The sequence below is a fragment of the Acinetobacter sp. NIPH 817 genome, assembly GCF_000368405.1.
Lineage (GTDB): Bacteria > Pseudomonadota > Gammaproteobacteria > Pseudomonadales > Moraxellaceae > Acinetobacter.
Map to the genome: position 1 here is coordinate 1,830,604 of NZ_KB849420.1, position 55,497 is coordinate 1,886,100.

66 protein-coding genes, 1 tRNA gene and 3 pseudogenes are annotated in these 55,497 nt (G+C 38.1%); 41 read left to right on the top strand and 29 right to left on the bottom strand.

What is annotated here, in order from left to right; genetic code table 11:
* From F968_RS20375 to F968_RS12300, 11 genes and pseudogenes are all read left to right on the top strand, one after another.
* A pseudogene (locus F968_RS20375) lies at positions 1–311 on the top strand (hypothetical protein); the annotation flags it as partial.
* A 2-nt stretch (positions 312–313) separates the two neighbouring features.
* Entirely contained in the window at positions 314–499 is a 186-nt protein-coding gene (locus F968_RS12255; RefSeq protein WP_004793502.1) for a hypothetical protein, read from the top strand.
* A gap of 64 nt (positions 500–563) precedes the next feature.
* Positions 564–941 carry a hypothetical protein gene (locus F968_RS12260; protein ID WP_004793504.1) on the top strand — a complete coding sequence of 126 codons (378 nt, stop codon included), beginning with the start codon at positions 564–566 and terminating at the stop codon, positions 939–941.
* A complete protein-coding gene (locus tag F968_RS12265; RefSeq protein WP_004793506.1) occupies positions 941–1,222 on the top strand; it encodes a DUF551 domain-containing protein in 282 nt (93 codons plus the stop codon). Before F968_RS12260 ends, F968_RS12265 begins: the two co-directional genes overlap by 1 nt.
* A 9-nt stretch (positions 1,223–1,231) precedes the next feature.
* Positions 1,232–2,005, top strand: coding sequence for a phage recombination protein Bet (gene bet / locus F968_RS12270; RefSeq protein WP_004793508.1), 774 nt, complete (start codon positions 1,232–1,234; stop codon positions 2,003–2,005).
* On the top strand, positions 1,986–2,594 hold the full coding sequence (locus F968_RS12275; protein ID WP_004793510.1) for a lambda exonuclease family protein: 609 nt from the start codon (positions 1,986–1,988) through the stop codon (positions 2,592–2,594). The genes bet and F968_RS12275 overlap by 20 nt, the downstream gene beginning before the upstream one ends.
* Complete coding sequence (locus F968_RS12280; protein WP_004793512.1) at positions 2,591–2,905, top strand: phiTE_072 family protein; 315 nt, start codon at positions 2,591–2,593, stop codon at positions 2,903–2,905. The genes F968_RS12275 and F968_RS12280 overlap by 4 nt, the downstream gene beginning before the upstream one ends.
* A gap of 56 nt (positions 2,906–2,961) precedes the next feature.
* Positions 2,962–3,345 (top strand): hypothetical protein, encoded by a 384-nt coding sequence (locus F968_RS20380; protein ID WP_051075347.1) that lies wholly within the window; start codon positions 2,962–2,964, stop codon positions 3,343–3,345.
* On the top strand, positions 3,342–3,689 hold the full coding sequence (locus tag F968_RS12290) for a hypothetical protein (protein WP_004793516.1): 348 nt from the start codon (positions 3,342–3,344) through the stop codon (positions 3,687–3,689). The genes F968_RS20380 and F968_RS12290 overlap by 4 nt, the downstream gene beginning before the upstream one ends.
* Positions 3,686–3,889, top strand: a complete 204-nt coding sequence (locus F968_RS12295; RefSeq protein WP_004793518.1) for a hypothetical protein — start codon at positions 3,686–3,688, stop codon at positions 3,887–3,889. The genes F968_RS12290 and F968_RS12295 overlap by 4 nt, the downstream gene beginning before the upstream one ends.
* Before the next feature lie 103 nt (positions 3,890–3,992).
* On the top strand, positions 3,993–4,289 hold the full coding sequence (locus tag F968_RS12300) for a hypothetical protein (RefSeq protein ID WP_004793519.1): 297 nt from the start codon (positions 3,993–3,995) through the stop codon (positions 4,287–4,289).
* Positions 4,290–4,319: 30 nt separating this feature from the next.
* Here the strand turns inward: F968_RS12300 and F968_RS12305 are convergent, their stop codons facing one another.
* On the bottom strand, positions 4,320–4,571 hold the full coding sequence (locus F968_RS12305) for a hypothetical protein (RefSeq protein ID WP_004793520.1): 252 nt from the start codon (positions 4,569–4,571) through the stop codon (positions 4,320–4,322).
* 472 nt (positions 4,572–5,043) lie between these two features.
* Here F968_RS12305 and F968_RS12310 point away from each other — a divergent pair, with 472 nt between their 5' ends.
* Both F968_RS12310 and F968_RS12315 read left to right on the top strand, forming a co-directional pair.
* Positions 5,044–6,906, top strand: coding sequence for a DEAD/DEAH box helicase (locus F968_RS12310; RefSeq protein ID WP_004793522.1), 1,863 nt, complete (start codon positions 5,044–5,046; stop codon positions 6,904–6,906).
* Positions 6,903–7,337 (top strand): hypothetical protein, encoded by a 435-nt coding sequence (locus tag F968_RS12315; protein WP_004793523.1) that lies wholly within the window; start codon positions 6,903–6,905, stop codon positions 7,335–7,337. Before F968_RS12310 ends, F968_RS12315 begins: the two co-directional genes overlap by 4 nt.
* Positions 7,338–7,435: 98 nt before the next feature.
* On the opposite strand, the gene F968_RS12320 is transcribed toward F968_RS12315, so the two are convergent.
* Positions 7,436–7,765 (bottom strand): hypothetical protein, encoded by a 330-nt coding sequence (locus tag F968_RS12320; RefSeq protein ID WP_004793524.1) that lies wholly within the window; start codon positions 7,763–7,765, stop codon positions 7,436–7,438.
* A gap of 85 nt (positions 7,766–7,850) precedes the next feature.
* Positions 7,851–8,297: a winged helix-turn-helix transcriptional regulator gene (locus tag F968_RS12325; RefSeq protein WP_004793526.1), complete on the bottom strand. Its 447-nt coding sequence runs from the start codon at positions 8,295–8,297 to the stop codon at positions 7,851–7,853.
* A gap of 111 nt (positions 8,298–8,408) precedes the next feature.
* On the opposite strand from F968_RS12325, the gene F968_RS12330 reads away from it, so the two are divergent.
* Positions 8,409–9,626, top strand: coding sequence for an MFS transporter (locus F968_RS12330; RefSeq protein WP_004793528.1), 1,218 nt, complete (start codon positions 8,409–8,411; stop codon positions 9,624–9,626).
* Between the two features lie 77 nt (positions 9,627–9,703).
* Here F968_RS12330 and F968_RS12335 read toward each other — a convergent pair whose 3' ends face one another.
* On the bottom strand, positions 9,704–10,468 hold the full coding sequence (locus F968_RS12335; RefSeq protein ID WP_004793530.1) for a COG4705 family protein: 765 nt from the start codon (positions 10,466–10,468) through the stop codon (positions 9,704–9,706).
* Between the two features lie 308 nt (positions 10,469–10,776).
* Here F968_RS12335 and F968_RS12340 point away from each other — a divergent pair, with 308 nt between their 5' ends.
* On the top strand, positions 10,777–11,181 hold the full coding sequence (locus F968_RS12340) for a hypothetical protein (RefSeq protein WP_004793531.1): 405 nt from the start codon (positions 10,777–10,779) through the stop codon (positions 11,179–11,181).
* Between the two features lie 165 nt (positions 11,182–11,346).
* Here the strand turns inward: F968_RS12340 and F968_RS12345 are convergent, their stop codons facing one another.
* Positions 11,347–12,594: a mechanosensitive ion channel family protein gene (locus tag F968_RS12345; RefSeq protein WP_004793532.1), complete on the bottom strand. Its 1,248-nt coding sequence runs from the start codon at positions 12,592–12,594 to the stop codon at positions 11,347–11,349.
* A 244-nt stretch (positions 12,595–12,838) separates the two neighbouring features.
* Between F968_RS12345 and F968_RS12350 the strand changes: the two genes are divergently transcribed.
* Positions 12,839–13,201 carry a DUF3592 domain-containing protein gene (locus tag F968_RS12350; protein ID WP_051075348.1) on the top strand — a complete coding sequence of 121 codons (363 nt, stop codon included), beginning with the start codon at positions 12,839–12,841 and terminating at the stop codon, positions 13,199–13,201.
* Between the two features lie 4 nt (positions 13,202–13,205).
* Here F968_RS12350 and F968_RS12355 read toward each other — a convergent pair whose 3' ends face one another.
* Genes F968_RS12355 through F968_RS12370 form a run of 4 tightly spaced genes read right to left on the bottom strand, consistent with a single transcriptional unit; the run spans position 13,206 to position 16,216 of the window.
* Positions 13,206–13,850 carry a glycosyltransferase family 2 protein gene (locus F968_RS12355; protein WP_004793536.1) on the bottom strand — a complete coding sequence of 215 codons (645 nt, stop codon included), beginning with the start codon at positions 13,848–13,850 and terminating at the stop codon, positions 13,206–13,208.
* Positions 13,847–14,446 (bottom strand): class I SAM-dependent methyltransferase, encoded by a 600-nt coding sequence (locus tag F968_RS12360; RefSeq protein WP_004793538.1) that lies wholly within the window; start codon positions 14,444–14,446, stop codon positions 13,847–13,849. The genes F968_RS12355 and F968_RS12360 overlap by 4 nt, the downstream gene beginning before the upstream one ends.
* Entirely contained in the window at positions 14,421–15,215 is a 795-nt protein-coding gene (locus F968_RS12365; protein ID WP_004793542.1) for a PIG-L deacetylase family protein, read from the bottom strand. The genes F968_RS12360 and F968_RS12365 overlap by 26 nt, the downstream gene beginning before the upstream one ends.
* Complete coding sequence (locus tag F968_RS12370; protein ID WP_004793544.1) at positions 15,203–16,216, bottom strand: acyl-CoA/acyl-ACP dehydrogenase; 1,014 nt, start codon at positions 16,214–16,216, stop codon at positions 15,203–15,205. The genes F968_RS12365 and F968_RS12370 overlap by 13 nt, the downstream gene beginning before the upstream one ends.
* Before the next feature lie 249 nt (positions 16,217–16,465).
* Here F968_RS12370 and F968_RS12375 point away from each other — a divergent pair, with 249 nt between their 5' ends.
* Complete coding sequence (locus F968_RS12375; protein ID WP_004793546.1) at positions 16,466–16,699, top strand: DUF2171 domain-containing protein; 234 nt, start codon at positions 16,466–16,468, stop codon at positions 16,697–16,699.
* Positions 16,700–16,984: 285 nt separating this feature from the next.
* Positions 16,985–17,929, top strand: coding sequence for a metal-dependent hydrolase (locus F968_RS12380; RefSeq protein WP_004793548.1), 945 nt, complete (start codon positions 16,985–16,987; stop codon positions 17,927–17,929).
* A 68-nt stretch (positions 17,930–17,997) separates the two neighbouring features.
* On the opposite strand, the gene F968_RS12385 is transcribed toward F968_RS12380, so the two are convergent.
* The 3 genes from F968_RS12385 to F968_RS12395 all read right to left on the bottom strand — a co-directional run bounded on the left by F968_RS12385 (position 17,998) and on the right by F968_RS12395 (position 20,804).
* A complete protein-coding gene (locus F968_RS12385; RefSeq protein WP_034596645.1) occupies positions 17,998–18,552 on the bottom strand; it encodes a TetR/AcrR family transcriptional regulator in 555 nt (184 codons plus the stop codon).
* An 863-nt stretch (positions 18,553–19,415) separates the two neighbouring features.
* Positions 19,416–19,754, bottom strand: a complete 339-nt coding sequence (locus F968_RS12390; RefSeq protein WP_004793550.1) for a hypothetical protein — start codon at positions 19,752–19,754, stop codon at positions 19,416–19,418.
* Positions 19,755–20,036: 282 nt separating this feature from the next.
* The gene (locus F968_RS12395) at positions 20,037–20,804 is read right to left on the bottom strand and encodes a class I SAM-dependent methyltransferase (RefSeq protein ID WP_004793553.1); all 768 of its coding nucleotides are present in this window, start codon (positions 20,802–20,804) and stop codon (positions 20,037–20,039) included.
* Positions 20,805–21,169: 365 nt separating this feature from the next.
* Here F968_RS12395 and F968_RS12400 point away from each other — a divergent pair, with 365 nt between their 5' ends.
* Both F968_RS12400 and F968_RS19860 read left to right on the top strand, forming a co-directional pair.
* On the top strand, positions 21,170–21,655 hold the full coding sequence (locus F968_RS12400; RefSeq protein WP_031945309.1) for an Lrp/AsnC family transcriptional regulator: 486 nt from the start codon (positions 21,170–21,172) through the stop codon (positions 21,653–21,655).
* Positions 21,656–21,833: 178 nt separating this feature from the next.
* Positions 21,834–21,950 carry a hypothetical protein gene (locus tag F968_RS19860; protein WP_004793556.1) on the top strand — a complete coding sequence of 39 codons (117 nt, stop codon included), beginning with the start codon at positions 21,834–21,836 and terminating at the stop codon, positions 21,948–21,950.
* Positions 21,951–21,964: 14 nt separating this feature from the next.
* Here the strand turns inward: F968_RS19860 and F968_RS12405 are convergent, their stop codons facing one another.
* The 4 genes from F968_RS12405 to F968_RS12420 all read right to left on the bottom strand — a co-directional run bounded on the left by F968_RS12405 (position 21,965) and on the right by F968_RS12420 (position 25,094).
* On the bottom strand, positions 21,965–22,774 hold the full coding sequence (locus F968_RS12405) for a pyrroline-5-carboxylate reductase family protein (RefSeq protein ID WP_004793557.1): 810 nt from the start codon (positions 22,772–22,774) through the stop codon (positions 21,965–21,967).
* A gap of 380 nt (positions 22,775–23,154) precedes the next feature.
* A complete protein-coding gene (locus tag F968_RS12410; RefSeq protein ID WP_004793561.1) occupies positions 23,155–23,379 on the bottom strand; it encodes a hypothetical protein in 225 nt (74 codons plus the stop codon).
* A gap of 220 nt (positions 23,380–23,599) precedes the next feature.
* A complete protein-coding gene (locus tag F968_RS12415; protein ID WP_004793563.1) occupies positions 23,600–23,815 on the bottom strand; it encodes a cold-shock protein in 216 nt (71 codons plus the stop codon).
* A 346-nt stretch (positions 23,816–24,161) separates the two neighbouring features.
* Entirely contained in the window at positions 24,162–25,094 is a 933-nt protein-coding gene (locus tag F968_RS12420; protein ID WP_004793565.1) for an LpxL/LpxP family acyltransferase, read from the bottom strand.
* 238 nt (positions 25,095–25,332) lie between these two features.
* Here F968_RS12420 and F968_RS12425 point away from each other — a divergent pair, with 238 nt between their 5' ends.
* Entirely contained in the window at positions 25,333–25,950 is a 618-nt protein-coding gene (locus F968_RS12425; RefSeq protein ID WP_004793567.1) for a LysE family translocator, read from the top strand.
* A gap of 97 nt (positions 25,951–26,047) precedes the next feature.
* Here the strand turns inward: F968_RS12425 and F968_RS12430 are convergent, their stop codons facing one another.
* The 3 genes from F968_RS12430 to F968_RS12440 form a co-directional block, all read right to left on the bottom strand.
* Positions 26,048–26,593 (bottom strand): glycoside hydrolase family 108 protein, encoded by a 546-nt coding sequence (locus tag F968_RS12430; protein WP_004793569.1) that lies wholly within the window; start codon positions 26,591–26,593, stop codon positions 26,048–26,050.
* Between the two features lie 30 nt (positions 26,594–26,623).
* Positions 26,624–27,013 carry a hypothetical protein gene (locus F968_RS12435; RefSeq protein WP_004793571.1) on the bottom strand — a complete coding sequence of 130 codons (390 nt, stop codon included), beginning with the start codon at positions 27,011–27,013 and terminating at the stop codon, positions 26,624–26,626.
* 211 nt (positions 27,014–27,224) lie between these two features.
* On the bottom strand, positions 27,225–27,479 hold the full coding sequence (locus F968_RS12440) for a hypothetical protein (protein ID WP_004793575.1): 255 nt from the start codon (positions 27,477–27,479) through the stop codon (positions 27,225–27,227).
* 669 nt (positions 27,480–28,148) lie between these two features.
* Between F968_RS12440 and F968_RS12445 the strand changes: the two genes are divergently transcribed.
* Positions 28,149–28,820, top strand: a complete 672-nt coding sequence (locus F968_RS12445) for an XRE family transcriptional regulator (protein ID WP_004793576.1) — start codon at positions 28,149–28,151, stop codon at positions 28,818–28,820.
* Positions 28,821–28,970: 150 nt separating this feature from the next.
* Here F968_RS12445 and F968_RS12450 read toward each other — a convergent pair whose 3' ends face one another.
* The gene (locus F968_RS12450; RefSeq protein ID WP_004793577.1) at positions 28,971–29,204 is read right to left on the bottom strand and encodes a hypothetical protein; all 234 of its coding nucleotides are present in this window, start codon (positions 29,202–29,204) and stop codon (positions 28,971–28,973) included.
* A gap of 174 nt (positions 29,205–29,378) precedes the next feature.
* Positions 29,379–29,455: transfer RNA gene (locus F968_RS12455), tRNA-Met, on the bottom strand.
* A gap of 257 nt (positions 29,456–29,712) precedes the next feature.
* Here F968_RS12455 and xseA point away from each other — a divergent pair.
* Positions 29,713–30,978, top strand: coding sequence for an exodeoxyribonuclease VII large subunit (gene xseA / locus F968_RS12460; RefSeq protein WP_004793580.1), 1,266 nt, complete (start codon positions 29,713–29,715; stop codon positions 30,976–30,978).
* On the top strand, positions 30,968–31,162 hold the full coding sequence (xseB, locus tag F968_RS12465; RefSeq protein WP_004793582.1) for an exodeoxyribonuclease VII small subunit: 195 nt from the start codon (positions 30,968–30,970) through the stop codon (positions 31,160–31,162). Before xseA ends, xseB begins: the two co-directional genes overlap by 11 nt.
* Positions 31,163–31,360: 198 nt before the next feature.
* Here xseB and F968_RS12470 read toward each other — a convergent pair whose 3' ends face one another.
* The gene (locus F968_RS12470) at positions 31,361–31,579 is read right to left on the bottom strand and encodes a hypothetical protein (protein ID WP_004793583.1); all 219 of its coding nucleotides are present in this window, start codon (positions 31,577–31,579) and stop codon (positions 31,361–31,363) included.
* A 48-nt stretch (positions 31,580–31,627) separates the two neighbouring features.
* Positions 31,628–32,221: a LysE family translocator gene (locus F968_RS12475; RefSeq protein ID WP_004793584.1), complete on the bottom strand. Its 594-nt coding sequence runs from the start codon at positions 32,219–32,221 to the stop codon at positions 31,628–31,630.
* A 441-nt stretch (positions 32,222–32,662) separates the two neighbouring features.
* Between F968_RS12475 and F968_RS12480 the strand changes: the two genes are divergently transcribed.
* Positions 32,663–32,992 carry a hypothetical protein gene (locus F968_RS12480; RefSeq protein ID WP_004793585.1) on the top strand — a complete coding sequence of 110 codons (330 nt, stop codon included), beginning with the start codon at positions 32,663–32,665 and terminating at the stop codon, positions 32,990–32,992.
* 471 nt (positions 32,993–33,463) lie between these two features.
* Positions 33,464–33,820, top strand: coding sequence for a four-helix bundle copper-binding protein (locus F968_RS12485; protein WP_004793587.1), 357 nt, complete (start codon positions 33,464–33,466; stop codon positions 33,818–33,820).
* Positions 33,821–34,454: 634 nt separating this feature from the next.
* Here the strand turns inward: F968_RS12485 and F968_RS12490 are convergent.
* The 3 genes from F968_RS12490 to F968_RS12500 form a co-directional block, all read right to left on the bottom strand.
* Positions 34,455–34,862 carry a GFA family protein gene (locus tag F968_RS12490; RefSeq protein WP_004793588.1) on the bottom strand — a complete coding sequence of 136 codons (408 nt, stop codon included), beginning with the start codon at positions 34,860–34,862 and terminating at the stop codon, positions 34,455–34,457.
* 28 nt (positions 34,863–34,890) lie between these two features.
* Positions 34,891–35,292: a Cu(I)-responsive transcriptional regulator gene (gene cueR, locus F968_RS12495; RefSeq protein ID WP_004642046.1), complete on the bottom strand. Its 402-nt coding sequence runs from the start codon at positions 35,290–35,292 to the stop codon at positions 34,891–34,893.
* A gap of 75 nt (positions 35,293–35,367) precedes the next feature.
* The gene (locus tag F968_RS12500; protein ID WP_004793591.1) at positions 35,368–37,839 is read right to left on the bottom strand and encodes a heavy metal translocating P-type ATPase; all 2,472 of its coding nucleotides are present in this window, start codon (positions 37,837–37,839) and stop codon (positions 35,368–35,370) included.
* Positions 37,840–38,005: 166 nt separating this feature from the next.
* Here F968_RS12500 and F968_RS12505 point away from each other — a divergent pair, with 166 nt between their 5' ends.
* Entirely contained in the window at positions 38,006–38,206 is a 201-nt protein-coding gene (locus F968_RS12505) for a heavy-metal-associated domain-containing protein (protein WP_077162564.1), read from the top strand.
* Between the two features lie 57 nt (positions 38,207–38,263).
* Here F968_RS12505 and mobR read toward each other — a convergent pair whose 3' ends face one another.
* Entirely contained in the window at positions 38,264–39,934 is a 1,671-nt protein-coding gene (gene mobR / locus F968_RS12510; RefSeq protein WP_004793596.1) for a phenol degradation transcriptional regulator MobR, read from the bottom strand.
* Positions 39,935–40,303: 369 nt separating this feature from the next.
* On the opposite strand from mobR, the gene F968_RS12515 reads away from it, so the two are divergent.
* The 7 genes from F968_RS12515 to F968_RS12545 all read left to right on the top strand — a co-directional run bounded on the left by F968_RS12515 (position 40,304) and on the right by F968_RS12545 (position 46,022).
* A complete protein-coding gene (locus F968_RS12515) occupies positions 40,304–40,591 on the top strand; it encodes a phenol hydroxylase subunit (protein ID WP_000193471.1) in 288 nt (95 codons plus the stop codon).
* 20 nt (positions 40,592–40,611) lie between these two features.
* Positions 40,612–41,610, top strand: coding sequence for an aromatic/alkene monooxygenase hydroxylase subunit beta (locus tag F968_RS12520; RefSeq protein WP_004793598.1), 999 nt, complete (start codon positions 40,612–40,614; stop codon positions 41,608–41,610).
* 11 nt (positions 41,611–41,621) lie between these two features.
* Positions 41,622–41,888, top strand: a complete 267-nt coding sequence (locus F968_RS12525; RefSeq protein ID WP_000049450.1) for an MmoB/DmpM family protein — start codon at positions 41,622–41,624, stop codon at positions 41,886–41,888.
* Positions 41,889–41,933: 45 nt separating this feature from the next.
* The gene (locus F968_RS12530) at positions 41,934–43,460 is read left to right on the top strand and encodes an aromatic/alkene/methane monooxygenase hydroxylase/oxygenase subunit alpha (RefSeq protein WP_004793599.1); all 1,527 of its coding nucleotides are present in this window, start codon (positions 41,934–41,936) and stop codon (positions 43,458–43,460) included.
* 59 nt (positions 43,461–43,519) lie between these two features.
* Positions 43,520–43,882, top strand: coding sequence for a phenol hydroxylase subunit P4 (locus F968_RS12535; RefSeq protein WP_004793601.1), 363 nt, complete (start codon positions 43,520–43,522; stop codon positions 43,880–43,882).
* Between the two features lie 14 nt (positions 43,883–43,896).
* Positions 43,897–44,958, top strand: a complete 1,062-nt coding sequence (locus F968_RS12540) for an NADH:ubiquinone reductase (Na(+)-transporting) subunit F (protein ID WP_004793604.1) — start codon at positions 43,897–43,899, stop codon at positions 44,956–44,958.
* 182 nt (positions 44,959–45,140) lie between these two features.
* Positions 45,141–46,022, top strand: coding sequence for a SphA family protein (locus F968_RS12545; protein WP_004793606.1), 882 nt, complete (start codon positions 45,141–45,143; stop codon positions 46,020–46,022).
* Positions 46,023–46,070: 48 nt separating this feature from the next.
* Here F968_RS12545 and F968_RS12550 read toward each other — a convergent pair whose 3' ends face one another.
* Positions 46,071–47,030 carry a LysR family transcriptional regulator gene (locus F968_RS12550; protein ID WP_004702719.1) on the bottom strand — a complete coding sequence of 320 codons (960 nt, stop codon included), beginning with the start codon at positions 47,028–47,030 and terminating at the stop codon, positions 46,071–46,073.
* A gap of 44 nt (positions 47,031–47,074) precedes the next feature.
* Positions 47,075–47,205 (bottom strand): annotated as a pseudogene (locus F968_RS19870) (hypothetical protein).
* 106 nt (positions 47,206–47,311) lie between these two features.
* Here F968_RS19870 and benA point away from each other — a divergent pair.
* The 7 genes and pseudogenes from benA to F968_RS12585 all read left to right on the top strand — a co-directional run bounded on the left by benA (position 47,312) and on the right by F968_RS12585 (position 55,480).
* The gene (gene benA / locus F968_RS12555; protein ID WP_004793610.1) at positions 47,312–48,694 is read left to right on the top strand and encodes a benzoate 1,2-dioxygenase large subunit; all 1,383 of its coding nucleotides are present in this window, start codon (positions 47,312–47,314) and stop codon (positions 48,692–48,694) included.
* Positions 48,691–49,210: pseudogene (benB, locus tag F968_RS12560) on the top strand (benzoate 1,2-dioxygenase small subunit). The gene benA and the pseudogene benB overlap by 4 nt, the downstream one beginning before the upstream one ends.
* A 52-nt stretch (positions 49,211–49,262) precedes the next feature.
* Positions 49,263–50,279 carry a benzoate 1,2-dioxygenase electron transfer component BenC gene (benC, locus tag F968_RS12565; protein WP_004793615.1) on the top strand — a complete coding sequence of 339 codons (1,017 nt, stop codon included), beginning with the start codon at positions 49,263–49,265 and terminating at the stop codon, positions 50,277–50,279.
* Positions 50,280–50,300: 21 nt separating this feature from the next.
* The gene (locus F968_RS12570) at positions 50,301–51,086 is read left to right on the top strand and encodes a 1,6-dihydroxycyclohexa-2,4-diene-1-carboxylate dehydrogenase (protein ID WP_004793617.1); all 786 of its coding nucleotides are present in this window, start codon (positions 50,301–50,303) and stop codon (positions 51,084–51,086) included.
* A gap of 58 nt (positions 51,087–51,144) precedes the next feature.
* Complete coding sequence (gene benE / locus F968_RS12575; protein WP_004793619.1) at positions 51,145–52,338, top strand: benzoate/H(+) symporter BenE; 1,194 nt, start codon at positions 51,145–51,147, stop codon at positions 52,336–52,338.
* Between the two features lie 476 nt (positions 52,339–52,814).
* A complete protein-coding gene (locus F968_RS12580) occupies positions 52,815–54,173 on the top strand; it encodes an aromatic acid/H+ symport family MFS transporter (protein ID WP_004793620.1) in 1,359 nt (452 codons plus the stop codon).
* 44 nt (positions 54,174–54,217) lie between these two features.
* Positions 54,218–55,480 (top strand): OprD family outer membrane porin, encoded by a 1,263-nt coding sequence (locus F968_RS12585; RefSeq protein WP_004793622.1) that lies wholly within the window; start codon positions 54,218–54,220, stop codon positions 55,478–55,480.
* Positions 55,481–55,497: the final 17 nt, after the last annotated feature.

The following is a 55,497-nucleotide window of genomic DNA, read 5'->3' on the forward strand; positions in this document are numbered from 1 at the left end:
ACAACTCGGCAAGCTCTGCTACTGGCGACAACTCGGCAAGCTCTGCTACGGGCAACTGGGCGGCAAGCTTAACAACTGGTCACTTTTCTGAAAGTCAAATCAAAGATCAAGAATCAGATCAATACGGTGTAGCCATTGCGACTGGTTATGAAGGTAAAGCTAAAGCATCAGAAGGCAGTGCAATTGTCCTAACTCATCGAAATTCAGATGGTGAAATTCTTCACATTCGAGCTTCAAAGGTTGGAGAAAACGGTATTAAGGCAGACACATGGTATCAGCTTGATGCTAATGGTCAGTTTGTGGAGGCTTAATCATGAGTACAAAAGGTTATTCAATCAAGCAAGCGTTCATTGATGGTACATCAGGCTTCTTATTGTTTTGGATTGTTTTCTTCTTGTTTGTTGGTCTTCTTCGTTCATGTGCCGACGAGCAACACGTCAACGAACTCAAAGCAAAAGAAAACCTTTATGTGCGTGTGCAAGTGGAAGGTGCATCATGATCATAGCCCTTTTAGATATCTTGGTTTTTAACCTCATCTTGGCTGTTCATTGGGAGATTGTCTAATGAATATGTTCGCTAAACCAGAGTTGCTCTGCCCTAGCTTTCCTTACTTGGATTTATCTAGTGACATTCAAGTTGATGGTGAGACTGTTTATTTCGATCTTACTTGGGGCTGCAATGTTCTTAACTGCCAGATCAAAGCTGAGTCATCTTTTGATACTCGAGAAGTAAATGACCAGTTCAGTGAATGTGCTCGTGATCAGCAATATGAAGTGCTTACGGTAGATACAAGAACTCATGCAGTGGTCACTGATAAAGACGGCATAGAGTCACCAGTAGGATTACGTTTCCAACTCACAGAAGCTCAAGTAAACAGCTTAAACGAGCAGCTTAAATACTACGCCGAAGAGTTGGCAGATGAAGAGTTGAGAGGTGGGTGATGGAGTGGATTAGTGTTGAAGAGCAGATGCCTCAGTATGGGCAACCAGTTTTCGTTTTCTGTAAGAAAGCTTCTTACAAACATGATGGATTGAAAATCACAGTTGCAGCTTATTTAACAGCTAAAGAGATATACGAAACATCTGATTATTTTGATGATGAAAGTGAAGCTAAAGATGGCTGGATAGCAGAAGTTTCACTATTCGACTCAGATTATGGTGGTCGATGGATGAATGAAGAAGTAACCCACTGGATGCCACTACCAGAACCACCAAAGAATTAGGAAAAGATTATGAATGCGCCCGTACAAAACAATATCGTCTTAGCTCAAATGCACAAAGTGGCAGTAGCTTTTGACATGGTTGATGTAGATCCAGAACAACTAAAGAAGACGTTGATTGATACCGTTTTCAAAGGTGCTAATGATGTGCAATTGGTTAGTCTTTTGATTGTTGCAAACCAATACAAGCTCAACCCTTTTACTAAAGAAATTTATGCTTTCCCTGCCAAAGGTGGTGGCATTACTCCTGTTGTTGGCATTGATGGTTGGGCACGTATTATTAATGACAATCCTGTCTGCGATGGTATTCAGTTTGAACAGGATGATGAGTCATGCACTTGCAAGATTTTTCGTAAAGACCGCTCTCACCCTACTGTTGTGACTGAGTATTTAAGCGAGTGCCAAGGAAATTCAGAGCCATGGAAAAAATACCCAAAACGTATGTTGCGTCATAAAGCTTTAATTCAGTGTGCACGTGTTGCATTTGGCTTCTCAGGTATTTATGACGAAGACGAAGCCCGTCGTATAGATGACTGCCAGACCTCTACCATTAAAACTGTATCTCCAAGTGTTCCAGATGGTTATGAAGCTTTTGAAGTTCAGCACCTAGACAACATGCGCGCTTTAGCAATGGAAGGCACAGAAGCTTTGCAGACTGGTTATGCAGAATTACCACAAGGCGAATGCAAAAAACACTTCTGGAAGTTGCACAGTGCTTCACTAAAAGAAGCCGCTCAGCATGCCGACCAACCACAAGGAGAAACATATGAACATTCTCCAGCGTAGTGATGATTGGCATTCGGAACGATGTGGCAAAGTTACTGCTAGTCGCATCAAAGATTTAAATGCAAAGCCTGCTAAAGGCAAAGCATTAAATGCATTGGGTTTAACAATTCTAGCTGAGCGCCTAACTGGCGTTCAGAAGGAATTCTTCACAAATGCTGCAATGCAATGGGGTATCGATAACGAGCCACATGCAATCACAGCTTATGAAAATCAAACAGGTAATTTTGTAGTAGGCATAGGTTTAATCGACCATCCTACTATTGAAATGTTCGGAGCTTCACCAGATGGACTTGTGGGTAATGATGGTCAAATTGAAGCTAAGTGCCCCGACACTACAACGCATTTAAATACGCTTCTGACTAAACAAGTGCCTGATGAATACATTCCGCAAATCACAAGTCAGTTGTCTTGTACTCGTCGTGAATGGTGTGACTTTATTAGTTATGACCCACGTTTACCAGAAGCGCTACAGCTAATAATTATCCGTGTCCTTGCTAAAGACTTAGGCATTGAAGCAATTGAAAACGATGTTCGCCAATTCAACAAAAATATTGATGAGGCATTAAAAGAATTGGGAGCAGCAGCATGATGGAAATTAAAGAGACTCGTATTTATAGAATTCCTGCTCAAAACAGCGTAGATCCAATTGATTTATTTATTACTTGGTACGGTGAAGAAAGATCTCAGGTAACTATCCGTTGCTGGGATAAGGCGTGGACAGCTTATTGGGGTGCTCACTGGGTTGAGCAGGTGGAATGTTTTTTATTAATGGACAACATTGATTACTTGGTGACTTCTCTATCTAGAACACGGTCACATCAAGAGCGTAATTGGTTGAAGAATATTATCAAATCTATTCAAGAGTATTTAACAGCTCAAGGTTTTGAGGTGGCAGCATGACATTGAATGAAAGAGAGAAATAGCTAGAACTATTCAATGCTTTTGTTAAGAAAGAATTGCCTGAACTTTCTGAAAAGCACAGCAATGGTAACTTTTTTGCAAAAGTGACTTATGACTCGATGTTCGGCGCTTGGTTAGGAGCCAAAGCTCAGGCGGTGCCAGATACGCACGTACTGGTTGAAAAATCAAAGATTGAAACTTGGTGGCAAGATGCAGAAGAACCTGAAAATTTTGCAAGTCGCATTGAAGACCAGCCAAGTCTTGGGCAGTACCTAACTGGCGATGAAATCATGGAGATTACAGAACATCACACTATCCACTTACCTTCTAAAACTATTTATGGGGTATGGGTTGATAAAGATGGTGATAGAAGTTTCTGTACTGGAACATTGGAAGAATGCCAAGCATTTGTAGCAAGCGAATCGGGAGCTGAAGGATGATTAATCAATTAACACCTACTGAGATCATCAGAGATGAAATGGGCTGTTGGGTACATCCTGAATATCTTAAATATCTAGATGAAAATCATGCTGATCAAGAATGGTTGAGTCAAGGCGATTGGGATCAACTAAAGGAACACTTCAATATTGTCACTGCTCGACTTTATTTAGAAGGAAGTGTTTCTGATGATCAATTTTTGGAAATTATGGACTCATCGGATTTATCTAAATGGGATCCTGTAGCACCACATGGCTTTTTCTTAATAGATATAGGTTTTACTGAAGATGGTGCAGAAGCATTGTTTGCCAAAGAGAAACAAATAGAAGGAGCAGAACATCCATGAAACCATTTTATTTAGTTTGGAGTGAAGGCCGCGGCAATCCAACTTATAAGCATGAAAGTTATGCAGGTGCGGAACGTGAAGCGCACCGATTGGCAAAACTTAATCCTGGTGAAGAATTTCACGTTTTGGTATCAAGCTGCACTCTTCATATTCCTGATCCAGTAATTAAAACCGATCATATGGAAGAGATGCCTTTCTAAACGCTCTAAAGAACATTCTTTGCAATGTTCTACAGGTGTAATCGCATTGCTGACCCTCTGTGATTACCCCTGAGAACATTGCACTAAATACAAGGAACATAAAATGGGAAAATATATTGTTGTAGTAGAATCAGACAAGCCACCACAAATTTATGTGCATGATGATGTGCCGAATGTGGGTAAGGTTCTGGAAATCAAAGCTGAAGAAATACCAAACCGTGTACCGGCTTCATGGTTAATGGAGCGATATAATTTATCTAGAAAAACCATTATTGATGAGTTAAGACCATTCAATCTTGGCGGTGACGGTAAGCACCTTTATAGTCCTGCTACTGTCATGCCAATTTTGGATAATCTAAGTAAGGCTAAAACACAACGGCAAGCTAGACGTAAAAACTAAAAAAAGGCGCTTGAAGCGCCTTTAATTATTTTAATTACCTAAAAGTTTATTTCTGACATAGTATGCCGCTGCTTTACCTTTTAAGTCCGTAAAACTAATATATGTAGTATTATCTTGGATGAATTTATTTAAACTTTCATTTTCTTCAAGAGAATGATAGTCATCAGCAGATTGAATAGAAACACCTGCCTTTTGTAGAAAATCAGTAAAGTTTTCAAAAGATGTGGTTTGTTTAAAAAAAGATTCTGAAAGAATATCTGTTAATTTAAGTGTAACTGACATTTTAAAACACCTTTATAAGTAATTCTGATAATGGTAAACATAAGTGCGTATTAAATGTGTAAAATAAATATTTTATTACAATAAAAATGCCCTGCCCCCACTGCGCCATCACTCATTTTTAAGCAATTGATTTATTTAAAATAAAATAACCTTGCCAAGGTTGGGGTCGCGAGTTCGAGTCTCGTTTCCCGCTCCAAAATTTAAAAACCACTTAATTCGAAAGAGTTAGGTGGTTTTTTTATTGTCTGGTACTTAGCTAATATTCAACGACAATAATGGCGATCGAGACGTAAAAATTAAAATCGGGCTTTACACCCCTTTATTCATTAGTAGGAATAATGTTTACAATTACTTAATCATAAGATATATATTTTAATTATCTCATCATAATTTCTTATTTAATAAGAAAAAAAGATCGAATATAAATTCATTTATTTTTGGCGAATTAGACGTAAATATCACGGGGGTGAAAATGTCTTATTTTAAAAATACTACAGTAAATATAGTAGGCAACAATAAACTCAGATCACCTCAAATAGAAGCCTATTTAAAAATCCAAGATTATTTTGAAGAAAATCCTAAAGGTGAAGCATTAGTAGTATTGCCAACAGGCACAGGTAAATCTGGTCTAATATCTATCGCCCCTTTTGGAATTTGCAATGGACGTGTATTAATTATAACTCCGGGTTTAGTTACAAAAGACAGTATTAGCAAAACTCAGGAATCATTAAGAGATAATTTTTGGATTAACTTCGATATCATTTTTGGAGTAAATAATTTACCCGTAGTTAGTGAGTTTACTTCTGATATCTCTGATGAGCATCTCCATAGCAGTAATATAATTTATTCGAATATTCAGAAAGTTATTAGCCAATCAGAAAATTGCTTAAAAAATAGAGTTTCACCTGACTTTTTTGATATGGTTATCATTGATGAATCTCATCACTCTGCTGCCAATAGTTGGGAGGAAATACTTGCCTATTTCAGCTCCGCAAAAAAACTGCATGTCACAGGAACTCCTTTTAGAGGAGATGGTCAGGACATTCCAGGTGAAAGAATTCATGAAACGCCATTATCAGAGGTAATGCGTGATCGATACGTAAAATATCTGAAAAAAGAAACGGTGAATGCTCATAATTTATATTTTAGTACTCCAGAATTTCCTGATGAAAAACTATCTGTTGAACAGGTCTTACGTTTTAAAGATTCTGAGTGGATACAAAAATGCGTAGCTTTATCAAAAGATTGTTCAATGGATGTAATAAATCAAAGTATTGCAAAACTTAAAGAGTTAAAAGAATTATCACCTGATGTCCCACATAAAATACTTGCTGTTGGTTGTAGTATTCAACACGCCATAGATTTAGAGAAATGGTATGAAGAATCTGGCTTCAAAACCATTCTCATCCATAGTGATATGGAAAAAAATCTTCAAAAAACAAAATTCAGCTCTATTGAAAATAATGAATGTGATGTAGTCGTATCTGTAAATATGCTTATGGAAGGTTATGATCATAAGTATTTGACAATTTTATCAATTTTTAGGCCATATAAAAGCTTAAATGCTTTTGCACAGGTAATTGGACGTGTTTTAAGGGCAATACCTGAAGAAGAAATTCGTGCTTTTGAAATAGATAATAATGCTACCGTTATCTATCATGAAGAAACAGGGCTAAATGATTTATGGCAAGAGTTTCAAAAAGAGGTAAATCGAGCAAGAAATGAACGCATTAAAGATTATTCTCTAAAAGAGTTGACTACAGATTATCAGCGTAAAGCTCAAACATTAGGTGAAGTAGGCTCTGAGGCTGCATTTATAAGTGATCAAGATTCATTTTTACCAGATATAGACTTTAACGAATTATTTGAGAATAAAAGAAAAGAAGTAAATAATAAAGTTCAAGAAACTCTCAAAAAGCTTTCAGCTATTGAAGGAGTAGATGAAGATATTTTAAAAAGCTTAGAACAAAAGCTTATAGATAAAGAAAGCAAAACTATATCTGATGATTATATTGATCCGGAGTTACTGCAAAAAAGACCTACTGTAGCTCGAGAACAATTAAGAAAGCTAATTAAGAAAAAAGCCGAGGATGAGGTTACTAACCTTTTGGTAGATAAAGGTTATGATCCGAAAGGAACTGAGTTGGCAATTTCCTTCTCTAAACACGCACCAACCATTAAGGCAGGAATTGCCAATGATGCAGCTTTAGTGCTGTATATTAATTTCAAGCTTTATGATAAATTTCGCTCCGTTGCAGAAAGGGATAACCAAACCCTAATTAAATCATTGAAGGTAATTCCTTCCCTCATCGATGAAGTAAGGAAAATGATATGAACCAAGTTATTAAAGAAATTACAGATTCTCTAATCAACCTCTATATGTTTAAGGGAATTCAGCCTTCAGAATTAGCTGATTCAATTTTTGAAGATTGCTACTTGGGTATGACCACTAAGAAAAGTGCTGACAATATTGAAGTAGTTATTTCATTTACTGAAGCCTGTGAAATCACTAGTAAAATGTATACTCATCATATGAAGTACATTTATAACAAAGAGTGTTTTCTCTTAAAAATCGAAGAAGCTATTAATTCAAAAGGCTATAAATCTATATGGGATAGAGCCTCCTTAGTTAAGTACAAAATTGAAGCTTTGAGCGAGAAGCTTAAAGAGTTGGCTTATAAAGAAGCTCAAATTAAAGAAATTTTAAATACTATTCCTCCAAAATTTAAACAAGAAATTCAAACCGAACTAAGATTAGTAAGTTAAAAAAAAAAGCCCATTTTTCTAATGGGCTTTTTTCTTTAATATCTACAATTTTAAAAATTATTCAAAACACTTCAGTTAACCACTTCCCCCTAACACCCTCAAATATTTTTAGCTAATTCTTTTGCTAAACATTGTTCATGCCAAGTAGTTTGGAAGTTCTCGACAGCTTTGGACTTAATGAGAGGGTCTTCAAATAATTTTGAAGAATATGCAGATTTAATAAGCTCTTGATAAAGTTGTTTGGCTTGTTGCTCTTCAAGATGATCGGCGATGTCGTGTAACTCTTTAGCTGGCACTTCATGTTGTCTAGCATCCATCACCCCACTCGCTGCTTTCTTCACAGTTTCACAGTAATGAAGTTCCATGGCTTCTGATGCTGCATAACATTGAATTGAAATCGCGCTGATAAAGAGGAATATAAATCTCATAATCTCACCTTAATTTGACGCGCAAGGGTACCAACTAATCTGCCCAAATTTAAGTTAAAAAAGGTTATTTTTGTTTTGTCTTATTTTATTTGACCTTTTGCACTTGAGTATTAGAAGCTCTCAACACTGTTCCATCTGCCGCGACTGGCGCCATAAATGGAATTTGATGACCTGTCGTTTTATCAATTAACAGAGAATGACGCTCACCACTTTCAAATAGATTCTGTTCACCCCATTGTCGTAAAGCTACAACGACTGGAAACAGACTCTCCCCTTTAGCGGTCAATACATATTCTTGATAAGCCGTGCCATCCGAAGCGTCTTGCATTTCAAGAACACCAGCATCCACTAACTTTTTTAGTCGGTCAGAAAGAATATTTCGCGCAACACCTAAGCTGCGCTGGAAATCTCCAAAACGGCGCATTCCATCAAAAGCATCCCGCACAATGAGCAGCGACCATCGGTCTCCGATGAGATTGACGCAGCGCGCAACAGGACAAGGCTCATCTTTTAACAATGTAGAGTTCGTCATCGAGTTTCCTTACCAATCTTCAGTAACAAGTTATCTAGTTGCATTTTAAAACTAGCAGGCTTAATATTCAACTAGTTGCATTTTAAAACTAGATTGAATGGATTTAGGCCCATGAAAGCTTCTCTTGCATCTTCTACTTCACATGCCCAAAGCGATAAACCGTTTTCAAGCATGCCTCGTGGTGTAATATTGCTATTTGCTATAGCAAGTGGTGCAAGCGTAGCAAATGTCTATTATGCGCAGCCTTTGCTCGACATATTGGCAAGAGACTTTAATGTTAGTCATGCCGCCATTGGTGGTGTAGTTACAGCCACTCAAATAGGGTGTGCCCTAGCTTTGGTGTTTCTAGTGCCGTTGGGTGACCTTGTAAATCGGCGCCGATTAATGGCTATTCAGTTACTGGCTTTGATCTCAGCATTACTCGTGGTTGCCTTTGCTCACTCTACAATTGTTCTTTTAGCAGGCATGCTTGCCGTGGGTTTACTCGGCACAGCCATGACTCAAGGGCTTATTGCTTATGCTGCGAGTGCTGCGCTCCCACATGAGCAAGGACATGTGGTTGGTACTGCACAAAGTGGTGTGTTCATTGGTTTATTGCTTGCCCGTGTGTTTTCAGGGGGAATTAGCGATATAGCGGGTTGGCGTGGCGTGTACTTTTGTGCAGCCATTATCATGCTCATAATTGCATTGCCCCTTTGGAAACGTCTGCCTCATTTAAAAATTCAGCCAGTTACCATGCGCTACCCGCAACTTTTAGCATCGATGTTAAACCTGCTTCGCCAAGAAAAAGTATTACAGGTACGCGGTGTTTTAGCGTTACTTATGTTCGCGGCATTCAATATTTTCTGGAGTGCATTGGTACTACCGTTAAGTGAACCGCCTTACAGTTTCTCGCATACTATAATTGGGTCTTTTGGACTGGTTGGAGTTGTTGGTGCTCTGGCTGCTGCACGTGCGGGTTATTGGGCCGACCGCGGATATGCTCAGCGCACAAGCTTAGCAGCACTTGTAATATTGCTGTTTGCTTGGGGTCCACTCTCACTCATGTCTTACTCACTGTGGGCACTCGTGATTGGCATCGTATTACTAGACTTGGGCGGACAAGCCTTGCATGTGACCAACCAGAGTATGATTTTTCGCACTCGTCCAGAAGCGCATAGCCGGCTTGTTGGTCTATACATGCTGTTTTATGCAATCGGTAGTGGACTAGGTGCAATCAGTACAACAGCCACTTACGCCTATGCTGGATGGTTTGGCGTATGTGCACTCGGTGCAGGTGTTAGCCTTCTGGCATTATTATTTTGGTGGATAACCCGTAAAGTTTCTTAAATAGAAATAGTGCCTACTCTCAAATAAAAAAACCACATCACTCAAGAGAATCATGTGGTTTTTAATGAGCAGTGAATTTAATGAGATGACTGAGCTGCTTTAGGTTTAAAGACCACTAAACAGACAACAATGAAAGCTAATAAAACAAAAGATGCACTAAATCTGCTTAACTCTAATCCACCATGTGCGATAGGTTTATCAAGGAAATCTCCCAATACTGCACCTAAAGGTCTGGTAAGAATAAAGGCCAACCAAAATAATAAGGTTCTTGAGATTTTGGTATAAAAATAGCAGATTGCCAACACCAATAATAAAGTACCAAAAATTAAAGCGGCGCTGGTATACCCTAAGCCTTGAGTATCAGCAGTCCAATCTCCTAAAGCTGTCCCTAATGTTTGAGAAAACATGATGGTTAACCAATAGAAAGCTTCACTTTTTGCAGATTGAACACTTTTTACTGAAATTGTGCCGCAACTTAAATACCAAACAAACACAGATACGCCTAACAAAATAAGTAATATTAAACTCCCTCCTGCGTAGCCCACACCTAAAGTTCGATCAACGAAATCGGCAATTGTCGTACCTAAGGTGGTAGTGGCAATGATCGTTGCCCAATAAAAAAATGAATTATAGTTTTTAGCTTTAATTTGTAGTCCGACGAATACTGCAAAGATCACAGCAAAAATTGCCGTACTAATGATATATCCCAAATTTAGGGACATAGATAGCGCATCTCCAGCAGTTTCACCTAGCGTTGTAGCTGCAATTTTAATGATCCAGAATAATAAGGTGACTTCTGGAACCTTACTCAATGTTTTAGATAAATTCTCATGACTCATCATTGTATGTTCTCCAAACATACGTATTTATTAGCTCTTATCTAAATATTTATGTCTTAAGATAAAATTAAGGTTAAAAATAAATTACAAATACTTTTTTCAAAGAAAATTACACGATGCATATAACCCAAAAACTCAAATGAAAAAGATAACAATATATAAATAAATAAAATATAATAACCAATAATTAATCATGCCAGTGAATGAGTTCATTTGGCTAAAATGCTTAAGTTTAAACCGTAGTGGGATGAAATCTTCTCTAACAATCTAAAGATTGATAGGAAACATTAGTCCATTACTATCAAAATTATATGGAAATCCCTATAGGAACAAAATTGGGTATTAATAATAAATTGATTTACGCAGTTGTATTTGCTCTTCTTACAGGATGTCAGCAGCAAGAAGCGAACGAAAATACCAGTGCGGTAAAACTCCCTGTTTATCAATCTAATGGTATTTCTGCTTCAGGACGCCTAACGGGAATTTTGCAGCTAAAACAAGAATGTCTCTATATAAATGATATCCTCATTATCTTTCCCGAACACACCGCTCAGTGGGATTCTGAAAAAGAAGCTTTAAGCTATAAAGGTAGGCATACCCGCTTAGGTAGCGAATTAGATATTGCTGGAGGGAGTGGTAATTTTGAGCAAGACAATCTACGCATTAAACATTTAAGCCCAATGTGTGATCATCAGAATATTTGGTTTGCGGGCTAGTCTGATTTTCGCTCCTCTCAACATCTAGGTTTGAAATGGAATGAATCAATTCACTATCAAACTTAATATATGTTCCTAACAGGTCAGTACAAATGAAATATTAAAAAAGCCCCCATCTAGGAGCTTTTTAAAATAGTTGAGGACCTGCTATTAACAGCTTAAAAGTTAGCTTGGATTAATTTCGGTAGTTAATCTTTGCAAATCATGACCCGAAGGCGCTTGGTAAACACGTAAACCAAATTCAGGAAGAATCGCAATTAAGTGGTCAAAAATATCTGACTGAATTGCTTCATAGGCAACCCATGCAGTGGTATTTGAAAATGCATAAATTTCTAAAGGCAAACCTTGGCTAGTTGGCTGTAATTGACGAACCATAATGGTTTGATTTTGAGCAATCCCCTTGTGCTGGCGCAAATAAAATTCAACATAGGCTCTAAAGGTTCCAATATTGGTTAAACGGCGCTTGTTATAACGAGATTGATTGCCTAAATGCTTATTAAACTCGTCAATTTCAGATTGTTTTGCATCAAGATATTGGTCTAATAATAAAAACTCTTTGAGCTTTTGTTGCTCTTCGTCACTCATAAAGTGAACACTGCTTTGATCTAAAAAGAGTGAGCGCTTCATTCGACGGCAACCCGAATTACTCATACCTCGCCAGTTTTTAAACGTATCGGTAACGAGCTTATTGGTTGGAATGGTGGTATAGGTTTTATCAAAATTTTGCACAGTTACTGTATGAAGCGAAATATCAATTACATCACCATCAGCATTTAGTGACGGCATTTCAATCCAGTCTCCAATCCGCACCATGTCATAAGAGGCAATTTGTACACTCGCCACTAAAGACAAAATAGTGTTTTGGAAAACTAACATTAATACCGCAGCCATCGCACCGAAACCTGCCAGTAAAGTGAACACATCCTTTTTAAGGAATGTTCCCAAAATCATCAGGCCACACACAACAAATAAGATTAACTTAACCAGTTGTAAGTAGCCCTTAATCGGCTTATTTCTAGATTTTGGATTACGCTGATAGATAAGATTAAATATGTTTAATATTTCACTGACCGTAAGCGCGAGTGTAAGAAAAATAAATGCTTGCGCCCCCATTTCTATAAAAGAAATGAACTTTGGAGTTAGATGAGGAACTGTTGCAATGCCGTTCATAATCACAACAGCAGGAACAATATTTGCAAATTTCTTTATGACGCTATGCTGGGCAAAAATAGATTGATTGGGTGATTTTAGCTTGGTCACCAAGTGACGGACGCCCCGAACGATAATGCGTTTAGCAATAAAATTTGCGATTGCTGCAAATAAAATCAAAATGGTGAGAGAAACAAACATTTCTAGCCAAGGATAATGGCTTAACTGAACCCGAATATCGCGAAAAAAACTTAAAAAATCCAAACCTATACACCTTAAAACTTTCTTTTCTAGAATTTTAAGGGTTAAAGCATGTGTTAATAAGACTTGTTTACATATGTAGGCATAAATACAACAACTAAGTTATATACCCTGCTATTTATCTCATTATTTTTGACGCTTAACTATAAGGTTTTATCAGTTTATGTTTTACATCACACATAAACTAGATCGAACAAATCTGTTCATTTAGAATAATGCGTTAAACGAATAATTTTGGTTTGAGTGAGTGAAATTTTCTGATTTTTTGACTTTTATTGGAGTGGTTTGGTTTAGCTTATTCTTTGTCTATATTGCTTGGACCTTTTTTCTTAAAAGTCTGATTCATAAGTTTTTAATTTATAAACGAGGAAAGATGACTTCTGCTGAGGTTGTGTATTTTCAGGACTCATTAGCTAAGGTGCAATATCGCCCTTTATGTTATATAAAATTAAAATTTCAAACTGAGCAAGGTGAAATCATTACTGAAAACCTGAAGGTTCTTATTGCTAAACAAAATCACGATCAATATAAGGTCGGTAGCATCATCAAAATTAAATATGACCCTAAAAATTTAAAGAATATTTCAATATTGGGAGAGGTCATGGTTTAAGTGATTAGAGATTATTTAAAAAATACGATAAACCCTGAGGCGCACGCCCGTTCAAGCGACTACTCGTCGTTACTCGAACCAGATTACTCCAAGTAATATTGCAACAATGCTTGATCAGTTTTTTGATTAGAGATACATCTTCATGGCATGAAATAGGCTCAAAGCCACCTACCAAAAGATAGACCTCTGCACTAAAACTTAAATTCGCCCCATGAATATGCGCATGATCCATCTGATCTTTATAGTGTGCTAAATATTTTTGCCGTTTAGTTATAGAGAGATGACTAAAATCATCTAGCGTTACAGTGCCGCAAATTGCATCTGTGGGTTGGTGCTGGATTTGATAGCGCAGCCAATCAGGACTAACCACCGTGTCTGCATCCGTACATGCAATCCATGTCACGCCACGGCCAATTAAATGGCGAATTCCTAAATCTCGTGCTTGCCCAACACATGCGTAATTACATTCAATCCAATTGATCTGATGGCTTTGTACAATCAACCGCGACTGATCTGTACAGTTATCTAGTACCACAATCACTTCTACGTCATAACCGCTAATGTTATCTATAGCGACCTGAATAGATTGCAAACAGGCAGATAGATAGTGCTCTTCGTTATGCGCTGGAATGACGATACCTATTTTCATCTTAGTTTTTCCTGCTGTGCTAAAGAGGAAGTGTTCGCCGTCCATAGATCAATCATAAAATCTGGATCGTTTAAGCTGAGATAATGATGAAATGGAAAATGTTGCTGAAAGCCTTGATGGACTTGTTCTGCATTTAGTTCAAAATCTTGAATTTCATGACGCCAATGACAACAAAGAATCTCGCCGTCGTCATTTAAACTATGTTTTAACTTTTCAATAAACTGCTGCAACTCATCAGCAGATAAGTAATAGGCCATCTCACTAATTAAAATAAGGTCGAATTTTTGAATTGAGTAGTCTTCAGGTATTTTTCTATTTTCAACAAACACATGCTCAAATTCTTTTAAACGCTCGGACGCTAAGCGAACAGCACACTCAGAGACATCTATACACAGCAATTGCTCAGCTCTTTGCGCTAAATGAAAACTTAAATGTCCATTTGAACAGCCTACTTCTAACACTTTTGAATAGCGAGGTCTTGTCAGCAGCGCGAGACAAATTTGTCTTTTACGAGCTTCATACCAATGAGAGTCATAGCCCCACGGATCACTGTTATGACGATATAAATCTTCAAAGTACATGCGAGAATGAATCACTCAAATAAACCTCATAAGGCATTAAAAGACGTTTAATTGCACTTGAAGAAAGAACCGCAGCATTACCCGTGGTTTCATCTGCTTCAAGTTGGGTTTTAAACTGCAAAATTGCTTGATGCTTTTTAGTTAGTTGTTCTTGGGTTAAGCGGTAGGCTTTTGCTCGATACCAATCAATTCTAGAGTCTAAAGGCCTTGCCCAATGCCAAGCCCAAATTAATACGTGTAAACATAGAAGTTGCTTAGCGGTTGCATAAGCTTGTACGGTTTTACCTACTGCTTCATGATCTGGATGACCATCAAAGGCATAGCTACAAATTAGAATATCGTCGGCTTGAACGATCTGTTCTAAACTCTGCCACAGTTGATCGGTTTGTAAATGAATCTGACCATCTAATAAATTAAGCTCTACATGCTCGGTTGCCCCTTCTACCCCTAAACACTTTAAGGCTGCTAGGCTTTCTTGCGGGCGCAGAATGTTGAGCTGCTCTGGAGGATATTTTGTAGAGTTAGGATGGCTTTGTGTGCCGTTACTTACCGCTAAAATGAGGATCTTACAATTCAGTGCAATAAGTTGCTGCATTAAGCCACCACAACCAAGCACCTCATCATCAGGATGTGGAGCAACAATCACCACCCTTTTAGAGCGAAACAACTCAAGATCTAAAGCCGCTAAAGGGTGTTGTTGAAATGCATTTAACCATTGTTCTTTGGACGTACCCTCACCAAAAATAATGCGGTCTTCGACCAAAGGATGTTTTAAAGTTCCCATAGGCTTTGGTCCGATAAACAGAGTTCTGTAATTTGCTGGTAGTCAAAAGCAGCGTGACTTTGTCTGATAAATACTGGTAAATCAGCCATGAGCTGTGCAAAAGTAGCCTCTTCACAAAAAGGACGAGCACCTAACGCTTTCCCTACTCGCTCAACCACACTCAGACAGCATTGTTCTGTTTGGGCACGTAATATCCGTATTTCCCGCTCATGATTTAGCATAGGTTTGCTGTCAATCAGTTCAGCAACATATTGAAAATATTGCTTAGTGATTTCTAATTGATGAGCGACCTCTCCTAAGTACAATTTCTTAAAAGGATTCGGACTGACCTGACAACTTTCTTGTAAAAAACCAGCTAAACCAACGGCGGCACCATACCAGCAGGCCGCAACACCTGCTGCACCATGCCAAAAGCCTGGACGTTTTAAATAACTATTTGGATGACCGATCAATTTAACAGGCGTATTTTCAAAACTTACTCTTGCAGTCTGTGTCGCATTCATGCCGACTGCATGCCAGTGGCTTGAGTCCGTGCTAATAGAGGAATGACTTAAGTCGACAATACAAAGCTGCGCCTGCCCTTGCTGATTTTTATAACTCATCAAAACTTTTTGAATAAACTCTGCCCCAGAGCACCAAGGCTTTATGCCATTACACAGGTTATCTTTTACCTGCAATGGAGCTGGTCCACCGTCTGCTGCCCAAACAGCCCAAAGCTGGTCATCTATTTCTGGGTGATAACTCAATTCACTTAAAATGCTTATGGCATCGCAATGCGATTCAAAAAGCTTCGCTAAACTTAAATCGACTCCAGCAATCTGAGCAAAAAGCTGCCAACGTTGATAGGTCTGACCCGAAGCTGGATGAGGCAAGTTTTTGGCTAAATTTACCAATTGAGAGAGTAAATTTATACGAAGCTTGCTTTTATCTTCAGCCAAGGCAGATTCAAATTCACTCAAGACACTTAATATCGTCACATTTATAGGTATTTTAATATTCATTGCAAATAATTATTTATAAGACTTGGTTTAACCTTATCTAAATACTTCTGTTTAAATAAACATATAAATTGTAATAAAAAGATAAATATTATTAGTTTTATATCTAATTATTTCATTGTTACTCAAATATATTTATTAAGTGAACTTATAATCCCATCCTGTAAGGTTTATTAAAAACCCCTGATTTATCCAATTATTTAAAGTAATTTAGGTCTTACCGTTTTTCTATTTCTAAAGAAGAGGTCTAAAATGAGTACTTTAAATATTAATGATATTAAAAAACACGCAGACGTTATTGCTTCTTGTGGTACTAAAGTAGGTACAGTCGACCATCTAGATGGTGAGAACCAACTTAAACTCACCCGAGATGAAAGCGGTCAACATCACCTTATTCCTACGGGATGGATTGGTGAAGTGAAAGAAAACCAAGTCATTCTGAATAAAAACTCAGAAGAAGTTAAAGATCAGTGGCAAGCGATCTAGACTTTTAAGCACGATACGTCACTTAACGTGAAATTTATAATAAAGCGTTTCTGCTTATAAAAATAACTAGGCTTAAAAACTTTAAAGCCTAACTCTCCCCAAACTGAAGGCTCCTTTTGATAAGGAGCCTTTTTTTATTTATGAAATCTCTAGCTTAGACCGTTTTTATCTCTAGAAGCCTTTTGTTAGATGTTTTTGTCCTTTACTCACATGGTGATCGATTTTACTTAATGCTAAAAATTGTTCATTCGCATTAAATGAACAATTATGAATAGGGTGACGTATATGATCACAGGGAATCATCAACTTAAAGCAAGAAAAGTACATTTTGATTTTGCCGAGTCATCTGTCTGCTGGATGCCGAATGATCCGCTATGCTCACACGTAGCAAATGGTATTAATATGCTCTTGCCGGCTGGTGAATTTTGGTTTTGCCGCGTGTTTAATAAAACCCTTCCCTTGATTACCGATGAAACATTAAAACAAGAAGTGATTGGCTTTGTTCGTCAAGAAGCAGCTCATGCACGCGCCCATGAAAAGGCTCAGGACTTCTTACGTGAAAATGGCTACGACATTCAAGAAACACTTAACCGTGCCCATTTTGTGTTTAACATTTTATTGGGTGACAAACCTTTGGGTATACCCTTTTTAAAAGGCGAAAAACTCGATGAATATTGGTTACTTTTTCGAGTAGGTGTGATTGCTGCAATTGAGCACTTTACCGGAACCATTGGCCAGTGGACACTCGACAGTAAGACGTGGGACAAAGCCGACCCTGCCATGGCAGATTTATTCCGCTGGCATTTGGCTGAAGAAGTTGAACATCGCTGTGTTGCCTACGACTTATTTGAGCACCTCTTAACAAACAAGTTTGGGTTTTATGTGTCGCGCCAAGTGATTATGGCGGCTGTTTTCCCACTGTTTATTTATTTCCTTGCTGACTTTGCGCGTAGTTTAGGCCAACAAGATTTAGAGCACGAAGACATTCAAAAATTAATGCGCCGTGGCTACTTCAAAATTATTCGTGAATTTGAAAAAAATGCGACTCGCTCAGACAACCTACCAACCATTAAATATTTATGGAAAGCGACATTAAGATGGGTTTCTCCAAAATTTAACCCACTTCATGAAGGTGACACCGAGCAAGCTTTAGCTTATATGGCTCGTTCGCCTGCCGTTCAATATTTTGAAGGAATGGCACAGGCTGCAAAACCTGCGGCATTAAGCTAAGCAACTATTTTTATTTAAATTGAAAAGCCTCCTTGTTTGGAGGCTTTTTCTTTAGTGAGTTTTGTCGCTTAAGCAAAATTTAAAAAGAAATAATCCAACAACCGACCTCTTTCATCTACCGCATTTTTATCTAAAAGCTGGACCATTGCGCCATCAATCATAAATAAAAACATGTAAGCATCTTGGATAGAGGCCGTAGCTTTCAAGGTTAAAAGCAACTTATAGATTTCGTTAACAAACCAGTTTCTATAATCAACCACAACTTTATAGGCAACTGGATAGAGCTTTTCAATTTCAAAAATTGCTTTAAAGGGTAAATGGTAAAAGCCATTTAAATCGGCATGTAAAAGGTAAATCTGCCTAAGTTTATCGAGCACCATTTGCTCACGGTAAGAATTAACAATGGAAAACACTTTTACTTTGAGCGCTTCTTTTTGAAAAGTGAGACACATCTCGATGAGTCGTGCTTTTGAGTGAAAGTCGTTATAAAAAGTCGCCTTTGCAACTTTGGCTTCTGCGATAATTTGGTCGACCCCAACTTTATGAAACCCATATTGATTAAATAAATCTTTTGCGGTGTGAAGCACTCTGAGTGCTCTAAATGAAGATTCTAAATTTGGCATAGGAATACCGTTTAAATAATTTTTTGTTGTATCTAAAAGAGATAGAAATGCCGTCACTCTTAAAATGAGTGCTAAAAACAGGCATTCAAAAGCAGCACAAAAATGTGCCTAAGCTATCTCAGGTTTTATTGTTGCTATGATTTTTTAGTCGTAACGAGCCAAGGTTTTAAAAACCTAGAGTCGGTTAAACCGTTTTAAAGACCAGTTGGGCGGTATAAGAGAGAGTTTGGCAAAGACCAATAAATGAGAAGAAATAGTACGCATGAGCGGACTCCTTTGGGTAATAAAGAAGTTTCGCCACATCACTGCTAAATGATTATGGTGGCGAAACGAAAAGGGGTTAGCAGACTGATTTACCCAAAAACCAGCACATCCGAAGATGTCCCCCTCCCGTTCCGCCGCAGAGGGAGACACGTAGGGATGCCCACAAAAAAGAGAGACTTTTTCGTGTGCGTTGGGTAAATACGGCCTGCTAAAACCGACTGGCAATGTGGCCAGCAGGCAAAGCATAATCGGAGGGGTTTAGAGTGTCAATGTGATATTGGCTAGAAAATAATTGAATAAATATTATTTTTTCATTGGATTAGAATATTTAATTACTTCATTATAAATTCATTATTTAGTAAAAATAATAATAGAACAAAAGAGGGTTAGCAGACTGGGCATATAGAACCAGCACGCACAAGGCGTCCCTCCTCCGTTCAACCGCAGAGAATAATAAGAGAGGTTTTAAGTGTCAATGTGATATTCGGTGAATTCTTAAAGTTTATTTTTATTTTAAATTATATACTGTGATACACCGATAAAATGAATAATTAAATCCATTTTATCGGCTTGCTAGAAGAGGTTTTTAAAACCTTATTTTATTTTTTAATATAGTTTGGAAACTCTTTTAAAACCGTACTACATAATTGGCCTTTCATATCTCCTTTCTTGCGCTCTTCAAATTGGTTCATGCCGAATCTCATAACTTCTTTACCGTATTTATCACCTAGCTCATGTTTAGTGCATTTTTCAGCTTCATGAATTAATTCTTCAGAAGAATAGTGATAATTACAATCAAGTTGAGCACGGCTTAAAAAGCCATGTAGCTCAACCGTTTTCTCGCAGTGTGTTTGCCCTACAAGGCTTTTAGATTCTTGAGCAGCATAAATTGATGTTCCTACCAATAAAGTAAAAACCGTTACTAAAATATTACGCATTATTTCCCCGACAAAGTTATTAAAAGTATTAGTGATAATATTGCGGGCGTATTAAATAATAATTATTTATAAGTGTCTATTAATAGAAAGAAAATTAAATAAATCACCTTTCCTTTTGAATACTTAATCACCTTAAAAAAAATGTGTGATTAAGTTTTATCAAATAAATGATATTAAATTTGTTTTCTAATCTTCTTTAATATAATCCAAGCGAATCAAGAAAAGAGTTTTTGTGATATTTAATTCATTTCTTATCGACAAAAACTCTTACTCATTAGCACTTTAAAACCCTAACTTCTTAAAGACAAAATAACCCACATGGCTTTCAAAGCTACCGTCATTTTGAATTTTGAAATACTTCTTCACGAGGTCAGATGAACCTTCCTGTAAATAGCGTAAAGTTTTAATTTGATCTTCAGGAGTTTTCATACGCTTTACCCAACTATCAAAGTCTAATGAAAGCGTTTGCTTGTCTAAAGCGACTAAGTCAAAGCCTGCATCTTCTATAAAATAGGCCCACTCTTTCACACTATAGTTTCTTACGTGACTTGGGTCTCGAATCGTTTCGATTGTCTGTAAAAACGTATCTAATATTGGCGAGCTAGAACTAATAATATCTACAAAAATAACAATACCATCTGGCTTAAGAACACGGTTTACTTCTTTCATTGCAGTCGGAACATGCTGCCAGTGATGAGCTGAATATCGGCTAATCACGACATCAAACTGTTGATCACTAAAAGGCATGTCTTCAGCAATGCCCTGCTGCACAAAGATGTTTTTTAATTTGCGTTGGCTAGCAGCCTTAGACACTGTGTCTAACATTTCATGAGATAAATCGTAGGCAAAGACGAGATCAGCATGTGGAGCAACATTATAAGAAACATGACCACCACCACAGCCTAAATCTAGAACCACAGCCTTTTCATATTTCTGAATTTCATGAATAAATTTATTAAATTCAACTCCTTCAGAATGAGCTTGGCTATTCAAATAGTCTAAAGATTTATTTTGATATTGTTTTTGGTTTATATCGTGCTGGGTGATCATAACCTTGCTTCCTACTTTGCAATGAAATCACCATAAAGGAAAATTTAGATAAAAAATAATGATTAGTTTTTCTTCAATTGATAAATAAAAGTTATTATTTAATTTGTTTTAATACACAACGACAATGAATAAAAATAAATGTAAAAGCTTATAAGAGATCCGCAAAGAGCACTGTTTAGTCACCCTTACTAAAACAGTGCTCTTTGCTCCATCACAACCCTTATCCAGAGAGGTTCGATGCATAGAACTAGTGTATGTACCTTTAACTCAAAATGTTTCCTGTATTTTTTAATATTTTTAAATGTTCACAGCATAAAAATGAAGTATATTTAATTTTATCAGAAGATTCTTCTTTGGTTTATATTTTGAACAGAACAGAATACACACTAGATCGTATAGATCGGAAAATTTTATCTGCATTACGTGGTAATGGCCGTTTAACTGTTGCCCAATTAGCAGAAGAAGTCGGTCTTTCATCTTCACCATGCTGGACACGACTGAAACGTCTGGAAACTTTAAAAATTATTGAAGGCTATACGGTAAACGTAAACCCAAAAGCGATTGGTATTCATGAAGTATTCTTTATAGAAATTACTTTAGAACGCCATGACGATGAAATGCTGGAAAATTTCAGCGAAGCATTAGCCGATATACCTGAGGTTGTAGAAGCTCATCTGGTAACAGGTGATTATGATTATTTGGTGAAAGTAGCTGTAAAAGATGCTGACCATTACGAACGTTTTTTACGAAAAAAACTCTATTCAATTAAGGGAATTCGACACACCCGTTCGACCTTTGCCCTACGACCTCTTAAATCTGCCAATACCGCCGATTTAATGTTAATTGAATAAAAGATGTAATGCCTATAGCGCATCGACTTAAACTATTGATTCGAAAATTCTTATTCAGTTAAGCGGCTTAGACCATAACAGATTTAGGCTCTGTTATATTTTTTTTAAAAAATTCTGTATCTATGATTACAGCCTCCTCATCTCCATAATAAAATTAATCTGAATTGGAGGCATCGCCATGAACATTTTGAAGAAAAAAAATAAGGCCAGTTTTGTATTCTTTATTATTACTCTCTACTCTTTTATTGGGTTTGGCTTAGGTTTCATTATTTGGGAATACTTTTTAAAGGCCTAGTTTACTAAAAAGAGTTAACGAGCCTCAGAAAGAATTTCTGAAGTAATTTCTTTGCTACGATGATATGCGGCCCTCATGGCTAAACGTATATCATCTGACACATTGCCTAATTCAAACATTCGTAAAGCAGATTCGGTAATCCCGTTTGCTAAAGTCACCTTTCCACATAACTCCGCTGGTGGAACATTACTTTTACGAATCATTTCGACCGCGCCAGTAGCCGCTTGAAGCGCAAGATCCAAGGCGAATTGTTTATCTAGCCCTAATGAAACACCCGTTTTAATCATGCTATCTAAAATATAGAAAAAGTAAGCTGGCCCTGAACCAGATAATGCAATAATGGCATCACTTTGTGTTTCAGACGGCGCCCAAAAAGTCTGGCCCGTTGCAGAATACAAAGTTTCAATTAAGTCTTTATCAAGCTGGTCCATTTGCTCTGAAGCAATAAGCACGTGAGTACCCGTATGCATAAGCACTGGCGGATTTGAAATCACACGAACGATTTTCTTTGAACCTGTAAAACTGAATAGGTGTGCAATATCAATCCCCGCCATCATAGAAACAATAATCTTATTTGCTAACCATTTCTTAAACGGCGCAAGTGTCTCTTTTAATAGTTTTGGGTCGAGTAACAACACAACAATGTCAGCTTTTTTTAAACCATTTTCTTTTTGCTTCAATGCCTGTGTATCGTTAATTTTTTTCTCTTCAATTAAGTGTATTTTTTCTTTTTTAAATCCTTTTAAAACCATTCCTCCGATTAAAGCCAAAGCTAAATTACTACTGCCAATAAAGCAAATATTAGGTTGTACTTCACTTAACATTTAAAATGTTTTCCTTTCTAAGGGAGGCTATAACAATAAATATTATCTATAGTTTAATTATGAATATTGAATTAAAGATGACCGTCTAAATAAAGAACCCACTTTAATAAAGTATATTATTAAAGTGGGCTTTGTTTTATTTGCGCAATAAATAAAACAACTTTTGCTTAAGCCTAATGTATAACTATATCCATCAAATTCCACACATAAATTGTAAAAGTCTGTAACTAATACTAAAATATTGTAAACAACATTTAAAGCTGCAAAATAAAATCATTGATTTTCAAAAATTAAATTTTACTTATTAAATCTATTTGAATTAATTTAATAAGTAAATCTTTAAAGTAGAAGGTAGTAGTAAATATATTTTTATTAATTAGCTAAATATTTTCATTTTTCTTCTTTAAAATATTTTCGGCTTTTCTTATTGCCTGACTTAAATCAACATCTTCACACACCCAGAAGCTAAAAATTTGCCCAAACAAGTGGAAGTGTTGCTTAATATATTTAGAACTATTATCAGAATAATGCTCTTCAATCTTTAAGAAATCATTATCTTGTTCTATTTTCTGACCGTCAAAAATACCGCCAATACAAATATCCATTTTAATACCACACACCTAATTCATTATATTTTAACAGAAAAACTTAGAAACATGTTTATAAGAGTATGTTTGTAGTTGTTTTTTGAATATAAGTTGAATTAAAACTTATAAAAAACCCACAAAAGATAAAGTGGGTTTTTTAAAACTCTAATAAAATGCTTTAGACTTAAACATATTTTATTTAAATAATATATTTAAATCAATTAAAAGCTTTATTTATTTATGAGTTTTGAAGAATCACAATATTTGAAGCTTGAGGGCCTTTTTTACCTTGTACTACGGTAAACTCAACACGTTGACCTTCCAACAAAACTTTAAAACCTTGTGTTTGAATATCAGTAAAATGAGCAAAAATATCTTTACCATCTTGAGTCACAATAAAACCAAACCCTTTAGTCTCATTGAACCATTTTACTGTACCAGTAGTAGTAGACATATGTTATATCCTGAATCTTAAAATATTATAACTTATTATTGGAGAAAACCAATTTAACTAAAAAATAGACGTCAAAACTTAAATATCTGAAAAAACCGAAGGATTATAAATATAAAACTGCGCAAATAGAAATTTATAATGACATGAATATTTTGTTAGTTATTCTCGATAATACACGCTTCAGAAGCATTTGCAATCGATATTCAAAATAATTCAGATAAGAAAACTTAAATGCTTAGGAACGCTCCTATTTCACATTGATTTCATTAAAATTTCTTTGATTTAAAAATCAAATTTTGTTTCATTTTAATGAAAAGAAGTCACTTTGCTACTCCCCATACGTCCCTCAATAGAATTTCTGTTCACCCGCAGGACGGGTCTTAAAACGGCGATGAAACCACATGTATTGTGTAGGGGCTATGCGAATTTGATTCTCAATAATTTTATTGACTCTTTCAGCATCACTCACTTCGCACCCACTCGGAAAATTCTCTAATTTAGGTTCTACGAGTACATGATATTGAGGATTTCTGATATCGCCACTTCTGTAAAAATACAAAGGCACTGCTGCTGCTTTTGAAATATCCATCAGTCTGCGGTGTGCTGTTACAGTCGCCGCTTGTATACCAAAAAATGATGCCATTACACCTTGTTTTAAACCAAAGTCCTGATCTGGGCTATACCATATTGCGTGACCATGTTTAAGGTTTTGTATAAGTCCACGCATGTTGTCTCGAGCAATCTGGTTTTTATATACTCTTGCACGACTCCGATGAATCAGAAAATCTAAAAAGGGATTGTTTTGAGGTCGGTAAACCACGTCCATATTAAAAAATAAGGTACACGCAGCTCCACCAGCATCTAAAAGCGTACTATGAGTGCCTAATAAAAGTACGCCATTTTCTTGATTATTGGTTAAATTTTCTAGTCCCTCTATATGTACACGACTTTTAAACCAATTTGGGCTGTACCATGCATTTAATGCTTCAAATACTCCAGTTAAAGTATCAACAAAAACCTGTTTGGCTTTCACCTCAATTTGCATAGGTGTTTTTTCAGGAAAGCATGCTTCTAAATTACGTAGTGTTGTTTTTCTTCTTGAACTTAAAGATTTCCAAGCTATTTTTGAGAGAAAATCGGCAAGACGCCATTGAATAGCCCAAGGTAACATCGCGAATAACATCAAAATAAAAGCTAAAAACCATACCCCCCAATATTTAAACGATAAAAAGGAAAATCGAAATTCGCCAGATTTAAACTGCCGTTCTTTTTTCGTCATGCTGTATATTTCTTGAGGTATAGGTTTAGCATACTAACATCCCCTGTTATTAGGGGTGTATGTTTATGTTGCTTTGGGTATTAAGCTTTTTATTATCCAACTTACTTATAGAAATGCATATTTTAAACACTTAATCTATTTCACTCTTAAATATACATAACTGTCTGTATACATAACTTATTTTCTCATTTAAAGTAATCGCATAATCTTGTCTCATTGATAAATAGGATATATCAGCGTGAGCGGTCTTTTAGTCTTTATAACAATTGCATTTCTTACTCTCCTAAGCCCTGGACCTGGCGTTTTATTTACTGTCACAAATTCAATCAACTATGGTGTTAAAACTGCTTTATTTGGTATTAGCGGCTTAATCATTGGTATGTTTGTAATTGCTGTAATTTCTGCTAGTGGTGTAGGTCTTATTATTACCAGTAACCCTACTATTTTTACGGTTTTAAAATTTATTGGTGCATTTTATTTAATGTATCTTGGATATAAAAACTTCAGCAAAAAATCGCCATCGCAAGATTTAATCACTGATCAGCAAAGCGATAAAAATGTAAGTAAATCTAGACTCTTTTATCAAGGCCTACTTGCATCTTTGCTTAACCCCAAAACAATCGTATTTTTTATTGCTCTATTCCCTCAATTTATTGATATAAAGAAAGAAATTTTAACTCAGTTTTTAGTTCTATCTTTAACCTTTTGTTTTATTGGTTTTTTAATTCATTTGGTCTATGCAAATTTCTCTTCAATTTTTAAAGAAAAGATGTTGGCTGGAAATAATTTTTCTATACTCAATAAAATTAGTGGCGCTATTTTCTTTCTTCTTGCAGTTTTACTCATTACACAATAAATCATTAATCGACATATGATGATTTGAAAAGCCTCAACTCATGGTTAGGCTTTTCAAGTTTTTTGTCTATCAACATATTTTTATCTAACTACAATTTTTACAACGCCACCCTGTTTAAGATCCATCCATAAAAGAAGTCTTCGTAGTTAGGGTTCTTCTCGGTAATTTCGATATAGTGCTGCCCTTGCATAATATTTAAAACGCGTAGTAATACCATTTCTCCATCTTTATTACGCCTATTCAAATACGTACTCAGTGCTTGAAAAGTTAAAGGCCCATATTGACCATCTAAAGCAAGATTTGGCCAGCCCTCTTCACCTTGCTTATTTAGCAGATTTAAAGCACGTTGTAACAAAGGCTTTGCAAAGCTGACTCCACAATTTATAGCCGTATCAAGTAACTCTTCTGCAATAGCAGGGCTAATTTTATTGATCTGGTCAAATTGAGGCTCAAACCAATATTGTTGTTTATAAATAGACTTGGCCACAGCTAAAGGTAAATCTCGCATATCACCTTGATATCCGTTTGATCGAGCGACTGCCTCTGTAATGCCAAATTTGGTGGCATGCCCATGGTCTGATGGATGATTAATATATCCACCCTCTCTGTCTATGATTGCTTCTAAGTACTGGTCGATATTCATTTTATTTTCTCTATATTATTGAAACTGTTTTTAGCTATTTTGCAGATCATCTTTCGCTTTTTTTAAGTCTTTGATGACTTCCACAATCGTTTTACCTTCTTGTTTATTGATGAAGTTAAATATCCATCTCACAATCGCCCAGCCCGGCAAACCGCAAATAAAGAAGAATCCACATAGTGTGATCATTCCCCAAATATCCGATACCCATTCATGTAAATTCCATTTCATGATAATAAATGAGCCACCTGTTAAGCTTGAAACGACCGTGCATATCAGTCCAACAATCCATTCTTGTGGTGAGCGAGGGAAACGCATCATCAACACGACTGCCACAACTAAGCTGACTGCTAAAGCCACCATAATTGCAATGCTATAAAAATCTAAAAATGTGGCTAAACCACTCGTTTGAACTGTTTTCATCATCTTGTCCTGCTTTAAAGGGTAAAACTTGAAAACTCGCTATTCTTACTCGCTTGTTGTTTTTCAGGTTTTATAAATACCCTTAGTTTTCTTTATTACAGTCAATAAAAAAACACTAACGTTTTTTTAACCGCGCTAAATCGCAAGACGAACTTATCCTTGACCCCATATTTCAGGGGTCCAAGAAAGAATGTTTGTATGCTAAAGCCTGTTAGTGTGCACTGTTTAAGGCTTGTTCAATCAACTCAATCACGGTGATTGCACCTATCGCTTTTTGCATTGAGACTTGATCATCGAATTCGAATGCATCATCTTCAAGCTCACTTGCAATTTGCTTTGCCTCTTCAAGCGCCCTTTTTATTTTTTGTACCTTGTATTTGTTTACGTCTTTTGCAATTGTCGGAACATATCCTCCACGTTTTGCATTTTTAAGTTGTTTAGCTCTGTTCTGCATTGCTGTAGTCATTCACTATCTCCAACTCACACGTTTAATAAGGCATCTTTATCGTTTGTTATTCTTGAAGTTTTGATCCATTCTTTGAGCAATATAGCTAAGCTATGACTACAAATGTGTTTTCAAAACGTTTCATCTGGTACAACAAACCTAAAGAACTAAACGGTATGCATTTAACGCATTAATTTAAAAGTAGATATTCCTTTTTCTAAAATTGTAAAAAAGTATGAAAGCTCGTATGTTTACGCCTTTTTCGAACTTTAATTTTTTGACCAAAAAGTTCAAATAAGGCTTTGCCGTATATCGGAAACTTTTGTTACGACTCACAATCTTTGTTAAATTCTTCATGTTCTTGATACCCTTTATCGACGAACATTAAGCCTGATCCACGGAATCGGGCTTTTTTTTATTCCATTTTTTGTTTTGATAGCCTATCTGTAAATAATAATTGAGCTATCTCCCTTCTATTTTGCCTCCTCTAGAAACAAAATAAATTTAGCTTTCATCTCAACATTTTGATAATTCAATAAATAGTGGTTCAAATACGATTTAAACTTTATCTATTCATCTAAAGATATAACTGATATTATAACTATAGTTATTATTAGTCAATAACTATAGTTGTTTTACTCGATATAACTTTAGTTATATATTTGTTATAAGTTTGCTGGTGTAACCGTTATGGCTCTTAAAGACCGTTTAAAAGATTCTAGAATTAAAGCCAAAAAAACTCAGGCTGAAGTGGCAGAAGCAGTAAAAATGTCTCAGCCAGCCTATCAAGCTTTAGAGTCTGGGAAAAATTTAAAATCTGCGTTTCTTCCACTTATTGCCCAGTTTTTAGGTGTAGATGGATATTGGTTAACGACTGGAAATACAGAAGATGCTTTTAGAGAAAGTGATGTATTTAGCCCTACAGTCGTGAGTGCAGAATCCACCGATCAATATGTCTGGATTGAAGTGGTAGAAGCTAGTTTTTCGTGTGGTACAGGTGAGTCGATCGAGTTCCACTTCGATGCAATTAATGGGAAAATTCCTTTTCCTGCTTCATTCTTTAAAGAAAAACGGGTTGCTCAAGAGTGCATGCGTATTATCAAAGCTAAAGGCGATAGTATGACAGACTACATTAAAGATGGAGATCTAGTCGGTATTGATATCTCTCAAACTGAAGTAATTGATGGCGAGATTTATGCGGTTTACTTTGCAGGGGAAGGAATGATTAAGCAAATTTTTAAAGAAGCTGATGGCTCTTTAATTTTGCATAGTTTGAATGAAAAATTTAGAGACCGCCGTGTAACCGAAGAAAATGGAAAGAATTTTAAGGTTATGGGACGTCAATTCTGGCGAGCGGGTTAAGGTCGTTATAAATATAATTAAAATAATAATTCTATCAATTTAATTCGTTTTTGCTTTTTATAACTTTAATTATTTATGATTCATATAGATATAAAAAAACCTATCTCTTTTAAATGAGATAGGTTTTTTAGCTTTATTACCATGATTTTATCAACAATACGTTGTTAAACGATAAAGTTGATTAAATCCAGCATAAAAGCTTTTACCATCTTGGTTTAATTCGATTTCTTCACCAGATTGAAGTTGAATTTTCTTACCAACTTCGACCCAACGATAACCATCTTGAGAGTTTTGCTTACGCACATGAGGAACGATCCTCACATTAATCTCATTGCCATTTACGGATGTGGCAATTTGCCACTCATTTACTATATTCACAATCATTCACTCATCACTGAGCTCATGTGATTTAACGGTATTTAATTAGAACGCTAGATTTAAGGTATGGACAGTCAGTCTAGAATTTAATATTTAGCTTTATATTGGGTTATTTATAAGCTAATTGCTTTTCATAATTTTCGCATTATGAAAAGTGGTACATCACAGAGCATAATATTTTGGTTGCGGGGGCCGGATTTGAACCAACGACCTTCGGGTTATGAGCCCGACGAGCTACCAGACTGCTCCACCCCGCAATTGGAAGTAAGCTTTATACGCTCATATATTTCATAAAGCAAACTTTATTTTTTAATCGGTTGTAATTATTAAGAATTATCTTTTTATTAATTTTTCATTTTTAACCGCTCGGTCTAAATAACCCTATCAATTTCCAATTGTTAATTCTTTAAATTGTTGTATTTATTTTAAATAGAACCCGATATTCATAGACAGCAATTGCCTTGGTTGGATGGCTTTTATACTATCTAGGTTAGTCCTTTAATGTTTAGTTTGTATGTCTGAACCTCAGTTTTCCCTTAGTGAATATCTCGGCACAGTTCAGGAAGTCATACGTTTGGCTTTTGATGAGCCAGTCTGGGTAAAAGCAGAGATTCGAAATTTAAATATTAAAGGCGGCCATTACTATTTAGAGCTTGCAGAAAAAGATGCAGAGACTGATAAAGTTATTGCCAGTTGTAAAGCTACGATCTGGAAATTTTCAGCCAGTAAAATTGTTTTAAAGTTTGAACGCGAAACTGGCATTGAGATTTCAAGCGACTTAAATGTGCTCATCAAAATTAGAGCACGTTTTGATCCTCAATATGGATTTTCGGTCAATATTGAAGAGATTGACTCAAGCTTTACCTTAGGTGAAATTGCTAAACGTTATCTGCAAATTATTGAACGCCTCACACAAGAAGGGTTAATTCACAAAAACAAACTCCTGCCTACTCCTTTTGACATTCAAAATGTTTTAGTCATTGCTCCTCAAAATGCTGCGGGCCTAGGTGACTTTAAAAAAGATGCCGATGCTCTAGAGAGAAATGGTGTTTGCCATTTTGTGTATCACACCGCTACTTTTCAAGGGAACACCGCTGCAACTAGTTTGATTGAGTCTTTAGGTTCAGGTTTAAGACAATGGGCCAGCACATTTAAATTTCCACCAGACCTTATTGTAATTATTCGCGGTGGCGGATCTGTGAATGATTTGGCTTATTTAAATGATTATGAACTTGCAGCCCTGCTCTGCAAACGTACTGTACCGATTTGGGTTGGTATTGGTCATGAAAAAGACCGAACCATTCTTGATGAAATTGCCCATCGTTCATTCGACACACCAAGTAAAGTGATTGCTGGCATCCGTAACCATATTGTTGAACGCGTACAAGAAGCCGTTGATAGTCTGCAAACCATTAAGCTTCTTTCGCAGCATCAAATCACAACGTATCAAAGTAAGAATGATCAGCTCCTTCATCAGATTAAATCTTCGGCCCAAGGTCAACTTAACTCGGCACATCGCCTGCTTGACCAAATGAAAGAGCGTATTCAGTTTAGTTCACAACAACAGGTTAAATTTTCATTAACTCAAATCGAATCATTAATGAAAGAAGTCCTTTTACAAAACCCCAAACAAGTTCAAGCCAAAGGCTATGCAATTGTCAGATCCGAAGGAAAAGCGATTCGGTCTATACATGAAATTTCAAACCCTGCCATTGCCATTGAAATGCAAGATGGTGTGATTGAAGCCAACATTACACAGGTAATTCCAAATGAACAATGAAGAGTTAACGTTTAAAGACGGCCACGACATTTTGAAAAAAAATGCCGAACTACTTGAATCTCAAGAAAGCCCAGATATTGATAATTTAATGAAGATTGTTGAAGAATCAATTACTGCTTATAAAGCGTGTAAATCACGTATAGAAGCTGTTCAACAAGCTTTAGATGAAACATTTAAAGAATAATGCGCAATAAAAAAAGCCCATTCCTACTTCTCATTGAAGGAATGGGCTTAGTGAAAACCACTTAGTCCTGAAATGCAAAAATGTGGATTAGGTCACATTTTTGCAAAAGCATAGTCCCACAAGTATTGGGCATCTTCAATATTTTAATTGTGTCTATTACGTAGTTTGGCTCTATTTTCAGCGCTTCTTAGCTAAAAGCTATTCCTCGCTGAATGCTCCAATCAATTGATAAATCTTGCCGTCTTTAGGGTTCTCATAAAGTAAATCCATGTTCGGCAAAATAATATCATCGTCAATTTCAATATGTTCAACGCTTTTGTGAAGTTCAAGGGCATGGTCATTCATAGGTCGAACTTTTGCCAAAGCAATCGTTTCTTGGTTAAACTGATCCTTAATAATTACTTTTAATCTTTTCATAAAAATCTCCTGAAAATTAAATTTTTTAATATAAATAACGAGTTAAGTTTAAAATGAGCTAATCGCTGAATAGCCGATTGGCATAGCAAAAAAAGTTAAAATAAATGCAGCAGTACGTTGTAAATTACGTTGGTTTAACCAAGTTACTTTGTTTGAAATTAATACGGTTCCAAAAGCAATCCATAAAAAAGCAATGGGTGTAATTAATGATAAAAAAACAGCAATATGAATAAAATATACGTGAAACACTTCCCATGCTGCATGTGGAAAAATAGCAGAAGCAAAGAGTAAAGCTTTAGGATTTAAAAGTGTCGCGACAAATAAAGCCTTAGGCGTAATCAGTGGATTGTCTAATTTGATGTCGTTTGTCGATGTTGTCCAAAGTTTAAATGCAAGGTAGAGAATAAAAGTTGCACTTATTAACTTTAATACAGGTGGAAGCCACGGAATAAAATGTGAAACGGACTCAAGTAAAATACCCCATGAAGTAATTGCAATGAGATAACCCATCACTTCAGCAGGAATAAGTTTAAGAGACTGCTTCACTCCTGCCTGTATTCCAGCAGAGGCTAACAATGTATTTGTTGGGCCGGGAGTCAACAAAATGGTGACCACAAGTCCAATGAACATAAATGACACCATAGGCAACGAACTCTTTAATTATGCTAGGCGAAATATGTCAAAAAGGTGCATCTATTGTCGACAAAATGGTTGTAACAAGAAATATTAAAACTTAATTATTTATTTTTAAAACAAATAATTAACTTAAACTGACCTTGAATTCACTTACGCTTTCATCAATTTTAAATATGCAAAATCGATCACACAAATACAGAATAGTGAGCTATTCTTTCTTGCCTACACTGAATTAACTTGAAAATTTATTACTCAAAAAATAAGCTTTTTTTACTATTTTTGAGCGTATATAACTCAGTAAAAAACAGCTTTCCGCCTCACTTGAAATTTGAAAATTGAACAATATATAAACAACTAGAAATCGTGATTTTACTGAATATGATGTCTTGCTCCCCATCAATTCATTGATCGCCGCTTTCATCACATAAATCAGATGATGGAGGATGCATGATGAATGCTTATGTTCGCCCTCATCCAGATGGTTTTAAATCTTATTTAGGTAAAAATCAGAAAACCGGACTCTATGCTGTACGGCTTGGTTGGACGGTGTATGAAACAAATGGCAATGGCTCTGTTCTATACATTGTCAAGAATGAAGATAAGATTCCATTGGATGTAGATAAGTTTAAAACTGACCGACCCAAAATTTATGCTGCTCTTCTTAATGAAGTTCAGTTTCAACGCAAGAAACAACTGGCGATTGATCTCCAGCAATCAAATATCCCTTCTTATGACCGTAAAGCCTACAAAAAACGTCGTGGCTTTATAGACTCTTAAAACTTATCTTTGTAGTACGCATATAGAAAAAGCACCCTTAGGTGCTTTTTCTTTTAACGACCAGTTGTAATTAATACGAACATACTCAGTATTAATGTGCTCAATGATCGTTTGCAATGGATGTGGACTTCATGCTCAGCTCCGTGAGCGTATTGATTAACGTTTTCCATTTCGTGTCCTTCAAAGTTCACATTCCTAATTTGCCTAATATTCACACAATAAGAAATTAGCCAAAAGTATTATATGCAATTAAATTTAACACAATCCTTAAATTTAAATCCCCTATCAATATCAAAAATTACTAGCGTTTAAGCTAAAAGCTGGATGTAACATTCTACTACGAGGTTAATCATGTATTAGCGATTTGTAGCCCTTTCATATCAAACACCCATGCCTTAAAAATGATCTTCTAAAATAGGAAATATAACGATATTCCATTTTTTAATAATAGTCTTCGCTAGGAGAACTCTTATGGAAATTCAACAAGAAACAAACTCAGCTTTATTTTGTGATACCTCCACCTCAGTTCAAGCCTGTATTGAATGTATGATCGCTTGTAAAACGTGCGCAGCTGCATGTTTGCAAGAGGAACATGTCCATATGATGCGAGAGTGTATTAAGCATTGCATGACATGTGTAGAAACCTGCCAACTGTGTACATCTTTAGAGTTAAGAAATTCTGAGCTTGCTGAACAAGCCATGCAATTGTGCGCTAATGCCTGTCAACTTTGTGCAGCGGAATGCAGTAAACATGAACATGAGCACTGTCAGATCTGTGCTAAAGCATGTTTAGCGTGTGCTAAAGCTTGTTTGGCCTATCGCGCCTAAATTTTTAAACGTGTAAAGCCTACGCAATCTTTAGATCGTAGGCTTATTAAAATATAATAAGTAACAGAAAATTATATGTTTTTTATTTAAGTCGAGTTAATAATTACTTTTCTATAGGCATAAAAAAAACCCGCATCTTGGGGAAGAATGCAGGCTCTTAGATCTCCCACAACGACCATGAGTTCATTATTAAACTTGAACTTTAAACCGTTAAGTAAATGTACCTATAAATAAATTAAATTGCAATACAGAATAGTCTGTATGTTTAAAATTTTTTATTATTTTTACATCTTTTTATTTGCTTAAGAACAAATGGTAAAAAATGGCTTCATAAAAAATTTTATTTATATTCTGGTCATCCAATAAATAGCTTTTGTACAGGCATTAAAAAAGCCCGTTTCACGGGCTTTTCTGCAACGGTGAGCAATCTAAGATTTGTGTCTATCCATCTCTTACATGCTCTTTGCTAGCTATAAGTAAGGTCTTATCGTATCTTTTGCCCTGTCCCAAGTTTCCCTGTAGATCGAGGAGATATTACGATTACCTTAGGTACAGTTATAGCACATTATTTATTCATGGCTAGTCTTGTTCACGTTTTTTTACAAATGAATAAAACATGATCAAACCTTAATATTTAAGGGTTTTCTACCCCATTTTGATATTGGCGAGCACTATCGCAAATTGGATACCACTTCACTTTTGAAGACACAAAAGCATGAGAACTGGCAGATATCGATATTTCTTCATTAATAAGCCCTACCCTTAAACGTACCACTTCTGGCTTATCTAAACGTTCACTCCAGATCGGTGAACCACAAGTTTTACAGAACACTCTCTTTTTATTAGGCGATGCAAAATAAGCCTGTAAAAGGTTTTCACCCTGCACAATATTCAAATTATTTTTTTGTACTTGAGTAATGGCAGCGAAAGCAGCACCTTGGGCTTTTTGACATTGCTTACAATGACAGATCATGATGGGTTCTAATTCGCTATTAATTTGCAGTTGAATCCCATTACAAAGACAAGAAGCTGTATAAGCCATGATTTTTCCTTTTTTATTTTAATGAAACTTAGCTTACACCTACACCTTTTTCAATGTGATCTAAGATGGCACAAGAAGCTTGCTGGTTACCACAGCAGTCATCGGCTGAAGCCTGCAAAATATTAACCATTTCTTGGAGATGGGCAATTTTCTGTTTTAATTCGGCAATGTGTTTTACGGTTAAGGCTTTCACCTCTGCACTCTGCCGGTCTGTATTTTTCCAAAGCGAAATAAGCTCTTTCATCTGTTCAGATGAAAAACCTAACTCTCGTGCATGCTTTAAAAAGTTTAAAGTTTTAAGGTCTGTTTCTGAATAAATGCGATAGCCAGAAGCAGAACGCTGAGCTGCTTCAAGTAAACCGATTTCTTCATAATAGCGAATCATTTTCGCTGAAATGCCCGAATGTTTGGATGCCTGACCGATATTCATCTCACACCTCAAATATTAAATTTGGTTTAAGACCTGCTGTCATGATCTTAAACCAAAAGTTGATTTTCAGCACGTTTACTCTACTGGCGCATGAAAACGTTTTAAGCGTAATGCATTGCCTAACACAAAAACCGAAGAAAGTGCCATCGCGCCTGCTGCAAACATAGGTGAAAGTAATACACCCAATGCTGGATATAGCGCACCTGCTGCAATTGGAATAAGAGCAACGTTATATACAAATGCCCAGAACAGGTTTTGACGTATGTTTCGCATGGTTGCTTTACTTAATGCAATTGCGTTCGGTACGCCTTTTAAACTACCTGACATCAACACAACATCGGCTGCTTCAATGGCAACATCTGTGCCCGTACCAATGGCTAAGCCGACATCTGCTTGCGCCAAGGCTGGTGCATCGTTAATGCCATCACCTACAAAAGCTAAGCGACCATATTGTTTTTGCAGTTGGCGGACTGTATCGACTTTGCCTTCGGGTAGAACCTCGGCCACAACTTCATCAATTTTTAGCTTTTTGGCAATGGCTTGTGCCGTATGACGGTTGTCTCCAGTGATCATGGCAACCTTTAACCCAAGCTGATGCAAGGCCTCAATCGCAGCATAGGTTGTTTCTTTAATTGGGTCTGCCACAGCAATAATTGCAGCAAGTTTTTGATCGACAGCGACGTACAACGGTGTTTTGCCCTCTTCACCTAACTGAGCAGCAATCGCTTGGAATGAGTTGGTGTCTAAACCAAGTTGATGCATATAACGGTCTGCGCCAATTTGTACTTTTTGGCCTGATACTTCAGCCTCAATACCTGAACCTGTAATCGAGTTAAATGCTGTTACGGGTAATAAAGTCAGGCCTTCGCTTTCTGCTGCTTGAACAATTGCGAGAGCAATTGGGTGTTCAGACTTGGCTTCGACAGAGGCGACTAAAGTCAGCACTTGTTTACGTTCAAAGCCAGATTGCACATTAAAATCAGTCAGTGTCGGTTTACCTTCGGTGAGTGTGCCCGTTTTATCAACTGCAACAACCTGCGCTTCTTGTAAAAGCTGCAAAGCTTCACCTTTACGGAACAAGACACCTAACTCGGCACCACGTCCAGTACCGACCATAATAGAAGTTGGTGTTGCAAGTCCCATCGCACAAGGACAAGCAATAATCAGTACTGCAACGGCATTCACCAAGCCAAAAGTTAGCGCAGGCTCTGGCCCCCAAATAAACCAAACCAAGAAAGTGATTGCAGCAATTAGCATGACAGCTGGTACAAACCACATGGTGACTTTATCGACCAAACCCTGAATCGGAAGTTTAGAACCTTGAGCTTGTTCAACCATGCGAATAATTTGTGAAAGTACAGATGAGCTACCCACTGCGGTTGCCCGAATGTTTAGGGTACCATTCTGATTGACTGTACCTCCAACCACTTGCTGCCCTACGATTTTTTCAACAGGAACAGGCTCACCCGTAATCATAGATTCATCAATGTAGCTATGTCCTTCAACCACTTCACCATCGACTGGCACACGTTCACCCGGACGAATTTCTACAATAGTTCCACTGACCACGTCGGCAACTGCGACTTCAATCACTTGACCGTCACGCTGAATGCGAGCAGTTTTGGGCTGCATTCCTACTAAATGTTGAATAGCTTGTGAAGTACGTCCTTTGGCTTTTGCTTCAAAATATCGCCCAAGCAAAATTAAACTGACAATCACGGCAGCCGCTTCAAAGTAAACATTGACCGTGCCTTGGGGTAAAACCTGTGGCATAAAGGTTGCAATGACTGAAAAACTGTAGGCAGCCAAGGTTCCAACAGCAACCAGCGAGTTCATATCTGGCGCCAAACGCCATAAGGCTGGAATACCTTTTTGGTAAAAACGGCGACCAGGGAAAACGAGAACTAATGTGGTCAAAACAAATTGTAAAAGCCAGCTATTGTATTGACCAATGGTGTGCATGACCCACATGTGAAAAGCAGGAATGAGATGTGAACCCATTTCCAAAATAAACACAGGTAAGGCCAATACAACCGAAATGATCAAATCTTTTTTAAGCTGATCTAACTCTGACGCTTTTTTGTCGAGCTGCTCATCTTGATTTTTTTCAGATGCTTTTGCGTCGTAACCTGCTTTTTTAACAGCGCGAATTAAGTCTTCGACATTGACCGAAGTATCTGCCTGTACCCAAGCCTGCTCTGTTGCTAAGTTGACTGTGGCATCTTGAACGCCGTCTACTTTTTTAAGGGCTTTTTCAACTCGTGCCACACAAGATGCACAAGTCATGCCCTCAATAGACAACTCGACTGGTGCAGCTTTTGGAACATCATAACCTGCTCGTTCAACTGCTTTAACCAGTGCTTCACGCTGGATCGGTTGATTTGAATAAACAACCGCTTTTTCTGTTGCCAAATTAACGTTGGCAATCTCTACATTTTCAACTTTCTTAAGTGCTTTTTCGACACGACCTACACACGAGGCACAGGTCATGCCTTCGATTGGAAGGGTTTCACTATATGCTGGCAATTTTGTGTTTTTTGAGTCCATCAAACACCTCTGCAAATCTGCAAAATTTAATATTCTGTATTGAGCATACAGATTCCCATCATGGGAAGGTCAAGCATATTTTTTTAAAAATTTAGTATTGACCTTACAATCATGACAAGGTTTAGACTCAGAGTTATCCAAACAAACATCTCATTCTTGATGGAGTATGAACATGAAACTACTTATTGAAAATATGACTTGTGGTGGCTGCGCTCGTGGCGTGACTGCGACGATTCAAGATATCGACCCAAATGCAAAAGTAGATGTAGATTTAGCGACCAAAATCGTGACTGTTGAAAGCAGTGAAAGCGTCGATAAAATTACTGAAGCACTTGAAGAAGATGGTTTCCCAGCTCAAGTGCAATAATAAATAAGGCCTAACGTTTAAAGTTAGGCCTTTATTTTTGAGCTTGTTGATAGTGATTCAAAGCTGAAATTTTTTAATTCGATAATCCAGTGCTGCCCGAGTTAGCCCCAATAAACGTGCTGCCTCAGACACATTATGATTTGCCTTTTTTAAAGCCGTTAAAATTAACTGCTTCTCGTGTTCTTCTAAATTAAACTCTGCCTGCAATAATTGCTCAAAGTCAGTTTCAACCGCTACAGCCTGCTCTGGGTCATACTTAATCTGTGGGAAAATGGCATTTAACTTAATCATTTGCTGATCGTCCGTTAATAAAACCGCCCTTTCTAATAAGTTTTCCAACTCGCGAATATTGCCTGGCCATTCATATTGCTGCATAAAAACTTTGGTCTTTTCACTTACACCCTGAATGGTTTTACCGTACATTTTTTCAAAGCGATCAAGAAAGTGTTCAACCAGTAAAGGAATGTCTTCACGGCGCTCCCGCAAAGGTGGAATCTGCACTGGAAAAATATTTAAACGATAATACAAATCTGCCCGAAATCGTCCTGTTTTCACAGCTTGTTCAAGGTCTTCATTGGTTGCTGTAATTACACGGACATCTAAAATACGTGTCTGTGAATCTCCGACTCGCTCAAATTCACCTTCTTGCAAAATGCGTAATAGTGCTGCTTGTGCACGAGGAGAAAGCTCAATCACTTCATCTAAAAAAATAGTACCGCCATTGGCTCGTTCAAACTTGCCCAAGCGAGATTGATGCGCTCCTGTATAAGCACCTTTTTCTACCCCGAATAATTCAGACTCAATTAACTCTGGTGGAATCGCTGCACAGTTTACCGCGATAAAAGGCTGGTCTTTTCTTTGACTATTTTCATGCACCCCTCGTGCAAAAGCTTCTTTACCAACGCCAGTTTCGCCTTGTAGCAAAATAGAAACTTTCGAGCCTGCTGCTTTTGTTAGTAATGCACAGACCTGTTTATAAGAAGCTGACTTACCCACAGAACTAAATAATTGGTAATCGGCCTCACTGTCGCTATAAATTGATTTTTTTAGTTCAAAAAGTTCAGCCTGCAACGCGATCAGTTCTTTTTCCATGGGTTCTGGTGACATGAACTGAATCAGCTCATCTGCATTTTCCCACTCTTCTAAAGGCTTCCCGATAATACGGCAATGCTCATCGCCGCAAGCTTTACACTCTATTTCTTGATAAATAATGGTCATGCCCGTCGCAAAACTGCTGTATCCGCATGCATAACCAAGTAGCATCCAACACGCAGGTTCCTCACTTGGACCAAAATGTTCTAAATGCACATCGGCTTCAAAGGAATTGAGCCAATTTAAATCGGCATAAAACTGTTTTTTATCGTGGCTTAAATTGAGTTGGTTAGCCTGTACTTGAACCATTCCACGAATGGCATGCATTTGTGGACCTGCCATAAAAGCATCGTGTTCATTTAAATCGGGACGCATTTTTGTTGTAACTTCTGCATCCTTTAACCCAGCTTGATACCCTAAACGAATAAAGAAACGCTTAGTCCGCTCAAGCCCAATCATGTGCGCTAAATCTTTGCGCAAATATCCCATAATGCTGGTGTGTAAAAGCAGCATCCGATATTCATCAAACCAGATTTGGCCGTGGGCAGTATCAAAGTGCAGTTTAGACAGCAAATCGTGAATTTCTTGCGGATGATCTGCGTATCGTCCCGTTGTATCGTATTTTACTCGAGCCATGAGTGATCTGTTTTAATCCATTAAACACATTTGGGTTTTATCTCATCTTATCGAAGAACCAGATAAATGTCCTAGTACCTTAAAGACATAACTTCATACTAAAAAAGTATTTCTAAACCTCTCCATTTAAAGCCTCAAATAATCTAAAAAGAAATTTCTACGGCCCTCTTCATCAAATCATGAATATCTCTATTTCACCATTCAAAAAAATTCATGAAATGGTGAATTTTAAAAATGCTGCACTTTTAATAAAAATACTAAGCAATTGTTTTTAATTATAAAAATAAAGTTGGCATAGCTTTTGTAAAGCTTATAGCGAGAGCAAGGAGCATTCATCAATTTCAAGACCATGTCTTGATGGAGTACAGCATGACGCAACCTCAAGTCGAAGCACTAACCAAATATATTCGGGTGACTGGCGACTTAAACGCAGAGTTTATCGAATTCGATTTTGCCATTCACGACCCAAGTCTATTTGTGGAACTGGTTTTGCCTAAACATGCATTTAATGATTTTTGTAAGACCAATCAAGTGGTTGAAATGACCCAAGAGCAACAAGCTTTTAATGATGCTCAGGAAGAAAAATGGCGCTATGGCACTGAAGCAACCTTAGTCGGCACGCAACGTAATAGCAACGATCACGATGATCAGATGTAAAAATATAAGGAGATAAAGCCATGACTTTAGAAATCAAAACGTCAAATGTCGAACCTATCCGCCAGAACTACGCCTATATCGAAAGACGATTTGGTAGTAAGCCAGCAACTCGATATCAAGAAGTAAGTTTCGATGTACAGGCAGAAACTAACTTTCACTATCGCCCACTGTGGAAACCTAAAAAGACTTTAAATGACAAAACCCATACTGCCCTGCAAATGCAAGATTGGTATGCATTTAAAGATCCACGTCAATTCTATTATGGAACTTACGTTCAACACCGTGCACGTTTACAAGACACTGCCGAAAGTAATTTTGCTTTTTTTGAAAAACGTCAGCTTGCAGAACATTTGTCTGACGAAGTCAAAGCCAAGGTCATTGAATGCCTATTACCATTTCGCCATGTTGAACAAACGGCAAACTTACACATGATGTCTGGTAGTGCCTATGGTTATGGCACCGTGCTTACCCAAGCTTGTATTTATGCCGCGATGGATCATTTAGGAATTGCGCAGTACATCTCACGGATTGGTTTAGCTTTAGATGGTAATAGCGGCGCCTCACTACAGCAGGCAAAACAGGCTTGGATGCAGAATCCCGCATGGCAAGGTTTACGCCGTCTGTGTGAAGAAAGCCTCACCGAGCAAGACTACTTCAAACTTTTCTTATTACAGAACCTTGTGATTGACGGATTTGTGACAGAGCTTGTCTATCAACAGTTTGATCAGTGGTTAGTGAGTCAAAATGCTCGCGACTTAGCCATGCTGACTGAGTTTATGAAAGACACTTTAGGTGATTTACGTAAGTGGTCAGATACCGTCATAAAAACTGCCGCAACAGAGTCCGATCACAACAAACAGCTATTAAATGAATGGTTCACCCAGTCTTTAGCTCAAGTAAAAGCAGCTTTTACACCCTGGGCAACAGCAGCCTTAACAGCAGAGGCAGTCGATCAAGCAGAACAAGTTGTGATTGATCGCGCAAAAAAACTGGGCCTACAACCACTTACAAATGCTTAAGGAGAAGCAACATGTCTAAAGTCTATCTCGCGTTACAGGACAACGATACTTCACGCTACATCCTCGAAGCGATCGAAGAAGATAACCCTGAAGCTTCAATTCAATATTTACCCGCCATGATCCGAATTGAAAGTGAAACTGATTTGGTGATTAAAGCCGAAACCGTATCTGAAAAACTAGGCCAAGATTGGGACATCCAATCGTTACAACTCAACATGATTACGCTGGGCGGCAACGTCGAAGAAGATGACGACACCTTCCGCCTTCACTGGAATTAATCACAACATAGACGTTGTTTAACAAAGATTTAAGGATGATCAATCATGACAACTCAAACGAAAGAAACCAGCAAAAAATTAAATGCTAAAGATCGTTACCGCGCTTTAACCCGTGATCTGGACTGGGACTTTTCTTATGCTGACCGTAAAGAGGCCTTCCCTTATGAAGAGTTTGAAGGTATCAAAATTACGGACTGGTCTAAATGGGAAGATCCATTCCGTTTAACCATGGATGCTTACTGGAAATATCAGGCAGAAAAAGAGAAAAAACTTTATGCCATTTTTGATGCTTTTGCTCAAAACAATGGTCAGATGAATGTCAGCAATGAACGTTACTTAAATGCGATTAAACTCTTTTTAACAGCGGTAACCCCACTTGAATATCAGGCTTATCAAGGCTATGCCCATGTAGGTCGCCAGTTTAGTGGTATTGGAGCACGTATTGCTTCTCAGATGCAGTCGATTGATGAGCTGCGTCATGTACAGACTCAAATTCATGCCATGAGCCATTACAACAAGTTCTTTGATGGTTTTCAGGACTGGGCACACATGCATGACCGCGTTTGGTATTTGTCTGTACCTAAATCATTTTTTGAAGACGCCCGTTCTGCTGGCCCTTTCGAATTTTTATTAGCCATTAGTTTTGCTTTTGAATATGTGCTTACAAACTTGCTATTTGTGCCGTTTATGTCGGGTGCAGCTTATAACGGCGATATGGCAACTGTAACCTTTGGTTTTAGTGCACAGTCAGATGAAGCGCGTCACATGACGCTTGGTCTTGAAATCGTGAAATTCTTGCTCGAACAGCATGAAGACAATGTACCTATTGTGCAGGAATGGATTGATAAATGGTTCTGGCGTGGGACGCGTTTACTTTCAATTGTAGGCATGATGATGGATTACATGCTGCCAAACAAAGTGATGTCGTGGAAAGAAGCTTGGGAAGTTTATTTTGAGCAAGCAGGCGGTGCGCTATTTAAAGATTTGAGCCGTTATGGCATTCGTATGCCGAAATATAGCGATGTGATTGTGAAAGAAAAAGAGCATGTCTCACATCAGGCATGGTGGATTTTCTATAACTTTGGTCATGCTGCCGGTTTCCATACTTGGATTCCAACCGACGAAGAAATGGATTGGTTATCTGCTAAATATCCAGACACTTTCGATAAATACTACCGTCCAAAATGGGAGTTGGCTCGCAAAATGGAAGCCGAAGGTAAACGCTTCTATAACGCAGGTTTACCACAGCTTTGTCAGGTTTGTCAGATTCCAATGACCTTTACCGAAATGGGTGATGACCCAACTCAATTTAGTTATCGCCATACCATTTACCAAGGCGAACGCTACCACACCTGTTCAGATGGCTGTCATGACATTTTCGAACGCGAGCCTGAGAAATATATACAAGCATGGTTACCTGTAAATCAAATTTTACAAGGCAACTGTGGTGGCGGTGACCTCGAAACCATGCTCCGCGATTATTACCGTATGAATGTTGGTGCCGACAATCTGGATATTGAAGGTTCACCAGACCAACAGCGCTGGAAAAAATGGAAAGGCAACGCAGCTTAAGCACAAGGAATTATTCAGGCAGTCATCAAGCTGCCTGATCGGAAATAAGGAGATTGAACATGACTGTTCGCGCGATACACAACAACTATCAATTTGAACCGCTTGATCTGCAAAAAAATTATGGCGATCAATTCTTACTTTACGTGGGTTGGGATCATCACACACTTTTTTGCTCGGCACATGCCATGCTTGCCTCACCTCAACAAACTCTTGAACAGTTGATTGAGCAACAAATTACAGGTGGTTTTGCCCAACATCCAGATTTTGCCAAAATTGATTGGTCAAAAGTGCAATACAGCTTAGATGGTCAAATAATCAGTCCTGAGAGTACAAAAACTTTGGCAGAGCTTGGTTTTGGTCATAAGTCATTACTTCGTTTCGTTACGCCAGAGTTAAATGGCTATAACGACAGCTATGTTTAATTCGGAGGTGTGTCATGAGTTATCAAGTCACCATTGAACCGATCGGAACAACGATTGAAGTTGAAGAAGACCAAACTATTTTAGACGCCGCTTTACGCCAAGGCGTTTGGTTACCCTTTGCCTGTGGTCATGGCACTTGTGGGACATGCAAGGTTCAAGTCACCGACGGTTTTTATGATGTTGGTGAAGCTTCACCATTTGCGCTCATGGATATCGAACGCGATGAAAACAAGGTGCTTGCTTGTTGCTGCAAACCACAGTCCGACATGGTTATTGAAGCCGATGTCGATGAAGACCCAGATTTCTTAGGTCATTTGGTTCAAGACTATCAAGCGACCGTAATTGAAATAAAAGATCTATCGCCAACCATTAAAGGTATTCGTCTACAACTAGATCGCCCAATCGAGTTCCAAGCTGGCCAATATATCAATGTCCAATTTCCAGATATTGAAGGAACACGGGCATTTTCAATTGCCAATTCACCAAGTGAAGTCGGCATTGTTGAGCTGCATATTCGTAAAGTTGAAGGTGGTGCGGCGACGACTTATGTACATGAACAACTTGTCACAGGTGATCAGCTTGATATTTCAGGCCCTTATGGTCAATTTTTCGTACGCAGGTCAGATGATCAAAATGCCATTTTCATTGCAGGTGGTTCAGGTCTTTCAAGTCCACAATCGATGATTTTAGATTTGCTTGAGTCTGGAGATAGTCGCACGATTTACCTGTTCCAAGGAGCACGAGATTTGGCAGAGCTATACAACCGAGAATTGTTTGAACAGCTCGTAAAAGACTATCCGAACTTCCGCTATATCCCTGCTCTCAATGCACCAAAAGCAGAAGACCAATGGACTGGATTTACCGGATTTGTGCACGAGGCCGTTGCCGATTACTTTGAAAATCGATGTGGTGGGCACAAAGCGTATTTGTGCGGCCCACCAATCATGATCGACTCTGCAATTTCAACACTCATGCAAAGTCGCTTATTCGAAAGGGACATTCACACTGAACGCTTCTTAAGTGCAGCCGATGGTGCTGCTGGACAATCGCGTTCAGCTTTATTCAAGCATATTTAAAGATAAACCTTTAAGCACTCCGCTTTTTCAAATGAGCTTGTATTTGCAATTTAGAAAGCTAATACAAAGCTCATAGGAGTTCTACATTCCAAATTTACAGGTTAAACAACTCAAGTTTTTAAAGATCGTTAAGGAATAACGTTTTTTAGTGACAAGCGAAATAACACAGAATAGGACATTCTATGAATAACAAAATTGCTGCAATCATATGTGGTGTGCTCACTGCTCTTTACGTTCAATCTGCATTTGCGACAGAAAGTGGCTCAGATTCTTTTGCTTTAGGTGCCGAAGGTATGATGGCGGGTGCCTTACCACCTGCTGGGGTTTATCTACTCAGTTATTATCAAAATTACCACACATCAGAGTTTCAAAATGGTCCCGACCAGTTCCATGTTGATGTCAATGCTGTGGTTCCTCGGCTGGTCTGGATGACCAATCAAAAAATTCTGGATGGGCAACTCGGTTTTTATGCAGCCCAGCCATTGGTTGATCTACGGCTTAAAGTAAATGGAATGGCTGACTCAAACCAAGGTCTCGGAGACTTGATTTTGGGTGGTATGCTCGGCTGGCATCAAGGAAATCATCACTGGATTGCAGCCCTAGAAACCGTACTGGGAACAGGTGAATATGACACTCCAAATACGGCACATCCAGTTGAAGCTAATCTCGGGAAAAACTATCACACCATTCGACCTATTCTTGCCTATAGTTATGCCAACGCGGCGGGCTTAGATCTTTCAACTAAACTGTCTTATAGCTGGAATACGCGTAACGACTCAACCGACTACCAGTCTGGACAATACATTGCGGGTGACTATAGCTTAGGCTACCGCATTAATCCCAAACTCAAAGTGGCATTTGAAGGCTATGCTTTTAAACAAACCACAGATGACAAAGTAAATGGAAATGATATTGGTTTTAAAGGACAGGCTTTTGCAATTGGTCCAGGCATTCAATATGCCGATAAAAACTGGTCTATTGAAGCCAAATTTTTAAAAGAAACCGAAGTCGAATATCGTCCCGAAGGCCACACCAGCTGGCTAAAACTGATTTGGGCTTTCTAAAACACATCAACGCATAGCTTCAGCTTTTGAGGCTATGCCCTGCTTTATTTAAAAATCGATACCGTCTGAATCATCTATCGGATTCTGATCGAGCGTGAAAACGGTGCGTTTATATGGTATCCCTTCAAGATCATACACCTGATAAATACAATCAAATAAAAGCTGTAAGTCTTCACTTCGGTCCATTGCACGAGCAGTAATAAAAATCGGGCTGACTGCGCCGTTATCTAAAATCGGAATGTAATTTAAATGAGGAAAGCGAATGGTATCGGCACTGGCAGGAATAATACACAAACCTTCACCCGCTGCCACCAAGCCCAAAGCCAGTTGAATTTCCCGTATTTCATGCATATTTTTTGGAACCAAACTATGTTCGGCAAAAATGTTCAAAAGCTGGGTCGAAAAATTGGGTTTCGGCGAAGTGGGATACATAAACATCTTTTCATCAATGAGATCGGCCAGATATACCCCCTCCGTACGCTGCGCAATGGGGTGGCTCGTATGGGCAGCAACTACTAATCGTTCTTTACGTAGCAGAATGCGTCTCACCGCAGGATCACTAATTCTTAGACGTCCAAATCCAACATCAATGCGTCCTTCTTTTAATGCCTGTAGTTGCTCGGTCGTACTTAACTCCATCAATTGAATATTCAGATGCGGCTGCTGCTGACGAAATAAATAAATGATTCGAGGCAGTAAACCATAGAGTAAAGACCCGACAAAACCAATCGTCACACTACGTTCAATCAGACCAATACGTTTGGTCATACTTTTTATTTCTTCAGCATTCGACAAAAGTTTAAGGGCATGCTGATAAAAGAAATGTCCGGCTGGTGTTGTCTGTAAAGGACGACTTCCACGCTCAAACAGTTGAATTCCAAGCTCACTTTCCAAATTTTGAATCTGTCGACTCAAAGGTGGTTGAGCAATAAATAGTTTTTCCGCGGCTTTTGTAAAGCTCTGCTCTTCAACAACAGCCACAAAATACCGTAAATGTCTTAGTTCCATAAGGCATCCATACCTTTAAGATATAAAAAAATGCAAATTCAGTCTTAGACACAGTTTAACCATTCTTTTAAGGTATATACAAGCAACAAACCGATGAAGTGATGAATGGCTTTGTGAAAAAAGCCCTCTTGCCAATCTTCAAGCTATTCATCTTCATCAATTCACGGTTAAGCATCCAACGCGCTTATGCGCTTCATTGACAATATTAGGATATCAAGACCTTGTAGATCGTAGCTAAGGCCTTGGTGACTTCCACACTTTTGGAAAGTCGGAGAACGGACATGCCACGTATTCCTGTAATCAATACTAGCCATCTTGACCGTATTGATGAATTACTTGTAGATAATATCGATACAGGTGAATTTAAACTTCATCGCTCAGTGTTTACTGACGAAGCCCTATTTGACCTCGAAATGAAATATATCTTCGAAGGTAATTGGGTTTACTTAGCACACGAAAGCCAAATTCCAAATAATAATGACTACTACACCACTCACATTGGTCGTCAGCCAGTCATTATTGCCCGCAATCGTAACGGCGAACTCAATGCCATGATCAATGCGTGTTCACACCGCGGAGCACAACTTTGCCGTCACAAGCGTGGTAACAAAGCAACATATACCTGCCCTTTCCACGGCTGGACGTTTAACAACTCAGGTAAACTTCTAAAAGTTAAAGATCCAAGTGAAGCTGGTTACTCTGACTGTTTTAACCAAGAAGGCTCACACGACCTTAAAAAAGTGGCTCGTTTTGAGAGCTACAAAGGCTTCTTATTTGGTAGCTTAAATCCCGATGTTCCTTCTCTTGAAGAATTCTTGGGTGAAACCACCAAAATCATCGACATGATTGTTGACCAGTCTGAACATGGTTTAGAAGTTTTACGTGGTTCATCTACCTATACCTACGAAGGCAACTGGAAACTCACCGCTGAAAATGGTGCCGATGGTTACCACGTTTCTGCTGTGCACTGGAACTACGCAGCAACGACTCAACACCGTAAAGAAACTCAAGCTGCCGATAACATCCGTGCGATGAGTGCAGGTTCTTGGGGTAAACAAGGCGGTGGTTCATATGGCTTTGAAAATGGCCACATGTTGCTTTGGACACAATGGGCAAACCCCGAAGACCGTCCAAACTTCCCGAAAGCAGACGAATATACCGAAAAATACGGTGAAGCGATGTCGAAATGGATGATTGAGCGTTCACGTAACTTGTGTCTCTATCCAAACGTTTATTTGATGGATCAGTTCGGTTCGCAAATTCGTGTACTTCGCCCACTTTCGGTTAATAGAACTGAAGTTACCATTTACTGTATCGCACCTAAAGGCGAAGCACCTGAAGCTCGTGCACGTCGTATCCGTCAATATGAAGATTTCTTTAATGCTTCGGGTATGGCAACACCAGACGATTTAGAAGAATTCCGTGCTTGTCAGGCAGGCTACGCCGGTATTGCACTTGAATGGAATGACATGTGCCGTGGTTCAAAACATTGGATTTATGGACCAGACGATGCAGCGAACGAAATCGGTTTAAAACCAATGTTAAGTGGTATCAAAACTGAAGATGAAGGTCTTTATCTTGCCCAACATCAATATTGGTTACACACCATGAAACATGCGATTGCATCAGAGAAAGAAATTGCTGATCAGGGAGAAACAGCATGAGCACTCAAGACAAAGCAACTTTAGAAAATATTGCTCAGTTTCTCTATCGTGAAGCTCGCTTTTTAGATGATGAACAATGGGAAGATTGGATTGAATGCTATTCACCCGAAGCTTCTTTCTGGATGCCAGCTTGGGACGACGACGATAGATTAACTGAAGATCCGCAATCTGAAATTTCACTTATTTATTATCCAGACCGTCAAGGTTTAGAAGATCGTGTGTTTCGTATTAAAACCGAGCGCTCATCTGCAACCATGCCAGACACACGCACAAGCCACAATATTGCCAACGTTGAAGTCGTAGAGCGCGACGGAGACAAAGTCACTGTTCGCTTTAACTGGAATACCTTGAGTTTCCGTTACAAGACAAATTACAGCTATTTCGGTATGTCACGTTATGTGATCGATTTTTCAGGTGATCAACCAAAAATCTTGAGCAAGTATGTCGTTTTGAAAAATGACTACATCAATCAGGTTATTGATATTTACCACCTTTAAGACATACCCCCTCAGTTAAACGGATGGTTGGCTGAGGGCAAAAGTTTCAAATATTTTGTAGGATACATGCCATGTCAAACCACAATGTTGCACTTCAATTTGAAGATGGTGTTACACGTTTTATTAACGTAGCTCAGGGCGAAACCCTATCTGACGCAGCCTATCGCCAAAAAATTAATATTCCTTTGGATTGCCGTGATGGAGCATGTGGAACTTGCCGCGCATTTTGCGAGTCTGGCAGTTATGACATGCCAGAAGAAACCTATATTGAAGATGCGTTAACCCCTGAAGAAGCTGAGCAAGGCTATATTCTTGCTTGCCAATGTCGCCCAACTTCAGACGCCGTATTCCAAATTCAAGCCTCGTCAGATGTTTGCAAAACTGCAATTCATAGCTTCCAAGGCACATTAGCCCGCGTTGAAAACTTATCAGATTCAACCATCACATTTGATATCCAACTTGATGAAGGCCAACCGGATATTCATTTCCTTGCAGGTCAATACGTCAACGTTGCAATTCCTGAAACTGGCGAAACACGTTCATATTCATTTAGCTCAAAACCGGGCAATCGCTTAACGGGCTTTGTGGTCCGTAACGTGCCGAACGGCAAAATGAGTGAGTTTTTAAGTAAGAATGCTCAAGCTGGCGACAAAATGACGTTTACTGGTCCATTCGGTAGCTTCTATTTACGCAATATAGCTCGCCCAGTGCTGATGCTCGCAGGCGGTACTGGCATTGCCCCATTTATGTCGATGTTACAAGTGCTTGAAGAAAAAGGTTCAGAACAGCCTGTTCGTTTAGTCTTTGGTGTCACCAATGACTTTGATTTGGTTGCTCTAGAAAAACTTAATGAATTGCAGGCGAAATTCCCGTGGTTCGAATACCGAACTGTGGTTGCAAGTCCTGAAAGTCAGCATGAACGCAAAGGCTATGTCACTGGTCATATTGAAAGTGAATGGTTAAACGATGGCGATGTCGATGTTTATCTATGTGGACCGGTGCCAATGGTAGAAGCTGTTCGTGGCTGGTTAGAAACTGAAAATATCAAACCTGCTAGTTTCTTGTTTGAAAAATTCTCTGCAAACTAACTCAAGGTGGAGAAGCTATCTATGTCAAACCGTCAAAGATTTACTAATAAAGTCGTGATTGTTACGGGTAGTGCTCAAGGCATTGGTCGTGGCGTAGCTTTACAAATCGCGGCTGAAGGCGGACAAGTCATCATGGCTGACCGCTCTGAATATGTTAATGAAGTTCTTAAAGAAATTCAGAGTGCAGGCGGTGATGCTGTCACGATTAATGCTGACCTTGAAACCTATACAGGTGCGCAAGCGGTTGTTGCAAAAGCCATTGAATACTATGGTCGGGTAGATATCCTGATTAATAACGTAGGTGGCGCAATCTGGATGAAACCTTTTGAAGAGTTTTCTGAAGAAGAGATCATTAAGGAAGTGAATCGCTCGTTATTTCCAACGTTATGGTGTTGCCGCGCTGTGTTACCTGCCATGATTAAGCAACAATCGGGAGTTATTATAAATGTATCTTCAATTGCAACCCGTGGTATTAATCGTATTCCCTATTCTGCATCTAAGGGCGGTGTAAATGCTCTAACAGCATCGCTTGCTTTTGAACATGCTAAAGATGGGATCCGAGTCAATGCCGTTGCGACTGGTGGAACCGAAGCACCACCTCGGAAAGTACCACGTAATACCAATCCGTTAAGTCAAAATGAAAAAGACTGGATGCAGCAAGTGGTTGATCAAACAATAGATCGAACATTTATGGGTCGTTATGGCACAATTCAAGAACAAGTGAATGCAATTTTATTTCTTGCATCAGATGACGCATCCTATATGACTGGCTCGGTTATTTCAGTCGGAGGTGGAGATCAGGGTTAACCCTGATCTTTTTACATGATTGGGTAAATAATATGATTTGCATGGAGGCAATCAAACAATGGCAACCCTGTTCAAGACATTAAAAAATGACTGGTCTATATCAGCAACAGTTGCTGGCTTTCTTGCAGTTTTAATTTCTTACTCAGGCCCACTGATTATTTTTTTCCAAGCTGCTCAGCGTGCCCATGTCTCAACCGATATGATGGTGTCATGGATTTGGGGAATTTCAATTGGTGCCGCCGTTTCAGGTATTTATCTTTCAATTAAATATAAAACGCCTGTCATAACCGCATGGTCTGCACCAGGCACTGCCCTATTAGTTACCCTATTTCCCAATGTCTCGTTGAATGAAGCGGTAGCCGCCTATATTACTTCTGCCATCGTTATTTTTTTAATTGGCGTTACAGGTTACTTCGACAAGTTACTGAAGTGGATTCCGCAAGATGTCGCTGCAGGCATGATGGCTGGTATTCTTTTTCAATTTGGTATTGGTCTATTTACTGCGTCTGATAGCATGCCTTTTATTGTCTTTAGCATGCTTATTGTCTTTTTAATTGCCAAACGTTTAATGCCACGCTATACCATGATTTGGGTGTTAGCTGCCGGAGTTTTATTAAGCCTTATTTTAGGCAAAATGAATCCAGTGGATGTGAGTTTTAGTTTAGCGATCCCGCAATGGATTAGCCCAGAATGGACATGGAACTCAACGCTCAACCTCGCTGTTCCTCTCATTTTAGTCAGCCTAACCGGCCAATTTTTACCGGGTATGGCAATTATGAAACTCAGCGGTTACGACACTCCAGCCAAACCCATTATTACTGTCACCAGTATTGCCTCTTTAGCTGTTGCTTGCGTCGGTGGTATTACGATTGTGCTTGCCTCAATTACCGCTGCTTTATGTATGGGCAAAGATGCACATGAACTGAAAGAAAAACGATATATCGCAGGAATTGCCAACGGAATTTTTTATATTTTAGGAGGCTTATTTGCTGGCAGTATTGTCATGCTATTTAGCTTACTTCCTAAAGAGTTGGTTGCAGCACTAGCAGGTTTAGCCTTGCTTGGAGCGATTGCCACCAATATTTCTGTTGCCATGAAAAATGATAATCAACGTGATGCCGCACTTATTACCTTTTTAGCGACAGCATCAGGCATGCACTTTCTTGGATTAAGCTCAGTCTTTTGGGGTATTTGTATTGGTGTAATCGCCCATTTCATTCTCACACCACGCTCAACACCCACTACAAACTAATTTTTTATCTAAGCGCCCTCACTAAAATAAAACCTCAATCGCCAAATCAAAATGCAAATAATTTGCTAATTCTGATTTGGCGTTTTTTATTTAATATAGATTAAATTTCATTTTTTAGATCAAGTTCAAAAATAATTAAATAATAGACTTTAGTATTTTGTTTTTATATTTTCACTTCAACTCATAATATAAATTTAACGATATTTTTAAGAGTGATTTTCATCAATAAAATCTATTAAAAAACATCTCGAAAATCCTTAAAATTCTCATAATACAATATTTAACCCTATTTTAAAGACACAATAAAGAAAGCTAAAACAATAAAAATAAATACATATTTTTCAAATAATTAAATCAATAAAAACACAATACCTTAAAGACATAAAGATATATCAATTAGGTTTTTGACTCTAATCCAATAACAAAATAGTTTATTAAAAAATAACGCGATGCTTCACAAATTGGAGGTGAAGAAAATGGATACGAGCAAGGTTAATATTAATGAGTTAATTGATAAAGCCAGTTTCACATCTTTTCATTGGAAAGTTTTAATCTGGTGCTTACTTATTATTATTTTTGATGGATATGATTTAGTTATTTACGGGGTTGCTCTTCCTCTGTTAATGCAACAATGGTCATTAACTGCGGTAGAAGCTGGTTTACTCGCCAGTGCTGCTCTATTCGGCATGATGTTTGGTGCCATGATTTTCGGCACGCTTTCAGACAAATTAGGGCGTAAAAAAACCATCCTGATTTGTGTCACCTTATTTAGTGGATTTACCTTTATTGGTGCCTTTGCCAAAGGACCAACTGAGTTCGCTATTTTACGCTTTATTGCAGGTCTTGGGATTGGTGGCGTTATGCCAAACGTCGTTGCGCTTATGACCGAATACGCACCTAAAAAAATCCGCAGTACATTAGTTGCAATTATGTTTAGTGGCTACGCAATTGGTGGCATGACATCTGCTCTACTCGGCGCATGGCTCGTTAAAGATATGGGCTGGCAAATCATGTTTTTAATTGCGGGTATTCCCCTGTTATTGCTCCCACTTATTTGGAAATTTTTGCCAGAGTCTCTCACCTTTTTAGTGAAATCTAACCATAGCGAGCAGGCAAAAAGTATTGTTTGTAAAATTGCGCCTCAAACTCAGGTAAACGCCAATACACAACTGGTGTTAAACGAAAGCACAACAACAGATGCTCCTGTCCGTGCACTTTTCCAGCAAGGTCGTACCTTCAGCACATTTATGTTCTGGATTGCTTTCTTTATGTGTCTACTCATGGTGTATGCATTAGGAAGCTGGTTACCTAAACTCATGCTGCAAGCAGGTTATTCGTTAGGTGCGAGCATGTTGTTTCTGTTTTCGCTCAATATTGGCGGCATGGTCGGAGCAATTGGTGGCGGTGCTTTAGCGGACAGATTCCATTTAAAACCTGTTATTACAATCATGTTTATTGTGGGTTCAGCAGCTTTAATTCTACTTGGCATTAATAGTCCACAATTTATTTTATATAGCCTGATTGCGATTGCTAGTGCTGCCACAATTGGCTCACAAATCTTACTCTACACTTTTGTTGCACAGTTCTATCCAACAGCACTTCGTTCAACTGGCATGGGCTGGGCATCTGGAATTGGCCGTATCGGCGCAATTATTGGACCAGTTTTAACAGGAGCCCTACTCACACTTGAGCTTCCTCACCAAATGAATTTCTTAGCGATTGCAATTCCGGGTGTGATTGCTGCACTTGCAATATTTATGGTCAATCTAAAAGCCTCTGTTGCCGCACAAACGCCATCAACTTTTAACCATCAAAACACACTTACCCAGCAGTAAATATAAATGCGCCGAGGACTGGCGCATCTTTTTGGAAATGGATTATGGAATTATTACACCGCTTTAAACCATGTAATTTAGCAATAGCAACATTATTAGGTTTTTTGACTAGCTCAAGTTTATGGGCAGCAGATACGGCTCAACAAAGCGAAGATGAATGGAAGTTCACGCTAAAGAATGCTTATATCAACCGTAATTTTGATAATGATGCGCTCAAAGATACGGGCAGTTGGTCTCAAGCCGCATCATTATTTTATAAATCGAAAATGCATGACACGCCACTGCAAATTGCAGACAAGCCCATTACCATTGGTGCTGATGCTTCTGTTCAATACGCCGTGCGCTTGAGTTCAGATAAACATGTTGCGGACACGGTTTTGCCTTTTAATAAGGAAACACAATCTCAGGCATCAGACTTTTTAAAATATGGTGCAACATTAAAGCTGGGCTATGACAAAACCCTTTTAAGTGTCGGTGAACTTTGGTTAGACCTGCCTGTAACGGCTGTGGATGCCAGTCGTCAATTGCTTGCTTCATATTGGGGAACCAATCTTAAGTCGCAACTTTCAGATCAGCTTTATGCAGAAATTGGCCGGGTTGAAAAAGTATCTCCACGTAATGAAGAAGACTTTAAAAAGTTTTCATTTACTGCAAATGGAGTTACTAAAGAATCTGATGGCTTAAATTACATAGATCTGCGATATCAATTCACACCGTCGCTAAAGGGCGAATATTACTTTGGTAATTTGGAAGACCTCTACAATAAACACTATGTAGGACTTGAGCATAATTGGAAACAACCTAATTTTGCGCTTACTTCCAAGTTTAAATACTTTAATGCAAAAGATGATGGCAATACTTTTGATATTGATGCACAAAACATTGGGGTGCTAGAGACTCTTAAAGTAAAAAACCATACCTTTGGTTTAGGTTACCAACAAATTATGGGTGAATCGGCTTATCCATTACCAGACGGTTTCTTGCCAGAAACGTACTTCATTAACTGGAATGCAACGGGTTTCTTTAAAGAAGACGAGAAGTCTTACCATGTGATGTATGGCTACGATTTTAAAGACTATGTACCGGGCCTAAATGCGATGGTGAAATATGTTTACGGCCATGATTTTAAAACAGCCAATGGTGAGAAAAACCATGAAACCGAGTCGAATGTGATTTTAAACTATGCGTTTCAACAGCCATTCTTAAAAGGCGTTGCCCTGCAATATATTCGGATTGATTACAACGTTAAACATGGCAATGACTTTGGTGAAGATCGCCTGTTTGTAAACTACACCAAAAAATTTTAATAACTTTTGATTCAATC

Excerpts from the sequence above, each read along its gene's own strand:
- F968_RS12420 (WP_004793565.1), bottom strand. The coding sequence starts at position 25,094 with ATGACGAAAAAAGAACGGCAGTTTAAATCTGGCGAATTTCGATTTTCC.
- F968_RS12320 (WP_004793524.1), bottom strand. The coding sequence starts at position 7,765 with ATGAGATTTATATTCCTCTTTATCAGCGCGATTTCAATTCAATGTTAT.
- F968_RS12450 (WP_004793577.1), bottom strand. The coding sequence starts at position 29,204 with ATGATTGTGAATATAGTAAATGAGTGGCAAATTGCCACATCCGTAAAT.
- F968_RS12265 (WP_004793506.1), top strand. The coding sequence starts at position 941 with ATGGAGTGGATTAGTGTTGAAGAGCAGATGCCTCAGTATGGGCAACCA.
- F968_RS12260 (WP_004793504.1), top strand. The coding sequence starts at position 564 with ATGAATATGTTCGCTAAACCAGAGTTGCTCTGCCCTAGCTTTCCTTAC.
- F968_RS12300 (WP_004793519.1), top strand. The coding sequence starts at position 3,993 with ATGGGAAAATATATTGTTGTAGTAGAATCAGACAAGCCACCACAAATT.
- F968_RS12480 (WP_004793585.1), top strand. The coding sequence starts at position 32,663 with ATGATGAATGCTTATGTTCGCCCTCATCCAGATGGTTTTAAATCTTAT.
- F968_RS12310 (WP_004793522.1), top strand. The coding sequence starts at position 5,044 with ATGTCTTATTTTAAAAATACTACAGTAAATATAGTAGGCAACAATAAA.
- F968_RS12445 (WP_004793576.1), top strand. The coding sequence starts at position 28,149 with ATGGCTCTTAAAGACCGTTTAAAAGATTCTAGAATTAAAGCCAAAAAA.
- F968_RS12470 (WP_004793583.1), bottom strand. The coding sequence starts at position 31,579 with ATGAAAAGATTAAAAGTAATTATTAAGGATCAGTTTAACCAAGAAACG.
- F968_RS12550 (WP_004702719.1), bottom strand. The coding sequence starts at position 47,030 with ATGGAACTAAGACATTTACGGTATTTTGTGGCTGTTGTTGAAGAGCAG.
- F968_RS12540 (WP_004793604.1), top strand. The coding sequence starts at position 43,897 with ATGAGTTATCAAGTCACCATTGAACCGATCGGAACAACGATTGAAGTT.
- F968_RS12305 (WP_004793520.1), bottom strand. The coding sequence starts at position 4,571 with ATGTCAGTTACACTTAAATTAACAGATATTCTTTCAGAATCTTTTTTT.
- F968_RS12280 (WP_004793512.1), top strand. The coding sequence starts at position 2,591 with ATGATGGAAATTAAAGAGACTCGTATTTATAGAATTCCTGCTCAAAAC.
- F968_RS12395 (WP_004793553.1), bottom strand. The coding sequence starts at position 20,804 with ATGATCACCCAGCACGATATAAACCAAAAACAATATCAAAATAAATCT.
- F968_RS12315 (WP_004793523.1), top strand. The coding sequence starts at position 6,903 with ATGAACCAAGTTATTAAAGAAATTACAGATTCTCTAATCAACCTCTAT.
- xseB (WP_004793582.1), top strand. The coding sequence starts at position 30,968 with ATGAACAATGAAGAGTTAACGTTTAAAGACGGCCACGACATTTTGAAA.
- F968_RS12435 (WP_004793571.1), bottom strand. The coding sequence starts at position 27,013 with ATGAAAACAGTTCAAACGAGTGGTTTAGCCACATTTTTAGATTTTTAT.
- F968_RS12440 (WP_004793575.1), bottom strand. The coding sequence starts at position 27,479 with ATGACTACAGCAATGCAGAACAGAGCTAAACAACTTAAAAATGCAAAA.
- F968_RS12255 (WP_004793502.1), top strand. The coding sequence starts at position 314 with ATGAGTACAAAAGGTTATTCAATCAAGCAAGCGTTCATTGATGGTACA.
- F968_RS12410 (WP_004793561.1), bottom strand. The coding sequence starts at position 23,379 with ATGGATATTTGTATTGGCGGTATTTTTGACGGTCAGAAAATAGAACAA.
- F968_RS12535 (WP_004793601.1), top strand. The coding sequence starts at position 43,520 with ATGACTGTTCGCGCGATACACAACAACTATCAATTTGAACCGCTTGAT.
- F968_RS12405 (WP_004793557.1), bottom strand. The coding sequence starts at position 22,774 with ATGTTAAGTGAAGTACAACCTAATATTTGCTTTATTGGCAGTAGTAAT.
- F968_RS12390 (WP_004793550.1), bottom strand. The coding sequence starts at position 19,754 with ATGCGTAATATTTTAGTAACGGTTTTTACTTTATTGGTAGGAACATCA.
- F968_RS12335 (WP_004793530.1), bottom strand. The coding sequence starts at position 10,468 with ATGATGAGTCATGAGAATTTATCTAAAACATTGAGTAAGGTTCCAGAA.
- F968_RS12385 (WP_034596645.1), bottom strand. The coding sequence starts at position 18,552 with ATGCCAAATTTAGAATCTTCATTTAGAGCACTCAGAGTGCTTCACACC.
- F968_RS12330 (WP_004793528.1), top strand. The coding sequence starts at position 8,409 with ATGAAAGCTTCTCTTGCATCTTCTACTTCACATGCCCAAAGCGATAAA.
- benE (WP_004793619.1), top strand. The coding sequence starts at position 51,145 with ATGGCAACCCTGTTCAAGACATTAAAAAATGACTGGTCTATATCAGCA.
- F968_RS12295 (WP_004793518.1), top strand. The coding sequence starts at position 3,686 with ATGAAACCATTTTATTTAGTTTGGAGTGAAGGCCGCGGCAATCCAACT.
- F968_RS12505 (WP_077162564.1), top strand. The coding sequence starts at position 38,006 with ATGAACATGAAACTACTTATTGAAAATATGACTTGTGGTGGCTGCGCT.
- benA (WP_004793610.1), top strand. The coding sequence starts at position 47,312 with ATGCCACGTATTCCTGTAATCAATACTAGCCATCTTGACCGTATTGAT.
- F968_RS12570 (WP_004793617.1), top strand. The coding sequence starts at position 50,301 with ATGTCAAACCGTCAAAGATTTACTAATAAAGTCGTGATTGTTACGGGT.
- F968_RS12530 (WP_004793599.1), top strand. The coding sequence starts at position 41,934 with ATGACAACTCAAACGAAAGAAACCAGCAAAAAATTAAATGCTAAAGAT.
- F968_RS12275 (WP_004793510.1), top strand. The coding sequence starts at position 1,986 with ATGAACATTCTCCAGCGTAGTGATGATTGGCATTCGGAACGATGTGGC.
- bet (WP_004793508.1), top strand. The coding sequence starts at position 1,232 with ATGAATGCGCCCGTACAAAACAATATCGTCTTAGCTCAAATGCACAAA.
- F968_RS12525 (WP_000049450.1), top strand. The coding sequence starts at position 41,622 with ATGTCTAAAGTCTATCTCGCGTTACAGGACAACGATACTTCACGCTAC.
- mobR (WP_004793596.1), bottom strand. The coding sequence starts at position 39,934 with ATGGCTCGAGTAAAATACGATACAACGGGACGATACGCAGATCATCCG.
- F968_RS12430 (WP_004793569.1), bottom strand. The coding sequence starts at position 26,593 with ATGAATATCGACCAGTACTTAGAAGCAATCATAGACAGAGAGGGTGGA.
- F968_RS12475 (WP_004793584.1), bottom strand. The coding sequence starts at position 32,221 with ATGGTGTCATTTATGTTCATTGGACTTGTGGTCACCATTTTGTTGACT.
- F968_RS12515 (WP_000193471.1), top strand. The coding sequence starts at position 40,304 with ATGACGCAACCTCAAGTCGAAGCACTAACCAAATATATTCGGGTGACT.
- xseA (WP_004793580.1), top strand. The coding sequence starts at position 29,713 with ATGTCTGAACCTCAGTTTTCCCTTAGTGAATATCTCGGCACAGTTCAG.
- F968_RS12485 (WP_004793587.1), top strand. The coding sequence starts at position 33,464 with ATGGAAATTCAACAAGAAACAAACTCAGCTTTATTTTGTGATACCTCC.
- F968_RS12490 (WP_004793588.1), bottom strand. The coding sequence starts at position 34,862 with ATGGCTTATACAGCTTCTTGTCTTTGTAATGGGATTCAACTGCAAATT.
- F968_RS12290 (WP_004793516.1), top strand. The coding sequence starts at position 3,342 with ATGATTAATCAATTAACACCTACTGAGATCATCAGAGATGAAATGGGC.
- F968_RS12380 (WP_004793548.1), top strand. The coding sequence starts at position 16,985 with ATGATCACAGGGAATCATCAACTTAAAGCAAGAAAAGTACATTTTGAT.
- F968_RS12370 (WP_004793544.1), bottom strand. The coding sequence starts at position 16,216 with ATGAATATTAAAATACCTATAAATGTGACGATATTAAGTGTCTTGAGT.
- F968_RS19860 (WP_004793556.1), top strand. The coding sequence starts at position 21,834 with ATGAACATTTTGAAGAAAAAAAATAAGGCCAGTTTTGTATTCTTTATT.
- F968_RS12325 (WP_004793526.1), bottom strand. The coding sequence starts at position 8,297 with ATGACGAACTCTACATTGTTAAAAGATGAGCCTTGTCCTGTTGCGCGC.
- benC (WP_004793615.1), top strand. The coding sequence starts at position 49,263 with ATGTCAAACCACAATGTTGCACTTCAATTTGAAGATGGTGTTACACGT.
- F968_RS12355 (WP_004793536.1), bottom strand. The coding sequence starts at position 13,850 with ATGAAAATAGGTATCGTCATTCCAGCGCATAACGAAGAGCACTATCTA.
- F968_RS12520 (WP_004793598.1), top strand. The coding sequence starts at position 40,612 with ATGACTTTAGAAATCAAAACGTCAAATGTCGAACCTATCCGCCAGAAC.
- F968_RS12415 (WP_004793563.1), bottom strand. The coding sequence starts at position 23,815 with ATGTCTACTACTACTGGTACAGTAAAATGGTTCAATGAGACTAAAGGG.
- F968_RS12580 (WP_004793620.1), top strand. The coding sequence starts at position 52,815 with ATGGATACGAGCAAGGTTAATATTAATGAGTTAATTGATAAAGCCAGT.
- F968_RS12585 (WP_004793622.1), top strand. The coding sequence starts at position 54,218 with ATGGAATTATTACACCGCTTTAAACCATGTAATTTAGCAATAGCAACA.
- F968_RS12500 (WP_004793591.1), bottom strand. The coding sequence starts at position 37,839 with ATGGACTCAAAAAACACAAAATTGCCAGCATATAGTGAAACCCTTCCA.
- F968_RS12375 (WP_004793546.1), top strand. The coding sequence starts at position 16,466 with ATGAGTACTTTAAATATTAATGATATTAAAAAACACGCAGACGTTATT.
- F968_RS12340 (WP_004793531.1), top strand. The coding sequence starts at position 10,777 with ATGGAAATCCCTATAGGAACAAAATTGGGTATTAATAATAAATTGATT.
- F968_RS12365 (WP_004793542.1), bottom strand. The coding sequence starts at position 15,215 with ATGGGAACTTTAAAACATCCTTTGGTCGAAGACCGCATTATTTTTGGT.
- cueR (WP_004642046.1), bottom strand. The coding sequence starts at position 35,292 with ATGAATATCGGTCAGGCATCCAAACATTCGGGCATTTCAGCGAAAATG.
- F968_RS12545 (WP_004793606.1), top strand. The coding sequence starts at position 45,141 with ATGAATAACAAAATTGCTGCAATCATATGTGGTGTGCTCACTGCTCTT.